Annotated in this window: 52 protein-coding genes (2 of these 52 only partly in view); 21 read left to right on the top strand and 31 right to left on the bottom strand. The window is 43.6% G+C overall.

Going from position 1 to position 57,671, the window contains the following annotated elements:
• From glnK to radA, 4 genes are all read left to right on the top strand, one after another.
• A protein-coding gene (glnK, locus tag JSY38_RS06415) for a P-II family nitrogen regulator (RefSeq protein WP_110576897.1) crosses the window boundary here: on the top strand, positions 1-255 show its 3' portion. The gene continues 84 nt to the left of window position 1, outside the view; only the last 255 of its 339 coding nucleotides appear in the window; the start codon falls outside the window, past its left edge; it ends in the stop codon at positions 253-255.
• A 39-nt stretch (positions 256-294) separates the two neighbouring features.
• Entirely contained in the window at positions 295-1,560 is a 1,266-nt protein-coding gene (locus JSY38_RS06420; protein WP_114412602.1) for an ammonium transporter, read from the top strand.
• 178 nt (positions 1,561-1,738) lie between these two features.
• Complete coding sequence (locus JSY38_RS06425; RefSeq protein ID WP_114412601.1) at positions 1,739-3,271, top strand: carbon-nitrogen hydrolase family protein; 1,533 nt, start codon at positions 1,739-1,741, stop codon at positions 3,269-3,271.
• 79 nt (positions 3,272-3,350) lie between these two features.
• A complete protein-coding gene (gene radA / locus JSY38_RS06430) occupies positions 3,351-4,739 on the top strand; it encodes a DNA repair protein RadA (RefSeq protein ID WP_114412600.1) in 1,389 nt (462 codons plus the stop codon).
• Between the two features lie 27 nt (positions 4,740-4,766).
• Here radA and JSY38_RS06435 read toward each other — a convergent pair whose 3' ends face one another.
• A complete protein-coding gene (locus JSY38_RS06435; protein WP_114412599.1) occupies positions 4,767-5,051 on the bottom strand; it encodes a DUF1289 domain-containing protein in 285 nt (94 codons plus the stop codon).
• A gap of 34 nt (positions 5,052-5,085) precedes the next feature.
• Entirely contained in the window at positions 5,086-5,589 is a 504-nt protein-coding gene (locus tag JSY38_RS06440) for a COG3904 family protein (RefSeq protein WP_239544389.1), read from the bottom strand.
• 243 nt (positions 5,590-5,832) lie between these two features.
• On the opposite strand from JSY38_RS06440, the gene JSY38_RS06445 reads away from it, so the two are divergent.
• Entirely contained in the window at positions 5,833-6,897 is a 1,065-nt protein-coding gene (locus JSY38_RS06445; RefSeq protein ID WP_205115886.1) for a GGDEF domain-containing protein, read from the top strand.
• A 73-nt stretch (positions 6,898-6,970) separates the two neighbouring features.
• On the opposite strand, the gene JSY38_RS06450 is transcribed toward JSY38_RS06445, so the two are convergent.
• Positions 6,971-8,461, bottom strand: a complete 1,491-nt coding sequence (locus JSY38_RS06450; protein ID WP_114412596.1) for a CoA-acylating methylmalonate-semialdehyde dehydrogenase — start codon at positions 8,459-8,461, stop codon at positions 6,971-6,973.
• Positions 8,462-8,623: 162 nt separating this feature from the next.
• Here JSY38_RS06450 and JSY38_RS06455 point away from each other — a divergent pair, with 162 nt between their 5' ends.
• The 4 genes from JSY38_RS06455 (at position 8,624) to JSY38_RS06470 (ending at position 14,947) form a co-directional block, all read left to right on the top strand.
• Positions 8,624-9,532: a LysR family transcriptional regulator gene (locus JSY38_RS06455; protein WP_205115888.1), complete on the top strand. Its 909-nt coding sequence runs from the start codon at positions 8,624-8,626 to the stop codon at positions 9,530-9,532.
• Positions 9,533-9,667: 135 nt separating this feature from the next.
• Positions 9,668-10,780 (top strand): efflux RND transporter periplasmic adaptor subunit, encoded by a 1,113-nt coding sequence (locus JSY38_RS06460; RefSeq protein WP_114412594.1) that lies wholly within the window; start codon positions 9,668-9,670, stop codon positions 10,778-10,780.
• A complete protein-coding gene (locus JSY38_RS06465; protein WP_114412593.1) occupies positions 10,780-13,869 on the top strand; it encodes an efflux RND transporter permease subunit in 3,090 nt (1,029 codons plus the stop codon). Before JSY38_RS06460 ends, JSY38_RS06465 begins: the two co-directional genes overlap by 1 nt.
• 97 nt (positions 13,870-13,966) lie before the next feature.
• On the top strand, positions 13,967-14,947 hold the full coding sequence (locus JSY38_RS06470; RefSeq protein ID WP_205115892.1) for a LysR family transcriptional regulator: 981 nt from the start codon (positions 13,967-13,969) through the stop codon (positions 14,945-14,947).
• A gap of 45 nt (positions 14,948-14,992) precedes the next feature.
• Here JSY38_RS06470 and JSY38_RS06475 read toward each other — a convergent pair whose 3' ends face one another.
• Entirely contained in the window at positions 14,993-15,214 is a 222-nt protein-coding gene (locus JSY38_RS06475; protein WP_114412591.1) for a DUF1653 domain-containing protein, read from the bottom strand.
• 157 nt (positions 15,215-15,371) lie between these two features.
• Between JSY38_RS06475 and JSY38_RS06480 the strand changes: the two genes are divergently transcribed.
• The 4 genes from JSY38_RS06480 to astB are packed head-to-tail and all read left to right on the top strand — an operon-like array spanning position 15,372 to position 20,364.
• Positions 15,372-16,385 (top strand): arginine N-succinyltransferase, encoded by a 1,014-nt coding sequence (locus JSY38_RS06480; RefSeq protein WP_205115894.1) that lies wholly within the window; start codon positions 15,372-15,374, stop codon positions 16,383-16,385.
• A 25-nt stretch (positions 16,386-16,410) separates the two neighbouring features.
• Entirely contained in the window at positions 16,411-17,463 is a 1,053-nt protein-coding gene (gene astA, locus JSY38_RS06485) for an arginine N-succinyltransferase (protein WP_205115895.1), read from the top strand.
• A gap of 26 nt (positions 17,464-17,489) precedes the next feature.
• Positions 17,490-18,962 (top strand): succinylglutamate-semialdehyde dehydrogenase, encoded by a 1,473-nt coding sequence (astD, locus tag JSY38_RS06490; protein WP_205115896.1) that lies wholly within the window; start codon positions 17,490-17,492, stop codon positions 18,960-18,962.
• Positions 18,963-19,017: 55 nt separating this feature from the next.
• A complete protein-coding gene (gene astB, locus JSY38_RS06495) occupies positions 19,018-20,364 on the top strand; it encodes an N-succinylarginine dihydrolase (protein WP_205115897.1) in 1,347 nt (448 codons plus the stop codon).
• A 306-nt stretch (positions 20,365-20,670) separates the two neighbouring features.
• Here the strand turns inward: astB and JSY38_RS06500 are convergent, their stop codons facing one another.
• The 7 genes from JSY38_RS06500 to cbiB form a co-directional block, all read right to left on the bottom strand.
• Positions 20,671-21,027: an endonuclease domain-containing protein gene (locus tag JSY38_RS06500; RefSeq protein ID WP_205115898.1), complete on the bottom strand. Its 357-nt coding sequence runs from the start codon at positions 21,025-21,027 to the stop codon at positions 20,671-20,673.
• 337 nt (positions 21,028-21,364) lie between these two features.
• The gene (locus JSY38_RS06505) at positions 21,365-21,697 is read right to left on the bottom strand and encodes a DUF1904 family protein (RefSeq protein WP_205115899.1); all 333 of its coding nucleotides are present in this window, start codon (positions 21,695-21,697) and stop codon (positions 21,365-21,367) included.
• Between the two features lie 50 nt (positions 21,698-21,747).
• Positions 21,748-22,155 (bottom strand): DUF2914 domain-containing protein, encoded by a 408-nt coding sequence (locus JSY38_RS06510; RefSeq protein ID WP_205115900.1) that lies wholly within the window; start codon positions 22,153-22,155, stop codon positions 21,748-21,750.
• 238 nt (positions 22,156-22,393) lie between these two features.
• Positions 22,394-22,891, bottom strand: coding sequence for a xanthine phosphoribosyltransferase (gene gpt, locus JSY38_RS06515; protein ID WP_205115902.1), 498 nt, complete (start codon positions 22,889-22,891; stop codon positions 22,394-22,396).
• Positions 22,892-22,990: 99 nt separating this feature from the next.
• Entirely contained in the window at positions 22,991-23,503 is a 513-nt protein-coding gene (cobU, locus tag JSY38_RS06520; RefSeq protein WP_205115903.1) for a bifunctional adenosylcobinamide kinase/adenosylcobinamide-phosphate guanylyltransferase, read from the bottom strand.
• A complete protein-coding gene (locus JSY38_RS06525) occupies positions 23,500-24,597 on the bottom strand; it encodes an aminotransferase class I/II-fold pyridoxal phosphate-dependent enzyme (RefSeq protein WP_205115905.1) in 1,098 nt (365 codons plus the stop codon). Before JSY38_RS06525 ends, cobU begins: the two co-directional genes overlap by 4 nt.
• A complete protein-coding gene (cbiB, locus tag JSY38_RS06530) occupies positions 24,582-25,562 on the bottom strand; it encodes an adenosylcobinamide-phosphate synthase CbiB (RefSeq protein WP_205115906.1) in 981 nt (326 codons plus the stop codon). The genes JSY38_RS06525 and cbiB overlap by 16 nt, the downstream gene beginning before the upstream one ends.
• Positions 25,563-25,648: 86 nt before the next feature.
• Between cbiB and JSY38_RS06535 the strand changes: the two genes are divergently transcribed.
• Positions 25,649-27,127 (top strand): cobyric acid synthase, encoded by a 1,479-nt coding sequence (locus JSY38_RS06535; RefSeq protein WP_205115908.1) that lies wholly within the window; start codon positions 25,649-25,651, stop codon positions 27,125-27,127.
• A 237-nt stretch (positions 27,128-27,364) separates the two neighbouring features.
• Here the strand turns inward: JSY38_RS06535 and galE are convergent, their stop codons facing one another.
• Both galE and JSY38_RS06545 read right to left on the bottom strand, forming a co-directional pair.
• A complete protein-coding gene (gene galE, locus JSY38_RS06540) occupies positions 27,365-28,387 on the bottom strand; it encodes a UDP-glucose 4-epimerase GalE (RefSeq protein ID WP_205115909.1) in 1,023 nt (340 codons plus the stop codon).
• A gap of 50 nt (positions 28,388-28,437) precedes the next feature.
• Positions 28,438-29,808, bottom strand: a complete 1,371-nt coding sequence (locus tag JSY38_RS06545) for an MATE family efflux transporter (RefSeq protein ID WP_239544391.1) — start codon at positions 29,806-29,808, stop codon at positions 28,438-28,440.
• A 366-nt stretch (positions 29,809-30,174) separates the two neighbouring features.
• Here JSY38_RS06545 and JSY38_RS06550 point away from each other — a divergent pair, with 366 nt between their 5' ends.
• Both JSY38_RS06550 and JSY38_RS06555 read left to right on the top strand, forming a co-directional pair.
• A complete protein-coding gene (locus JSY38_RS06550) occupies positions 30,175-31,086 on the top strand; it encodes a LysO family transporter (protein WP_205115911.1) in 912 nt (303 codons plus the stop codon).
• Positions 31,087-31,801: 715 nt separating this feature from the next.
• Complete coding sequence (locus JSY38_RS06555; protein ID WP_239544394.1) at positions 31,802-32,530, top strand: BamJ family beta-barrel-assembly machinery protein; 729 nt, start codon at positions 31,802-31,804, stop codon at positions 32,528-32,530.
• A 123-nt stretch (positions 32,531-32,653) separates the two neighbouring features.
• Here the strand turns inward: JSY38_RS06555 and JSY38_RS06560 are convergent, their stop codons facing one another.
• Positions 32,654-33,889, bottom strand: coding sequence for an O-antigen ligase family protein (locus tag JSY38_RS06560; RefSeq protein ID WP_205115913.1), 1,236 nt, complete (start codon positions 33,887-33,889; stop codon positions 32,654-32,656).
• Positions 33,890-34,061: 172 nt separating this feature from the next.
• Here JSY38_RS06560 and JSY38_RS06565 point away from each other — a divergent pair, with 172 nt between their 5' ends.
• The 3 genes from JSY38_RS06565 (at position 34,062) to JSY38_RS06575 (ending at position 36,049) form a co-directional block, all read left to right on the top strand.
• Positions 34,062-34,265, top strand: coding sequence for a hypothetical protein (locus JSY38_RS06565; protein WP_205115915.1), 204 nt, complete (start codon positions 34,062-34,064; stop codon positions 34,263-34,265).
• A 5-nt stretch (positions 34,266-34,270) separates the two neighbouring features.
• Positions 34,271-34,780 carry a LysO family transporter gene (locus JSY38_RS06570; protein WP_239544396.1) on the top strand — a complete coding sequence of 170 codons (510 nt, stop codon included), beginning with the start codon at positions 34,271-34,273 and terminating at the stop codon, positions 34,778-34,780.
• Positions 34,781-35,320: 540 nt separating this feature from the next.
• Positions 35,321-36,049 carry a BamJ family beta-barrel-assembly machinery protein gene (locus tag JSY38_RS06575; protein ID WP_239544394.1) on the top strand — a complete coding sequence of 243 codons (729 nt, stop codon included), beginning with the start codon at positions 35,321-35,323 and terminating at the stop codon, positions 36,047-36,049.
• Between the two features lie 123 nt (positions 36,050-36,172).
• Here the strand turns inward: JSY38_RS06575 and JSY38_RS06580 are convergent, their stop codons facing one another.
• Positions 36,173-37,408, bottom strand: coding sequence for an O-antigen ligase family protein (locus tag JSY38_RS06580; protein ID WP_205115917.1), 1,236 nt, complete (start codon positions 37,406-37,408; stop codon positions 36,173-36,175).
• A 172-nt stretch (positions 37,409-37,580) separates the two neighbouring features.
• Here JSY38_RS06580 and JSY38_RS06585 point away from each other — a divergent pair, with 172 nt between their 5' ends.
• Positions 37,581-38,981, top strand: a complete 1,401-nt coding sequence (locus JSY38_RS06585; RefSeq protein ID WP_205115922.1) for an undecaprenyl-phosphate glucose phosphotransferase — start codon at positions 37,581-37,583, stop codon at positions 38,979-38,981.
• Positions 38,982-38,997: 16 nt separating this feature from the next.
• Here the strand turns inward: JSY38_RS06585 and JSY38_RS06590 are convergent, their stop codons facing one another.
• The 9 genes from JSY38_RS06590 to JSY38_RS06630 form a co-directional block, all read right to left on the bottom strand.
• Positions 38,998-39,915 carry a glycosyltransferase family 2 protein gene (locus JSY38_RS06590; RefSeq protein WP_205115923.1) on the bottom strand — a complete coding sequence of 306 codons (918 nt, stop codon included), beginning with the start codon at positions 39,913-39,915 and terminating at the stop codon, positions 38,998-39,000.
• The gene (gene rfbD, locus JSY38_RS06595; RefSeq protein ID WP_205115925.1) at positions 39,912-40,790 is read right to left on the bottom strand and encodes a dTDP-4-dehydrorhamnose reductase; all 879 of its coding nucleotides are present in this window, start codon (positions 40,788-40,790) and stop codon (positions 39,912-39,914) included. Before rfbD ends, JSY38_RS06590 begins: the two co-directional genes overlap by 4 nt.
• Positions 40,791-41,327, bottom strand: coding sequence for a dTDP-4-dehydrorhamnose 3,5-epimerase (rfbC, locus tag JSY38_RS06600; RefSeq protein WP_205115927.1), 537 nt, complete (start codon positions 41,325-41,327; stop codon positions 40,791-40,793). It abuts the gene before it with no gap.
• A 27-nt stretch (positions 41,328-41,354) separates the two neighbouring features.
• Positions 41,355-42,236: a glucose-1-phosphate thymidylyltransferase RfbA gene (gene rfbA, locus JSY38_RS06605; RefSeq protein WP_114412554.1), complete on the bottom strand. Its 882-nt coding sequence runs from the start codon at positions 42,234-42,236 to the stop codon at positions 41,355-41,357.
• A 10-nt stretch (positions 42,237-42,246) separates the two neighbouring features.
• A complete protein-coding gene (rfbB, locus tag JSY38_RS06610) occupies positions 42,247-43,329 on the bottom strand; it encodes a dTDP-glucose 4,6-dehydratase (protein WP_205115928.1) in 1,083 nt (360 codons plus the stop codon).
• Between the two features lie 24 nt (positions 43,330-43,353).
• Positions 43,354-44,241 carry a glycosyltransferase family 2 protein gene (locus JSY38_RS06615; protein ID WP_205115929.1) on the bottom strand — a complete coding sequence of 296 codons (888 nt, stop codon included), beginning with the start codon at positions 44,239-44,241 and terminating at the stop codon, positions 43,354-43,356.
• Complete coding sequence (locus tag JSY38_RS06620) at positions 44,238-45,284, bottom strand: EpsG family protein (RefSeq protein ID WP_205115930.1); 1,047 nt, start codon at positions 45,282-45,284, stop codon at positions 44,238-44,240. The genes JSY38_RS06615 and JSY38_RS06620 overlap by 4 nt, the downstream gene beginning before the upstream one ends.
• Positions 45,285-45,316: 32 nt before the next feature.
• Positions 45,317-46,582, bottom strand: a complete 1,266-nt coding sequence (locus JSY38_RS06625) for a flippase (RefSeq protein WP_205115931.1) — start codon at positions 46,580-46,582, stop codon at positions 45,317-45,319.
• Positions 46,583-46,715: 133 nt separating this feature from the next.
• Positions 46,716-48,113, bottom strand: a complete 1,398-nt coding sequence (locus JSY38_RS06630; protein ID WP_239544399.1) for a mannose-1-phosphate guanylyltransferase/mannose-6-phosphate isomerase — start codon at positions 48,111-48,113, stop codon at positions 46,716-46,718.
• Between the two features lie 335 nt (positions 48,114-48,448).
• Here JSY38_RS06630 and JSY38_RS06635 point away from each other — a divergent pair, with 335 nt between their 5' ends.
• Positions 48,449-49,459 (top strand): T6SS phospholipase effector Tle1-like catalytic domain-containing protein, encoded by a 1,011-nt coding sequence (locus JSY38_RS06635; RefSeq protein WP_205115933.1) that lies wholly within the window; start codon positions 48,449-48,451, stop codon positions 49,457-49,459.
• Between the two features lie 96 nt (positions 49,460-49,555).
• Here JSY38_RS06635 and JSY38_RS06640 read toward each other — a convergent pair whose 3' ends face one another.
• The 7 genes from JSY38_RS06640 to wecB all read right to left on the bottom strand — a co-directional run.
• Positions 49,556-51,532: a polysaccharide biosynthesis protein gene (locus JSY38_RS06640; protein WP_205115934.1), complete on the bottom strand. Its 1,977-nt coding sequence runs from the start codon at positions 51,530-51,532 to the stop codon at positions 49,556-49,558.
• Between the two features lie 308 nt (positions 51,533-51,840).
• Entirely contained in the window at positions 51,841-53,016 is a 1,176-nt protein-coding gene (locus tag JSY38_RS06645; protein ID WP_205115936.1) for a DegT/DnrJ/EryC1/StrS family aminotransferase, read from the bottom strand.
• A gap of 32 nt (positions 53,017-53,048) precedes the next feature.
• Positions 53,049-53,690 (bottom strand): acetyltransferase, encoded by a 642-nt coding sequence (locus JSY38_RS06650; protein WP_205115938.1) that lies wholly within the window; start codon positions 53,688-53,690, stop codon positions 53,049-53,051.
• Positions 53,677-54,279: a sugar transferase gene (locus JSY38_RS06655; RefSeq protein ID WP_205115940.1), complete on the bottom strand. Its 603-nt coding sequence runs from the start codon at positions 54,277-54,279 to the stop codon at positions 53,677-53,679. Before JSY38_RS06655 ends, JSY38_RS06650 begins: the two co-directional genes overlap by 14 nt.
• Positions 54,276-55,505 (bottom strand): glycosyltransferase family 4 protein, encoded by a 1,230-nt coding sequence (locus tag JSY38_RS06660; RefSeq protein ID WP_205115942.1) that lies wholly within the window; start codon positions 55,503-55,505, stop codon positions 54,276-54,278. Before JSY38_RS06660 ends, JSY38_RS06655 begins: the two co-directional genes overlap by 4 nt.
• Positions 55,498-57,282, bottom strand: a complete 1,785-nt coding sequence (locus JSY38_RS06665; RefSeq protein ID WP_205115944.1) for a hypothetical protein — start codon at positions 57,280-57,282, stop codon at positions 55,498-55,500. Before JSY38_RS06665 ends, JSY38_RS06660 begins: the two co-directional genes overlap by 8 nt.
• Before the next feature lie 57 nt (positions 57,283-57,339).
• Positions 57,340-57,671, bottom strand: partial view of a non-hydrolyzing UDP-N-acetylglucosamine 2-epimerase gene (gene wecB / locus JSY38_RS06670; protein ID WP_205115946.1) — the end only. The gene runs 733 nt beyond the window's last position; only the last 332 of its 1,065 coding nucleotides appear in the window; the start codon falls outside the window, past its right edge; it ends in the stop codon at positions 57,340-57,342.

A 57,671-nucleotide genomic window follows, 5' to 3' on the forward strand; every position in this document is an offset into this window, starting at 1 on the left:
ACCGTTACAGAAGTGAAAGGTTTCGGACGTCAAAAGGGCCACACAGAACTATACCGCGGCGCTGAGTACGTAGTCGATTTTCTACCGAAAGTAAAAATCGAACTTGCCATTGCAGACGACATGACTGACCAAGTAGTGGAAGCCATTACGAGTGCAGCAAACACTGGCAAAATCGGCGACGGTAAGATCTTTATCGTTAACCTTGAACAAGCGGTTCGTATTCGTACCGGCGAGACTGGTGTAGAAGCGGTTTAATTACTGCTCGAATTATCCTAGCCTTTAGGGGGGCGAAACATGCAAGATCAAATTTTTCACTTACAATATGCGATGGACACCTTTTATTTCTTGGTGTGCGGCGCACTGGTTATGTGGATGGCAGCCGGATTTGCCATGTTGGAAGCAGGTCTAGTACGTGCTAAAAACACCACTGAAATTCTTACTAAGAACGTGGCTTTGTTTGCCATTTCTTGTGTCATGTACCTAGTTTGCGGTTACTCCATCATGTACGGTGGCGAGTGGTTCCTTACAGGTATTCAAGACGTAGATGTTGCTTCTACTCTAACTGACTTTGCTGGCCGTGATGGCGGTTTTGAAGGCGGTTCTATTTACTCAGGTGCATCTGACTTCTTCTTCCAAGTTGTATTCGTTGCAACAGCCATGTCTATCGTATCTGGCGCAGTTGCTGAACGTATGAAGCTTTGGGCTTTCCTAGTATTTGCTGTTGTTATGACAGGTTTCATCTACCCAATGGAAGGTAACTGGACTTGGGGCGGCGGCTCTGTATTCGGTATGTTTAGCCTTGGTGACCTTGGTTTCACTGACTTTGCAGGTTCTGGTATCGTTCACATGGCAGGTGCTTCTGCTGCACTAGCAGGTGTATTAGTACTTGGTGCTCGTAAAGGCAAATACGGCCCTAACGGCGAAGTACGTGCCATTCCTGGTGCTAACTTACCTCTTGCTACACTAGGTACTTTCATCCTTTGGTTAGGTTGGTTCGGCTTCAACGGCGGTTCTGTACTTAAACTAGGTGACATCGCAAGTGCTAACTCTGTTGCTATGGTGTTCTTGAACACTAACGCTGCTGCAGCGGGTGGTGCAATTGGTGCGCTTATCCTAGCTCGAATCCTATTCGGTAAAGCCGATCTAACTATGCTTCTAAACGGCGCATTGGCTGGCTTGGTTGCAATCACTGCTGGTCCTGATACGCCATCTGCTCTAGGTGCGACTCTAATCGGTCTAGTTGGTGGTATGATTGTTGTTGTGTCTATCCTGACTCTAGACAAGCTTAAAATTGATGATCCAGTGGGTGCTATCTCTGTTCACGGTGTTGTTGGTCTTTGGGGCTTGCTAGCGGTTCCACTAACGAACGATGGCACAACATTCGGCGGACAAATCGCTGGTGCGCTTACTATCTTCGTTTGGGTATTCTTCTCTAGCTTGGTTGTTTGGTTAATCATCAAAGCAATCATGGGTGTTCGTGTAAGCGAAGAAGAAGAGTACGAAGGTGTTGACCTTTCTGAATGTGGTATGGAAGCATACCCAGAATTCAGCAAGAATTAATCACTCTTTTTAAAACCTAGTTTTTAAAACATCAAAACCCTCGCCTCGGCGGGGGTTTTCTTTTTATATCCCTTATTGAACAACTGCTATACCCCCTTATGACGCACTGATCTCTTACTTACTTATACAAATACGCGTTATCATGAGGGATACATAAGATCGATTGATAGAGGCAAACATGCAGCACGACGACTTACATTTAACTATTCGTAACCTAACCAACGACGATTATAATGAAATCAAAGTATTGATGGATAAGGTCTATCACGATATTGGTGGCTCATGGCCTGAGCACACTATCCACAAACTCATCAAAGACTTTCCAGAAGGCCAAATCTGTTTAGAAGACCACGGTAAAATTGTCGGTTTGGCATTATCAGTTCAAGTAAGCTATCAACGCTTTAGTAACCCACATACTTATGACGATCTTATCGATCAAAAAGAGAATGTTCTAAACGATGCTCGTGGTGATGCTATGTATGGTTTGGATGCGTTAATTGCACCTGAATATCGAGGCTATCGTCTTGGTCGCCGACTATACGAAGCCAGAAAAGACCTTTGTCGCCAACATAATTTACGCGCTATTTTAGCTGGCGGCCGTATTCCAAGTTATCATGAGCACGCCCATGAAATGAGTGCTGCGGAATATTTAGAAGCAGTGCGCGAACGTAAAATTTACGACCCGATTCTAACCTTCCAACTATCAAACGATTTCCAAGTCACTCGTTTGTTAAAGCGCTATATGCCAGAAGACGAAAAATCCCAAGGCTATGCGACTCTATTAGAATGGAAAAACATCTTCTTTGAGCCAGACACCAACGTGATTCGTTCGCGAAAAACCCAAGTTCGTATCGGAGCCATTCAATGGCAAATGCGCGAAGTTGAAAGCGTTGACGAATTGTTAAAGCAAGTTGAATACTTCATCGATGCCGTATCCGACTACAAGAGTGACTTTGTTCTCTTTCCGGAATTTTTTAACGCGCCACTAATTGGGCTTAGCCCAGACCAAAGCAACCAGACCGAAGCCATCCGCTTCTTAGCCAGCTTCACAGAGCGATTTATCAATGAAATGTCGCAGTTTGCGGTCAGTTACAATATCAACGTTATTACAGGCTCCATGCCTGTGATTGAAGACGAAGTAGTTTATAACGTTAGTTATTTATGCCGCCGTGACGGTACCGTAGAAGAACAAAAGAAAATCCACATCACGCCTCATGAGCGTCGAGATTGGGTCATCGAAGGTGGTAACGATCTGCGTGTCTTTAATACCGATGCTGGTCGCGTGGGCATCTTGATTTGTTACGACGTAGAATTCCCAGAACTGGGTCGTCTACTGGCAGAACAAGACATGGATATTTTGTTTGTCCCTTTCTGGACTGATACCAAAAACGGTTACTTGCGTGTACGTCGTTGTGCCCAAGCTCGCGCTATTGAAAACGAATGTTATGTGGTTATTTGCGGTAGCTGTGGCAACCTTCCACAAGTGGAAAACTTAGACATCCAATACGCACAAAGCTCGGTATTTTCGCCTTCAGACTTCTCTTATCCGCACGATGCGGTAATGGCGGAAACCACACCAAACACAGAAATGATTATGTTCTCTGACTTGGATTTAGATAAATTGAAACTGACACGCAGCGAAGGCTCAGTGAACAACTTGAAAGACCGTCGCACGGATCTTTATTCAGTCAATTGGAAAAAACAGCACTAATAAAAAATACTATCCAGCGATAACATGGATGTTATCGCAATCCTTTAATTCATCACTATAAAGAACACAAGAGACTATCATGGCCAAAGCAAAAACCGCTTTTGTATGCAATGAATGCGGAGCCGACTACGCAAAATGGCAAGGACAATGCCAAGCCTGCAGCGCGTGGAATTCCCTATCCGAAATTCGCCTTACCTCTGGTAAGACCTCTGCTCGCGTTTCTGCTAGCCAAGATCCACGTTATCAAGGTTACGCTGGTGCCGTGACAGGTATTCAGAATTTATCTGACGTTGATTTAGGAGATGTACCTCGCTTTAGCTCCGGAGCAAATGAATTCGACCGAGTATTAGGCGGGGGGTTAGTCCCCGGGGGTGTCGTACTGATTGGCGGACATCCAGGTGCAGGTAAAAGTACTTTACTACTGCAAACCATGTGTTGGCTGGCTCAGCAACAAAGCGCTTTGTACGTGACAGGGGAGGAATCCCTTCAGCAAGTCGCTATGCGAGCACAACGCCTTGGTTTACCTACACAAAACCTAAAAATGCTGTCTGAAACCAATGTGGAAGCGATTTTAACCATCGCTCAGCAAGTCAAACCCAAAGTCATGGTGATCGATTCGATCCAAGTCATGCATTTGGATGGCGTAGAATCCGCTCCCGGCAGTGTGTCACAAGTTCGAGAAAGCGCTGCAGTTTTAACGCGCTTCGCCAAACAAACCCAAACAGCGGTTTTATTGGTCGGTCACGTCACCAAAGACGGCTCTTTGGCAGGTCCTAAAGTACTTGAACACATGGTGGATTGCTCTGTTCTGTTGGAAGGCTCAGAAGACTCGCGCTTTCGTACTCTTCGTGGCATGAAAAACCGCTTTGGTGCCATCAATGAGCTAGGCGTTTTTGCCATGCTAGAAAATGGTTTAAAAGAAGTAAAAAACCCTAGTTCTATATTCTTGAACCGCAGCAATCATCCAGCGGCAGGCAGTCTTGTCATGGTGGTGTGGGAAGGCACACGCCCCTTGCTGGTCGAACTTCAAGCCTTGGTCGATGATTCCGCCCTAGGCAACCCAAGACGCGTTACCGTCGGCTTTGATCATAATCGCCTAGCCATGTTATTAGCGGTACTCCACAAACACGGTGGCTTGCTTACATCCGACCAAGACGTCTACTTAAACGTAGTAGGCGGTGTCAAAGTATTGGAAACCAGTGCCGATCTGGCGGCTATCGCAGCAGTTGTCTCCAGCTTCCGCGATAAAATCTTGCCCCATGATTTGGTCGTACTGGGTGAAGTGGGTTTGTCAGGAGAAATTCGACCTGTGCCATCTGGCCAAGAACGCATTAGTGAAGCCGCCAAACATGGTTTTACTAGAGCAGTGGTACCAAAAGCTAATTGCCCGAAAAAACCGATTGAGGGCATGAAAGTGATTGGCGTGGATCGTTTATCGGAAGCGCTAGACGCGATATTTGAAAACTAGCTTACACTTGCTGTAAGACGTTACGAGTTAGTCATTCGTTAATTCGAACAGATCTGCTATGGGCTCGTCTTCCATACCGTATGGAAGCGCCTTAGCAGAATCGGCCTCTAAGCGCTCTTGGCGAGCTTTTAATAAACGCGCTCGGCGCTGTTTGCACAAATCCAGTACTTGGTGACGATCTTCATTAGACAGAGAAAACCAATGGAAGCGCTCTTCTCGACTGCGTAAGCAACCTTTGCAAAAGCCTTTTTTGCTGTTTTCACAAACGCCTCGACAAGGGCTTTCTATGACGAACAGTTCTATTTGCTCCATAATGCCCTCCCTAAGAAGTTAATATGAGACGACGCTATTCTGTCGCCAACTCAAAATCGTACACTTCTTCAGGTGATAAAAAATACACCCTGTCTGCAGGGGCAGCATCCAATGAAAACCAATAAAAGCGCTCTGGCACACCCATCTCTAGATAAAAGTTCACATAGGTCGCATGAATCGGATCCGCTTCATTCAAGTTAACCGCTTTTACTCTTGTACCATCTGACCAAGCATGGACGCCAACTCCAGCACCTGCTCCAATGCTACGTTTCACGCCACCTAGAAACAGATCAACACCGCCGGAAAGCACATAACCTGTAGAAGCAATATGCGTATTCAAACCAAGCCGACGAATAAGTCGTGCGCCTTCCATGGTAGCTTGTTGATCAACCGAACCTGGAACGTCCACCAGCACTATATCGGTGATATTCGGTTTTTTACGCACCATATCACTCAATTGCTCTACAAGATCACTACCTAAGATACCCGATATATACACCGTATTTTCTTTTACATCCATGACCAAATCATCTGTCATGCTTACAGCTGCTTGTTTATTTATCGCCATTTCTGAACAAGCGGTTAAAAATAAAGCTATAAATAGACATGAAAATCTTGATAATAACGCAAGATTAAGTTTTTTCTTTTCCATATGCAGTCCAGTAATGTAAAAAGGTTGGTATCACCAATCCAAAGCGCACTTATATTTCTAAAAGCGCCAGAAGACAATATATAAACTCGTTTCAATAGCCAAATAAACAAGTTAAGGATTACAACTCTCGTGGTAACAACTAGTCAATTAAAACACCAGCACCCTTTTACTTCAAACCACGTATCTAACAGTCTGGAGCAAACGACTCAGATTTTGAACATAACGTCGGCAGCGGGTTCTATTGCTCACTTTATTTTCATTTTCTTGTTTATCTACCTCGATCAAACAACACTTGCCTGGCTAAATGTTTTGTCTCTAGGGGCATGGCTGCTAACAGTGCGGCTTAACCGATTAAAGCAACATAATATTTCTATTTTGATCATGAGCGCTGAAATAACCGTTCATGCTTTTTTCGCCACCAGTATACTCGGCGCAGATGCAGGCTTTCAGTATTATTTATGGCCTATGACACTGCTAATGATGACAACACCTTCTCTAAATATCATCTGGTCTACTGCCATTGCATTGTTACACATGGCAACCTTTGCACTACTCGTATTACTTTACCCATCTCAGGAAGAAGCTGTCGCTAGCTACTCTTCAACACTCTTTATAATGAATTTGATTTGCGCAAGCATTCCGTTTATTGCGGCAGCAGCTCTAACACGCTTAACTTACATGAGCCAATATGAGTTGATGGTCAAACTCGCTGAAAAAGATGAGCTAACCAAGCTATTTAACCGGCGTTTTGCTCTTGAAGCACTAACCTTTTATATGAAACAACAAAGTAAAAATGGCACACCATTTTGTATCAGCTTAGTAGATGTTGACCACTTTAAGCAGGTCAACGATCAACTAGGTCATAACAAAGGAGATGAAGCTCTCATTAAAATATCAGACTATTTATCTCAATCAATGCGGGCAACAGACATATCAAGCCGTTGGGGGGGTGAAGAGTTTCTTTTCATCTTCCCAAATGTTGAACTTGCTCAAATTCAGCAACGCATTGAAAATATCTGCCAAGACATGCCCAATAATGTTTCATTGGAGGGTTGGGACAAAGCCATTAGCTGCAGTTTCGGCTTGATTCAAATAGACGCAAATGAAACAGTTGAAGATGCCTTAAAGCGTGTCGATGATTCGCTTTATCAAGCGAAAAAAAATGGCCGCTACCAAGTAGTAAGCGACCATTAAAAAACATTTCTAAAGTACGATAACCACCAGATAGAAATGCCTGGGATTCATTAAAAGCCCTTCTCAGTTCATTCTAAGAAGGAAAGGAAAAGCTCTTGCCCTCACGAACACCTGCCGAAGGCCAGCGTTGTGTGATCGTTTTGCGTTTAGTGTAAAAGCGTACAGCATCTGGACCATAAGCATGTAAATCACCAAACAAAGAACGCTTCCAGCCACCAAAACTATGGTAGGCCACAGGAACTGGCAAAGGCACGTTAATCCCAACCATGCCCACCTCTATATGGTCAGAGAAGTAACGTGCTGCCTCCCCATCACGGGTAAAAATACAAGTACCGTTGCCATATTCATGGTCGTTAATCAGCGTCATAGCCTCTTCCATCGTGTCCACGCGAACAACCTGTAAAACTGGCCCGAAGATCTCTTGTTGATAGCTGTCCATGTCTTTGGTCACACCGTCGATAAGTGTCGCGCCAACAAAAAAGCCATTTTCATAACCTGCGACTTGTGGATGACGGCCATCTACCACAACAGTAGCACCTTGTGATTCTGCACTATCAATAAAGCCGACGACTTTGTCTTTATGCTCCTTAGTAATCACAGGACCAAAATCATTGTTCTTATCAGAACACTCGCCCACTTTTAGTGGCTTCATAGCGTCGGCCATTTTACTTACCAGAGCATCGCCTGCGGCTTTACCAACCGCCACTGCTACGGACAGCGCCATACAACGTTCACCAGAAGAACCAAAGGCTGCACCAAGTAGCTGGCTAACTACGTTATCCATGTCGGCATCTGGCATCACAATGGCGTGGTTTTTCGCACCACCTAGAGCCTGGCAACGTTTGCCGTTGGCACTGGCTTTGCTGTAAATGTATTCTGCAATCGGTGTAGAACCCACAAAGCTCACGGCTTTGACTCGCTTATCTTCCAACAAAGTATCCACTGCGACTTTGTCGCCATTCACTACGTTAAATACGCCTGCTGGCAAACCAGCTTCATGAAGCAAGTCGGCAATGAATAACGCCGTACTTGGGTCGCGTTCAGACGGTTTCAAAACAAATGTATTGCCACACACAATCGCCATCGGAAACATCCACAACGGCACCATGGCTGGGAAGTTAAATGGCGTAATACCTGCAACCACGCCTAGCGGCTGAAACTCACTCCAAGAATCGATATTTGGGCCGACGTTTTTACTGTACTCACCTTTTAATAATTCTGGTGCACCACAAGCGTATTCGACGTTCTCAATACCACGCTGTAACTCGCCAGCAGCGTCATGACAAATCTTGCCGTGTTCAGCGCCAATTAATTCGCAAATCTTATCCGCATGCTTTTCCAACAACATTTTGTAATTAAACATAATGCGAGCGCGCTTTAATGGTGGTGTATTTCGCCATTCTGGATAGGCAGCTTGAGCCGCAAAAATAGCTTCTTCAACGGTTTCACGAGACGCTATGGCCACTTTTTTGGCTACAACTCCAGTTGCTGGATTAAACACGTCTTGAGTACGTTCAGCTTGTTGTGAATGTTTACCGTCGATCAAGTGTCCAATGATGTCCATGTAGGCTCCGAAAATTCAAAATGTTGTCTGTTGACACTACTATGCCAAGGGGCATAAATTATAAAAACTCTAATCTATTAACGCTTACTTAAGTTTTTAGTTAACAAAGTCGCTGACTAATTTATGGGCTAAGCTTCATGACTATTATCGGGAGACAAAGGTATGAATAAATTTCAAAGTCAGGTTAGCGATGCCGATCTTCGCATATTACGAATATATCGCACCGTAGTAGAGTGTGGCGGTTTTTCTGCGGCAGAAGTAGAACTAAATATCAGCCGCGCTGCCATCAGCATTGCAATATCAGATTTGGAAACACGCTTGGGATTTCGCCTATGCCAACGTGGCCGGTCTGGCTTTTCCTTAACCAATGAAGGCAGCCAAGTATACGATTACACCTTGCAATTGTTATCCTCTATTGAAGACTTTAGAACTAATATTAATGCGCTTCATCAGCATCTAAAAGGCGAATTGAACATTGGTATTACAGACAATCTAGTCACCCTGCCCCATACACGTATTACACAAACGTTAGCTGGACTAAAGGATAAAGGGCCACAGGTCGCCATTAATATTCGCATGATTCCACCAACGGACGTAGAACGTGGCGTATTAGATGGCCGTTTACATATAGGTATAGTACCAGATTTAAAAATCCTCAGCGGTTTGGATTATCATCACTTGTACGAAGAAGAATCTAAGCTTTACTGCAGCAATACACACCCTTTGTACACTTTGGACGACAGCTCAATTTCGAAAAACAAATTAAAAGAATTCGATGCGGTCTTACCTGCCTATGCACAAACTCCAGACATCAAAGCCCAACACCAGCCTCTCACAGCCAGCGCGACAGCGACCGACCGTGAAGGTATTGCCTTTCTTATTCTAACTGGGCGTTACATTGGCTTTTTACCTGACCATGTTGCAGATCATTGGATTAGAGACGGTCGAATGCGCGCTATTTTGCCTAATGAGTGTCACTACATAACGCAATTTTCGGCCATAACTCGAAAAGGAGCACGTGCAAACCTAATATTAGAAACTTTTTTAGCCGAACTCGAAAAAACGCAATAAGGCGCACATAGGCGATTACAGCAAGATATTCATTAATAGTAATATCTCTAATATATATTTAAATGTTCATATCCCTACTTGAGAGATATAAAATACATTCATCTAACTATTTCCAATATATTTACGGAGCAATGAATGAATTCCCAAAAACGTTTAAATACGATTATTGGTATGACGCTAGCAGCTTCACTGCTGCTTGTAGGCTGCTCATCCAGCGAAGAGGAAGCTGTCGTAGAAAAAGAAATTGTACGACCTGTCAAACTAATTACCATTGAGCCAACAGATTCCATCAATATTCGTCGCTTCCCCGCTGAATTAAAAGCCAGTGAAGAGGCAGACATCGCCTTTCGTGTTGGTGGACAGTTAATGGAGCTAAACGTTGTTGCAGGACAACGCGTTAAAAAAGGTGAGCTTCTTGCCGTACTTGACCCAACAGATTTCAAGCTAGAAGTCGAACTTGCGCAAGCAAATCAAAGTCTTGCCGAAGCCCAATTCAAACGTATTCAAAATTTATTACGCCAAGGCGCAACCACTCAGTCTCAATTCGATTCGACAAAAGCGACCTTGGATCAAGCAAATAACGCGCTTCAAACAGCAAAAAACAAACTTCAATACACTAAAGTTTACGCTCCGTTTCGTGGTGTTATTGCCTCTGTAGCAACAGAGAACTTCCAGTACATCAGTGCAGCAGCACCCATTATGCATATCCAAAACATTAACGACTTGGACGTTGAGTTTCAGGTTCCAGAAAGCTTAGTAGTTAGCATCAAATCCACGCAATCGGATTACCAACCTAATGTCGTTGTTGATGTGGCTCCAGATGAAAAACTGTCAGGAACCTATAAAGAACACAACACCACACCTGATCAAACAACCATGGCTTATGATGTATCTCTTCGTCTGATCCGTAATGAAGAATCAAAACACACGTTACTACCTGGAATGACAGCGAACGTAGACATTGATTTAAGCCGCCTTTTAGGCGTGACAAGGCATGTTGTTATTCCTGTAGAAGCTGTAATGCGTCATGAAGATACGGATACAGGCAAATCCAACAGTACCGTTTGGGTTTTCAATAAAGACACAGGGAAAGTAAGCGCTCGTGTTGTTACGCTAGGCTCATTAAAAGGCAATCAGATTGAAATTACTTCTGGCCTTGAAGCAGGTGATCAAGTGGTTGCCGCAGGAGTAAGCAGTCTAACTGATGCTATGCATGTTCGTCCTTGGACACGTGAGCGAGGCCTATAATGGATATTGCTGCTTATTTCATTCAACGTAAAGTAACAAGCTGGATGGTAACACTGATCTTATTGGTCGGTGGCGCCATTGCGTTTACTAATCTAGGGCAATTAGAAGACCCTGAATTTACTATCAAGGATGCGTTAATCATCACTCAATACCCTGGTGCATCACCAGAACAGGTAGAAGAGGAAGTGACCTATCCGATTGAAACAGAACTACAGAATCTGCCTTATGTTGATAAAATCACCTCAACCTCAAAAGCAGGCTACTCCAAAGTTCAGTTAACGATCAAAGACACCTATCGTGCCAAAGAGCTTAAGCAAATTTGGGACGAAGTACGGAAGAAGATCCGTGATATTCAAGGCCAATTTCCAAGCGGCGTAGCAACACCTATGGTGTTAGACGACTTTGGCGATGTGTACGGCGTGATGCTGGCGATTAATGGCGAAGGCTATCCATACAAAGACCTTAAAAATTACGTTGATTACATCAAACGTGAATTAGTATTGGTTGATGGCGTGGCAAAAGTAACCGTTGCAGCTGAGCAAGACGAGCAAGTCACCATAGAGATTTCTCGTTCAAAAATGGCCAATATGGGAATCGCTCCAAGTCAATTAGAAAGCCTACTAGCAAATCAAAACAGTGTGTCGAATGCTGGCCGCGTAAAAGTCGGCAGTGAGTACATTCGCATTAGCCCAACAGGTGAATTCAAAGACATCTCTGAACTAGAAAACCTAATTGTTGGTACACCAACCGATGGCAATTTAATTCGTCTACGTGACATCGCCACAGTGAAACGTGAATACGTTGAGCCACAAACTCATATTGTTGATTTTAATGGCGCGAAATCACTGTTGCTTGGTATCTCATTTTCATCAGGTGTCAACGTGGTGAAAATTGGTGAAGTATTAGAAAACCGTATCGAAGAGCTACAGTACCAACAACCTGTTGGTCTAAACATGGAACCTATCTACTTCCAGTCAAAAGAAGTAGAACGTTCCGTATCCAATTTCTTGCTTAACCTTGTTGCTGCTGTTGCTATCGTTATTCTAGTGCTGTTGGTATTCATGGGGATTCGCTCTGGTATTTTGATTGGTATCATCCTACTGCTTACCATTCTTGGTACCTTCATTGTGATGGATTACTTCCATATCAATCTACAGCGGATTTCTCTTGGTGGCTTAATCATCGCCCTCGGGATGCTGGTGGATAACGCCATCGTGGTAACCGAAGGTGTGCTCATCGGTATGCAAAGAGGCATGACCAAAATACAAGCCGCCAGTGCGGTTGTGAAACAAACTAAATGGCCTCTTTTAGGCGCAACCGTTATTGCGGTTACCGCTTTTGCTCCTATTGGTTTATCTCCAGACTCAGTGGGTGAATTCGTTGGATCATTGTTCTATGTATTATTGATCTCTCTGCTACTTAGCTGGATCACCGCCATTACCCTAACGCCTTTCTTTTGTGATTTATTCTTTAAAGAAACTATTACAAAAGCCAACAATGAAGATGGCTCTGCAGAAGAGCTAGCCGATCCTTACAAAGGCTTCATCTTTACTGGTTATAAATGGTTGTTAGATAAGGCTATGCATTACCGTTGGGTCACTGTCATTCTTTTGGTAGGAAGCTTATTAACTGCAGGTTGGGCATTCCAATTTGTGAAGCAATCTTTCTTCCCACCTTCCACAACACCAATGTTCTATATGGACATTCAAATGCCGGAAGGAACCCACATAGACAGCACTTACAAAACGGTAAGACAGATTGAGACAGATCTTTTAAAAGATGATCGAATTAACTATGTGACATCGACAACAGGACAAGGCGCGTTGCGCTTCATGCTGACTTACAATGCAGAACAGGCTAACTCTAGTTACGCTCAGTTCATCGTTCGTACTGAGAGCACTGAAGTGATTCCTGGTTTACTCAAAGACTTGTATTACAAAATGCAGGAAGAGTATCCAGAGCTGGAAGTAAAACTACAACGTCTACAGTTAGGGCCAGCCAGTGGCGCGAAACTTGAAGCACGTGTAAGTGGTCCGGATCCTAAACATTTACGTCAAATAAGCGCGCAAATCCAAGATATTTACCGTGCTGATGGCGGCCTTGAAAACATTAAAGATAACTGGCGTCAGCCTGTTAAGGTACTTCGCCCAATCTTTAATGATGCTCAAGCTCGACGTCTTGGTATCAGTAAGAAAGAATTGGACGATGTGTTGTTAACCAACTTCACAGGGTCACAAATTGGCTTGTACCGTGAAGGCACAGATTTACTACCAATCGTAAGAACGGCGCCAGAAAATGAGCGCGTTTCTATCGATCAGATTCGTGATTTGCAAATTTACAGCCCGGCGTCAGGATCTTACGTGACTCTTTCTACATTGGTATCTGGGTTTGAAACCGTGTGGGAAGACCCGATCATTGAACGTCGCGACCGTAAACGTACTATCACCGTGATGGCAGACCCTAAGATTTTGGGTGATGAAACCGCCATGGCGATCTTTGGTCGTACCCGTGGTGCAGTCGAAGCGATTCACTTACCACCAGGTTATGTATTGGATTGGGGTGGCGAATATGAAAGCAGTACCGATGCTCAAGCAAACATATTCAAGGCATTGCCTATGGGCTACCTGTTTATGTTTATCATCACCATACTGCTGTTTAACTCAATTCGTGTACCACTGACCATTTGGTTCTGTGTGCCTCTCGCGTTAATTGGGGTGTCAACAGGGTTACTGGTGATGAACTCGGCATTCAGCTTTATGGCACTGCTTGGCTTCTTGAGCTTGTCCGGTATGACAGTGAAAAACGGTATCGTGTTAGCAGATCAAATAAACTACGAACTAGAACAAGGTACAGAGAAGTATGAAGCTATTTTCAATTCTGCTGTAAGCCGTGTTCGCCCCGTTTGTATGGCGGCAATCACAACCATTCTTGGTATGATACCCTTGCTTTACGATGCTTTCTTTGAAGGCATGGCCGTGGTAATTTCTTTTGGTCTGGGCTTTGCGACCTTGCTAACATTGGTTGCTGTACCTGTCTTTTACGCCATGTTATTCCGCGTCAAATATCGTCATCACGCAGACTTTGAATAATACTACTGGATACTAACGAACCCTTGTATTCATAGAATGGAGCCTTATCAATTTGATAAGGCTCCTGTTTTTAAATCTAAACAATACTGAGAAAACCATGCATCTAGACGACATCTTAAAATTAGACATTAAGCTACTCGTCGCCTTTGTCACCATCATGGAAGAAGGCAGTGTTTCTCGCGCTGCAGAGCGACTCGGCGTGACGCAGCCCGCACTAAGCAAAAGCTTACAGCGTCTTAGAGAGCTATTTAAAGATTCTCTTTTCACTCGCCAAGCTTATGGGTTAAGCCCAACCGCTCGCGCATCAGAACTTCACGATCTAGTACAGCCTATTTTAAGCTCTCTTTCTGAACTAATGAGCCCAAATTCATTGGATTTAAAAAGCTTAGATAGACGTTTCAAGCTACGTGCAGATGAAGGCGATTTAGAAAATTTCATTGAACCTTTGTTGGCTTCTCTACAGCACCAAGCACCAAAGCTCAGGCTTTCAATTACCTCATGGGGCGACTCTCAAATAGACGAGCTTGTGACGGGAAATGTTGACCTTGGCATTATGCGAATTAGCGATACACCTAGCAATATCCGTAGCAAGCTAATTGGCTACATGGAGGCCTGTATCATTTTGAGCGAAGCACACCCGCTATTTCATCAAGATGAAGTATCGGTAACAGACTTACTGTCTCATAAGGTTGTAACGCACCATTTACGCAGCAATCGAAATAGTTCTTTTTCGAAAACAGAACAAAAACTCAAACAAAGAGGCCACGTCATCCAGCCAGACTTAGAAACGGACAGTTTGATGGTCGCCATGCAAGCAGTGAAACGCGGTATGGCACTGGTAACCTCGCGCTCCATTGGTGATTTGTTCTTGCATGTAATGTGTGAAAAAGCCCATTTCTATCCAGTCAAACTATTACCAATTCCCAATGAGGTATTAGAACTTGATGAATTTAATGGCCGACACCCTATTCACATTTTCTGGCATGAACGCTTCAACAATGACTTAGCCCACCGCTGGCTAAGGGAACAGATCATCGACTTTATGCGTGAATCACCTTGGATGCACCCGCCCGCTTAATCTCTATTTATTTAACCAGCACACCATTCTATCTCATAGACAGTATTATCCTGCGTCGCGTTCGGCTCTAAGCCAATCAAAGCGCGGGATACTTTCACCGTCAATTTCAACATATTCTTGAAACATACTAAGTGGTCTTGCCCACCAGCCAAATTCACCATATAACGCTTGGTAAATAACTAACTCTTCTTCTGTTTCACTGTGTTTCGCCACTCGCTCAACCCAGTAAAGTGCGCCTTTATAATGTTGATATACACCCTCTTTCATATTAACCCTCTTCATACTTTTTAAAAATCGACCATAAATAGCCAATATCCACAAAAACGTGTCGCCAATAAGAAAGTTCCCATCTTACGCGCCGAACATAACTTGGTGATAATACTTCCCATACTATCGTTTATCACTCATCTTTCAGGAATGCGCTATGTATCTAGTACGCCCAGCAGATTTTGCGGATCTCCCTGCACTGGAACGTCTTGCCCAACAGGCTGGTATAGGTATCACCAATTTTCCTGCCAATAGAGATCGCTTGAACGACAAAATCGCTTCTTCCCGCCGCTCATTACAAACAGATGTGGTACAACCGGGCGATGAATCCTACTTGTTTGTTTTAGTAGATACCAGCAATGATAAAATTGTTGGCTGTTGCGGAATAGACGCTATGGTTGGCATAGATACGCCATTTTACAGCTACCGAATTGACGAAGTCGTACACGCATCCCCACAGTTACAAATTCACAATCGCATACCCGCTCTCTTTCTCTGCCATGACTACAGCGGCACCAGCCGACTGATTGCATTGATTGTAGATAAAGCCCATCAAAACAGCCTAGCAATGTCACTGCTATCCAGAGCTCGTCTGCTTTTTATTGCACGTTATCCAGAACGTTTCACCAAGCGCCTATTTGCCGAACTGCGTGGCGAAAGCGACAAACAGGGTTACTCCGCTTTTTGGGATGCTTTAGGAAAACATTTTTTTACCATGGACTTCAAAAAAGCCGACTATCTTTCAGGTGTCAGTAATAAAAATTTCATTGCGGAATTAATGCCACGCTACCCGATTTATGTTCCAACCTTGCCTGAAGCCGCGCAAGAAGCCATTGGTGTTATCCATGAAAACTCAGATCAGAGCGCCGAGGTATTGCTCAATGAAGGGTTCGAATTCCGTGGTTATATCGATATTTTTGATGCTGGCCCAAGCATCGAAGCAAGAACAGAAAGCCTACACACTATTGCACAGCAGAAAACGGACAAAGCACTGAGTTTAACAGATGCCGCCAAAGGCCCTATGCACCTGATTTCTGCCGGACATTTAGAACACTTTAGAGTCACTGCCGCACCAGCGGAACCACAGGTCGCAGGGCTCGCCTTAGAAAAAGCGACACAAGAACGATTGGGTATCTCATCAGGACACCGCATTCAATGGGTCGCACTGTGAATAACTTTAAAAGAGGAAAACCACCATGATGGTCATACGCCCTATTTGTCAGAATGACCTAAAGTCACTTTATCGACTTGCGGAAAAAACCGGAATTGGTTTTACCTCTTTAGTCTCTGACGAAGCCACCTTACAAAGAAAAATCGATGGTGCCGTTCGCTCTTTTAATAAAGAAGACGTGACCGCACCTCATAATGAAGATTACTTAATGGTGCTAGAAGACTCCAGCACAGGCGACATCGTCGGTACCTGCGGTATCTTAGCAACTGTGGGGTTAGACGAACCCTTTTACAGCTATCACCTAGGAACCATCACTCATGCGTCCCGTGAGTTGAAAGTACATAATGTCATTCCAACGCTGGTTCTTAATAACGACTTCACCGGTTGCAGCGAGATTTGCACACTATTTTTAGAAGAAGATTACCGCCATTCAAAAAACGGGCAACTGCTTTCTAAAGCACGCTTTATGTTCATGGCACAATTCCCTGAGCGCTTTACAGAGAAAGTATTTGCTGAAATGCGCGGTATCAGCAACGAAGATGGCGTTTCACCACTTTGGGAAAGTCTTGGTCGTCATTTTTTCTCGATTGATTTCAAAGAAGCCGATGAACTGACAGCACAAGGTAATAAACAGTTTATTGCTGAACTGATGCCAAACAACCCAGTGTACGTAAACTTGCTTCCACCTGAAGCCCGTGAGGTTTTGGGACAAGTCCACAAAAACACCGTACCTGCTCGTCGTCTACTAGAGCAAGAAGGCTTCCGCTATGAAAACTATGTCGACATTTTTGATGGTGGACCAAGCTTAGAAGCTCGCGTTCAAGACATTCGTGCCGTACGCGACAGCCGTCTTTGCCTTGCCAACATAGGACAGCCAAAAGGCACAAAAGAAGGCGTTAACGAAGGTAATTACTACCTAGTATCCAATGCCAAGGTCGCAGATTTCAGGTGTATCTTAATCCAGCGTACCATTCCACCAGGTAGCGCCATGACCCTAACGCAAGAAGAAGCTGACGCACTTTGCATCACAAATAAAGAACCCGTTCGAATCGTCGAATTATCCCCATATTCAAGATAAATGCGCACGAACTAACAGGAGTCACCATGAAACAAGCACAGTATATTAATGGTCAATGGATAGCAGGCGAAGGCCAATTGCTCCGCTCTATTGATCCAGCGGACGCCAGTTTAGTATGGCAAGCCAACACAGCCACATCAGGCCAAGTCGATTTAGCCATCAATGCGGCTCGCACAGCCTTTCCTGCTTGGGCCAATCGTCCTTTAGAAGAACGCTTAACAATTATTGAAGCCTTTGCTGCACTGGTTAAAGAGCACAGCGAAGGCATAGCAACTGTGATAAGCCGTGAAACAGGCAAACCAATCTGGGAAACCCGTACCGAAGCCGCTGCCATGGTGGGCAAAGTCGCCATTTCACAGCAGGCTTACCATGAAAGAACCGGCGAAAAAACTACGCCCATGCCAGGCGCGACAGCTCGATTACGCCATCGTCCACATGGCGTGGTTGCCGTATTTGGTCCTTATAACTTCCCTGGGCATTTACCTAACGGCCATATTGTTCCTGCACTGATTGCTGGTAACACTGTGGTTTTCAAACCAAGCGAACAAGCACCCGCGACGTCTGACCTAATCATCCAATTATGGGAAAAAGCAGGCTTACCAGCTGGCGTGATCAACCTAATTCAAGGTGAGCGTGAAACAGGTGTAGCCCTAGCAAATCATCAAGGTATCGACGGATTATTCTTCACCGGTAGCCCACAAGTCGGCCATATTTTGCATAACGACTTTGCGGGTCACCCAGGTAAAATCTTGGCATTAGAAATGGGCGGCAATAATCCATTGTTGGTGTCAGAAAAAGTCGCAGACCAACGCGCGGCAGTACATGAAATCATCCAATCGGCATTTATTTCAGCAGGACAGCGCTGCACTTGCGCCCGTCGTTTATTATTACCATCGGGCGAGATTGGCGATGCCATTTTGCAATCCCTAGTAACGGCGACCAAAGCGTTAAAAATCGACCGTTTTGATGCGGTCGATCAGCCATTTATGGGGCCAGTCGTATCTGCACAAGCCGCCGACGGTTTGCTGCAAGCTTATCAAAAGCTTATTAAGTTAGGGGCTGCTCCTATCTTAGAAATGACCCGTGGCGACAGCCAAACAGGCTTTGTGACCCCGGGCATTATCGATGCCACCGACATGCTAGACGAACTGCCAGACCAAGAATACTTCGGCCCACTGCTGACCGTGATTCGCTATGACTCGCTAGATCAAGCCATGAGCATCGCCAACAACACCAAATTTGGCTTATCAGCAGGCGTTTTGTCTGACGATGCAGCCGAATATGAATGGTTCTTACAACATAGCCGTGCCGGCATTATCAACTGGAACCGCCAAACCACAGGCGCATCCAGTAATGCACCGTTCGGTGGAACTGGCGCCAGCGGCAACCACAGAGCCAGCGCCTACTATGCAGCAGATTATTGCGCGTACCCAGTTGCTAGTATTGAAGCTGACAGCTTAACCATGCCCGAAAAACTCGGCCATGGCATAACGCTTTAGTGCGTCATAGAGAACGACAAAGAAAACTTAGATTCAGATACAACAAGAGGCAATTATGAACACAGCGACAGAAGCCAATTTTGACGGCTTAGTGGGCCCAACCCACAACTACAGCGGCCTATCTTTTGGTAACGTCGCTTCATTGAATAACTCGGCACGCCCGTCCAACCCGAAAGCGGCAGCAAAGCAAGGCTTGGTTAAGATGAAAGCCTTGGCGGATCTAGGATTCGTACAAGGTGTACTCGCGCCACATGAACGCCCGCACATACCGACCCTGCGCCGTTTAGGCTTTTCGGGGACCGATGCTGACATATTAGAACAAGCCGCCAAACAAGCCCCTAAACTGCTCGCGGCGGTCAGCTCCGCGTCTTGCATGTGGACAGCCAACGCCGCAACCGTATCACCAAGTGGCGACACCAGCGACAATCGTGTGCACTTCACGCCTGCCAACTTGGTAAACAAATTCCATCGCTCCATCGAACATGAAACCACAGGCGCGATTTTACAAGCGACCTTCAAAGACGATAAACACTTCGCTCATCATCCCGCTTTGCCAAGTGTCGATCACTTCGGTGACGAAGGCGCAGCCAACCACACACGCTTTTGTCATGGTTATAGCGAACAAGGCATCGAATTCTTTGTCTACGGAATGGAAGCCTTCAACAACAGTGCGCCTAAACCTGCTAAATTTCCTGCACGCCACACCTTAGAAGCTTCCCAAGCCGTGGCGCGTCGTCATGGATTATCCGCAGACCAAGTAGTTTACGCACAACAAAACCCAGACGTCATCGACGCAGGCGTCTTCCATAATGACGTAATTGCCGTAGGTAATCGCAACGCGCACTTTTATCACCAAGAAGCTTTCTTAGATACTGCCAAAATGAAGCAAGATTTGCTTACCGCTTGGGGAGACAGAGCATCGAAATTTCACCTCATTGAAGTGCCAAGCGATGCGGTGTCAGTACAAGACTGCATCCAGTCCTACCTGTTTAACAGCCAGCTACTAAGCCGTGGTGACGATGACATGGTGTTGGTAGTACCAGGCGAGTGTGAAAGTAACCCAGCCGTTTGGGCGTATTTAAACAGCCTGGTTGCAGGCCAATCTCCAATCAACGAGATTAAAGTCTTCGACCTAAAACAAAGCATGAGCAACGGCGGCGGCCCAGCTTGCCTTCGACTTCGCATCGCCCTAACCCAAGCCGAACAACAAGCCATCAACCCATCGACACTGATGAACGATGTCTTGTTTGAACGCTTAAATAACTGGGTCGAAAAACACTACCGCGACCAACTGCATGAAAAAGACCTTGCTGATCCGCAGCTATTAATAGAAAGCCGCAGCGCATTAGATGAACTAACTCAGATAATGAACTTAGGAAGCGTCTACGAATTTCAGCGGTAGTCTTGAATAACCCCACCCTAACCCTCCCCTTGAAGATAAGGGGAAGGAACAAAAATGCTTCGCTCCTCCCCCTGCTAAGGGGGAGGCTGGGAGGGGATCAAAAGACCTTACCAACCCCATCCTAACCTTCCCCTTGAAGATAAGGGGAAGGAACAAAAATGCTTCGCTCCTCCCCCTGCTAAGGGGGAGGCTGGGAGGGGGTCAAAAGACCTTACCAACCCCATCCTAACCTTCCCCTTGAAGATAAGGGGAAGGAACAAAAATGTCTTAGCTCCTCCCCCTGCTAAGGGGGAGGCTGGGAGGGGGTTAACTAATTTCACCCAAAATAACATTAAGAACAGCATCTAATTCGTTCATAACCTGTTCATTGGTAAAGAGTAAAACTTGTAACCCCTTTCTATTAAGATAAATTGTTCGTTCAATATCATATTTTCTAGCTTCATCTGTGTAATGGCTATCACCATCAACCTCGATAACAAGATGCTTTTCAGGGCAATAGAAATCCACTATATAAGAACCCACTCCATGCTGCCTTCGAAATTTCACACCAAGTTGGCGACCTCTAATATGACGCCATAAATGCCTTTCAGGTTCTGGCATTACATTTCTTAGCTCCGTTCTTAAAGCCTGGTATTTCTTAGGGTTAAATATTCGTTCGCTCATTCCATAAGCCTTTTCTGAAGCCCTAAAACAACCCCATCCTAACCTTCCCCTTGAAGATAAGGGGAAGGAACAAAAATGCCTTAGCTCCTCCCCCTGCTAAGGGGGAGGCTGGGAGGGGATCAAAAGACCTTACCAACCCCATCCTAACCTTCCCCTTGAAGATAAGGGGAAGGAACAAAAATGTCTTAGCTCCTCTCCCTGCTAAGGGGGAGGCTGGGAGGGGGTCAAAAGACCTTATCAACCCCATCCTAACCTTCCCCTTGAAGATAAGGGGAAGGAACAAATATGTCTTCGCTCCTCCCCCTGCTAAGGGGGAGGCTGGGAGGGGGTTACTATCTTAGAAGTGCTCGCCATTCTCATAGTAGTCCTTGCCCTGCAGATCATGGAACAACACTGTGATGTCTTGTCCACTATCCACAAGAGGTCTAATCAATTCTTCTATGATTAACGCCACTTTGCGCTTCACGTCTTCGCCTCGATCGAACCATAAAACATCAAAAAACGGGTACGCAGGAGAAGCGCCACCAACTGCCAGATAAGTCGTTGCTTGGTACTCAAGGGTGAAATGAGAATTTGGCGTGTCTGTGACTTCCGCTAAGTTTTCGACCAAGATATCAGCAATAGACTCTAGCTCGTCAAAAGCCAACCCTCGTACACGTAAATGAGGCATAAAAATCCTTAATCATAGATTAAAAGTAACGACAAAGAATGCCTGATTTTTTAAATTTCATCCACATAGTCAAATGAATAAGTGCTTACCACTACGTCATCTTGTACTACTTCAACGCTCCATTTACCGTCAAAGCCTGGCATTAGGCGTTTGCTAGACCAAACTCTCCAACGGTCACCACCTATGTCAAAATCAACGTCCGCTTGTTCTTCTCCATCTAATTTCCAACGATGAATAACATGACTTCCCGCCATATCACGTAAGTCAGTAAAGAAATAGACTCGCTGAATTGCGCCATATTCTACTGTTACCGTTGCGCCGATATTGTCTATCGGTTCTCGATCGATTACATCTGTAGTGAATTGAGCACGAGCCACCGTACCTTGTGCAAACGCGGGCAAAGTCATCGATAGCGATAAAACACTCGCCAAAGCAACTCGAATTAGCATTTTCCACATAGTAAAATCCTATTATATTTGTTTAAAAAGTAAGCACATTTAAAATGCATGAAACAGCTAATTCCTTAGTCTGCCTTTGGCTCTGAATTGAGAGGTGAATATAACCATAAAATTAGCTGAAAACTGTGTAAAAGAAACGAGAGTTTTGTGTAAATTTGCAAATACTCTCGCTGCTTTTGTGTCAAATAATGACCCGTTTTCTATGAGGAACTTAATACGCAGAAGTAGAAGTGAATGCTTACTTTGGCTGACGATCAGCAAGCGGGGTAGAAAAGGTATATTCCATATCCCAAGGGAAACGAATCCAAGTGTCTTGGCTCACCTCAGTAATAAAAGTGTCAACTAACGGCTTTCCGGCAGGTTTGGCATAAATGGTTGCAAAATGTGCTTTTGGCAGCATCTCACGAACTTTCGCTGCGGTTCGTCCTGTATCCACTAGATCATCAATCAGGATGAAACCTTCGCCATCACCTTCAACGCCTTTAAGAACATTAAGGTCGCCCTGCTTCATTGAAGCACCTGTAGCTTCATCAACGCCATAACTCACGATACAAATCGTATCGATCAAGCGGATATCCATTTCACGACACAAAATAGCCGCTGGCACCAAACCTCCACGGGTAATTGCAATAATCCCTTTCCAAGGGCCCTGCTCCAGCAAACGCCAAGACAAGGCACGAGCATTTCTATGTAGCTCTTCCCAAGATACTGGAAAATCTTTTGAATAAGGGGTCATCAAAGCTCCTACGCCTTTCGCTATAAATTGCAATTTTTGATTATAAAAGTGTTTCCAAGAACAATATAGTTCAAGAAAACACAGAGTATAAATGGAAGATTAGGATTTTAGCTGCATAGGTAGCCCTGCCGCAACAAAAGTTACCCGATCGGTCAATTTAGCCAGTTTTTGATTAATACTTCCCAGTTCATCACCAAATCGCCTAGCAAGGGCATTCATCGGCATCACTCCCAATCCCACTTCACTAGACACCAACACCAAATCACCCTTGAACTCGGAAATTGCTTCAAAAAGTGCCAGTTTCTCATTTTCTAAACGTGCTTCGTCTTCTAGGCACAACAAGTTCGTCACCCATAAACTAAAGCATTCGACAATCACCGCCTGTTCAGGAGTATTGAGGGAAGCCAAAAGCTCCGCTAATGCCAATGGTTCTTCGATAACCCGCCATTCTTTGGGACGACTGACTTGATGCAATCGCACTCGTTCCGCCATTTCCTCATCCCAAATTTGTGATGTCGCCACATAACAGACCGCTTTATTAAACGAAGCAACTTGCTCCTCTGCGTAGGCACTTTTGCCACTACGAACGCCACCTAATACAAGATGCTTCATGCTAACTCCCTGCCTCCTGCGGTTTTTAATAAACGAATCAAGGCGCTGTTTAAAGCATCCATTTCATTAAGCGCTGGCAATGCCACACGAATCCAGCCTTCGCCTAAACGAGTATGTACGCCAACTTGGTGCAACATATCGAATACTTGCTTGGCGTATTCTTCACTTTCAAGAAACCAGGTAACAAACAAAGGATTGGTCACGCTGTCTTGGGAATCAAAAATCGTGTTGAACTTTGGCATCACCCTTTCAACAAAAGCCGCTTGTCGTACTTTTAAACCTTGCAAAGCCTGAGACTGCCAAGCTTTATCAGCAAAGGCCAATGTCACCAAATGCAGGCTCGGCGTCGCCACGGGCCAAGGCCCCAATAAATTTTTGATCGCGGCTTGCCATTTTGTCGCACAAAAAACAAAGCCAACACGCGCGCCTGCCAAGCCAAAGAACTTACCAACAGAGCGTAAAACAAAAAGCGACTCACTCAGCGATTTACCTTGTTTGCTATTCAACAGACTCAACTCTGGGCAAGCATCAACAAAAGCCTCGTCCACGACGATATTCGCCCCTTGCTGCTCAGCATGGGCAATCAGTCGAGACAAAATATGGTGTGAGGCAATTTCTCCCGTTGGGTTATTCGGCTGGATGACGACGGCAACCGCCCATTTTTGCCCTAATAACTCTTCCAATGAATCGTAATAAGCAATATCAAAGCCCCATTTTTGCCAAGCAAAAGCATGTTCCTGATAACCAATGCGCGGCACAAAAACCATTTTCGTTGCAGTAAGCAAAGCCGAAGACTGACTCGCCAGCAACATGGGCGGCAAAGATTCGATAATATGTTGAGAGCCCGCACTAATCGCAGTGGGACGACACCCAAAATACCGCTCAGCCTCCTCTAACAAATGCACTTGATCAGGCAAGTCCATCCATAATGCAGGCGCTATTTCCGGAATCGGCCAAGGTTCACGGTTACAGGCGGAAGATAAATCCAACCAAGTTAATGCATCATCACCGACTTTACGCTGCCAATACGCCAAGTCACCGCCATGCTTTGGCGGCGTACTGCTTAACTTAGAAGATTTTAGACCAACAGACATATAACCAATCCCCACAAAATCACGCTTTTATCCACCAGCCAAATGGCTTCTTTTAAATGTTGTGGCGTTGGTAAATCACCCTCGCCTAAAATTGGTCGAGTTTCTACTTTGCCAAAATACGGCGCTTCGCCACCTAACTGAATCCCTAAAGCGCCCGCCCCCGCGGCCATCACAGGGCCAGCATTAGGACTTTTCCAACGGGCAGAAGGACGTCGCGCACTGCGAATGGCTGAGTGCCATTTACCACAAGCCCCATAGGTATAAACCACAAGACGAGCGGGAACATAATTCAATACATCATCAAAACGCGCGGCGAACCAACCAAAATGCAGTAAAGATTCTGTTTTATAGCCCCACATAGCATCCAGCGTATTCGCAAGACGATACAAGAGCACACCCGGCGCACCGAAGAGAATAAACCAAAATATCGGTGCAAATATCGCATCACTGCCGTTTTCTAAAACCGACTCAATACCCGCTTTTGCCACCGCCGATTCATCCAAATTCTGTGTGTCACGGCTGACGATATAACTCACAGCAAGACGTGCTTCATCGAGCTTTTCTGCCGACAGTGGAGAGACAGACAAAGGCTGATAAATCGCCAGCGCATGCTCGCGCAAACTCTGCCAACCAATCGCAAAATACAAAACCACCACAGACAGCAAAGTATCTAGCCAACTCGGCAACAACCAAAACAAAGCCAATTGAATCAGCACCCAAGGCAAAACCGCCACCAGCCATGCCAACACACTAACCAGGCGTTGACGAGATAGAGAAGCGTCTAAAGGCAACTGTATATGCTTGCGACAAAGATCCACCCAGCGACCAAACCAAATCAAGGGATGCCACGTCTTTGGCTCACCTAATAAGCGATCCAATACCAAGGCCGCGACCAAAATGAAACTGGCCGTAGAAAACACACCAAGAAAACCATCAAAACTACTGTCTAAATTAGCAAGGATCATAAATATAAGTCGTTTTTTCACTTAACAAGGTGAATAGGTAAGGTAGAATTCTACCACCTTATTGATTTGAAGCGTGATGATACTGAATGCCAGCCTTTAGTTTAATGATCCAAGGAACCACCTCGGACGCCGGAAAAAGTACATTAGTCACGGCGCTATGCCGCTTATTACATCGCCGAGGCATTTCAGTTGCGCCATTCAAACCACAAAACATGGCATTAAACAGCGCCGTCACCCAAGATGGCAACGAAATTGGCCGAGCCCAAGCCGTACAAGCCTATGCCGCAGGGCTTGAACCCCACGTGGACATGAACCCCATTCTACTTAAGCCCAACACAGATACAGGCGCGCAAGTCATCATTCAAGGCAAAGCCGTGGGCAACATGAACGCCGTGGGGTATCACGAATACAAAAGCATCGCCAAAGTCGCCGCGTTAGATTCTTATCATCGTCTGGCCGATCAATACCAAGCCGTGTTAATTGAAGGTGCAGGCAGCCCTGCGGAAATCAACTTACGCGCTCGCGACATCGCCAACATGGGCTTTGCTGAAAGCATCGATTGCCCTGTTATCATCATCGCCGATATCGACAAAGGTGGTGTGTTTGCTCATCTCGTTGGTACTTTGGATTTGCTCAGTCAAAGTGAACAAGACAGAGTGATTGGCTTTGTCATTAACCGTTTTCGTGGCGACATCAGCTTGCTGCAATCTGGCTTAGATTGGCTCGAAGAACGCACCGGCAAACCGGTTTTAGGCGTACTGCCTTTCTTAAAAGGTTTTCATCTAGAATCCGAAGACGCCGTTGCCAAAAGCCCAATAAAAACCGACACCAACGCCAAGTTAAACATCGTCATTCCCATCATGCCGCGTACCAGCAACCACACGGACTGGGACGCATTACGTCTGCACCCTGATGTTCAAGTTACCCTTGTTGGCGCCAATGAAAGCATTCCACCAGCGGATCTAGTCATTTTACCAGGCAGCAAAAGCGTACAAAGCGACCTCGCCTTTCTACGCCAAGAAGGCTGGGAAGATTATTTGAAAAAACACCTAAGATACGGCGGAAAAGTCATCGGGATATGCGGCGGCTATCAAATGCTCGGTGAACAACTGCTCGATCCACTAGGGCTAGAAAACCAACACGCCAACACCCAATCTAAAGGTTTTGGTTTAATCCCTATGGAAACAACGCTTAAAGAAGAAAAACAGCTTAAGCAACGCCATGGAAAGCTCGCTTTCGCAGCCAATGCCCAAGTCACAGGTTATGAAATTCACTCTGGCATTTCAGAGTTTTCCAATGCAACCGCCTACAAACGCTTTGCAGAATTAGAGAATGGCGAGAAAGAAGGCTACATTTCAGACGATGGCAACATCATAGGTACTTACCTTCATGGCGTATTCGACCACCCAGAAGCCCTACAAGCTTTACTCCACTGGGCCGGCATCGACCAAGCCGCCACCTTCGACTACGACCAATACCGCAACAGCGAAATCAACCGCCTCGCCGACAGCACAGAACAACACATGGACATAGATGCGTTAATTGAACTGTGTAGAGACTTTTAGAAGAGTAGCTAGCTCCTCCCCCTGCTAAGGGGGAGGCTGGGAGGGGGTCAAAAGACCTTATCAACCCCATCCTAACCTTCCCCTTGAAGATAAGGGGAAGGGACAAAAACGTGACATTAAGCCACTTCCCTAGGCGAGGCAATCCGCTTACCTTCGTATCGACGCAAAACAATTGCAGGGGTAAACCCGCACCTAGGCCAATGTAAAAACCTTCCCTTGAAAACAGAAAAAAATGATTTACTCACCATACCCTTGCGGATTATTACTTTGCCAATTCCAAGCATCACGACACATAGCTTCAAGAGATAGTTCAACTTGCCAACCAAGCATCAGCTTGGCTTTTTGTGGGTCTGCATAAAACTCGGCGATGTCACCGGCACGTCTTGGCATTACTTCATAAGGGATTTGTTGATTTGACGCTTTCTCAAATGCATAAACCACATCTAACACGCTAGAGCCTTTGCCTGCGCCCAAGTTATAAGCTTCTATGCTTTTCTCCTCTTGGCTTGCCAACTTCTCTAATGCTTTGATGTGACCTAAAGCCAAATCCACCACATGGATATAATCTCTCACGCCTGTACCATCGTGAGTTGGATAATCGCCACCAAATACGCTTAGCTTTTCACGTTTTCCCACAGCAACTTGTGTAATAAAAGGCATTAAATTATTAGGAATACCATTTGGGTCTTCACCAATCAAGCCGCTTGGATGAGCACCAACTGGATTAAAATAGCGCAACAAAGACACATTCCATCGAGGGTCAGCAACAAAAGCGTCCTGTAAGAACTGCTCTATCATCACTTTGGTTCGACCATATGGGCTAGTAGAACTCAGCGGAAAATGTTCTACGTAAGGAATGGGGTTATTCTCGCCATAAACAGTTGCAGAAGAACTAAACACGAAATCAAAAACGCCATGTTGAGCCATGACATCTAGCAGAACCAAGGTACCTGTTAAATTGTTATGGTAATAAGATAAAGGAATCTGTGTCGATTCTCCGACCGCTTTTAAACCAGCAAAGTGAATCACAGCATCAAAGGAATGTTTTTTAAAAACGTCATTCAACGCAGCAGCATCAAGCAAATCGACCTCATGAAAAGTCACTGTCTTACCAGTGATTTGCTTCACTCTATTCAAAACTTCAGGATTAGAATTACACAAATTATCAACAACGACGACATCATAGCCTTGGTTTAATAATTCCACGCAAGTATGACTACCAATAAAACCTGTTCCACCTGTTACTAAAATTGTGTTCATACTTCTCTCTCAATAAAAGACTGACCTTTGCTTGATATACTCGTCTAAATTTACGCAACTTCCCTAGGTGAGGCAATCCGCTTGCCCTCGTAGTGGCGCAAAACAATTTGAAAACGTACGATAAGAATCGCCGCTAGCAGGGTTAAACCCGCGCCTAGGCCAATGTAAAAACCTCGCAATGACAAGGTTTCGGCCCAAGGGCTGTAGTGAGACAGCCAAAAGCCAAACGGGATGCTCAAGCCAAACAAAGACACGGCAAAAGCGATCATAGTTGAGCGTGTTTCACGAAAACCTCGTAAAGCACCAGTGAAAACGGTTTGCAGCATATCAGGGAATTGATAACAAGAAGAAATCAGCAAGATGCTCGCTGCCAAGGCCACCACTTCGGCATTATTGCTATAAATGTAAGGTATTTGGTTATGAAATACCTGGGTGATAACAAAACAGGTACTTACATAAGAAAGTCCTAGCCAGACAATCACACGTATACGCTTTCTAACACCGCTTACGCCTTCTTTCGACATGGCTTTTGCTACCACAATCGCCGTCACGGCACTCATTGCCATCATTGGCGTAAATAAGAAAGACGTATAAGACATGACAATCTGCCCGCCACCCAGAGCCAAATCACCAAAGGACGAAATCAACCACGTCATCGAAGAAAACAAGCCAACCTCAAAGGCAAAGGCAAAGCCGGCTGGCGCGCCGACGTTTAATAGAATTCCAAATTTACGCGTGTAGCGCCACACCAAACGGGTAAACAGAGGCGTTTTGTTGATAAAGCGGTCATAAACAAAAAACATAGAAACAGCTAAATACAAAGACAAAGCAGATGCCAATGCAGCCCCTTTTGCGCCCATTTCAGGAAGGCCAAACTTGCCGAAAATCAGCACATAATTGAACAAGATGTTTAACACTAAGCCAAAGCTCGCCACGAACAATGGAAAACCAGGGCGACCCGCCGCTTCAAATAGATTTTTGTAGGCGGTCATAAGTGCAAGCATAGGAAGAGCTGGGGCAAAAATATACAAGTAAGAAACCGAAACTTGTCTTGTTTCTTCTTCCGTCGCCATCAACCCAGCAAAATAAGGCAATAAGAAAATAGCCACTAAGCTCGCTAACAGACCAAGCCCAACGGATAAGCCAACCGCTTGCGACATATACAAGTTAACCAGCTTCGGCTGCCTGCCATGCAAATGACGTGTTACCAAAGGTGTTAGACCAAAGGTCACACCAATCAAGAAACAACCAACAGGTAGCCATAAGCTCGATGCTAAACCAACTGCCGCCAAATGCAGCGCGCTGTAATGGCCTAACATAATGGTATCGACGACGCTGATCGACAGCTCCAATGTCATCGTTAGTATCATAGGAAACAACAAATGCAGAACTTCTTTTAACACAGGAAAACGCTTAACCACACATCACCGCCGACTATCCATAGAAAACACGCATAAAACAGCCGAGCAATTTACCACCGATCACCAAATATTGCACCGCTGGTCAGCTTTATTTTGCCTACCTATACGGCAGATCACACTCGTACCTCGTTTATCTGCCCCTCCCCCTGCTAAGGGGGAGGCTGGGAGGGGGTCAAAAAACCTTACCAACCCCATCCTAACCTTCCCCTTGAAGATAAGGGGAAGGAACAAAAAACACTACGTTAAGCCACTTCCCTTGGAACAACATTTACCCGAAACACAAAAACCAAACTTGTATTTACAACTCAATACCGAGAAAATGCCGCTCCAGTATTTAACACATCTGTCTAGGAAGACTATTCTCGCATGACTATTCTCACCACACTTGGCCCATTATTAATCGCCCTACTCTTTGGTTACTGGGTCAATATCAAGGTATTCACGCCAACTCGTGTGGCAAAAGGCTTAGAACAGCTTGTGTACCTCATCTTAGGCTTAATCGGTTTTAGCCTTGGGGCGTTAGATAATTTGGCTGAAAAGCTTTTTATTGCTGGTTACCAAGCGATTATTTTCTTTGTACTGATCAGCGTATTAAGCCTAGGTGGTTTATATCTTAGTGGCCTACGTTTTGGTGGTACTCATGCTGATAACCTTGCCCAAGGCCCATCTGATAGCAAATCCCATGCATTGATGGATGCAGCAAAAACCATCGCCTGGGTAATAGGTGGCGTTGTCGTCGGTATATTTGCCAAAGACTGGCTAACGGGTGTGGACGAGCTGGTAACAGGCTTGCTGTATGTTTTGCTGTTTCTAATCGGTTGTCAGCTACGCCAAGGCAATCACCGTCTACGTAAGCTATTTTTAAACTCTCAAGGCGTCATCATAGCGCTTGTCACTATCTTCACCACGTTACTGGCAGGTTGGATTGGCAGCTTTGTATTAGGTCTAAGTTGGAACCAAGGGCTTGCGGTCGTCTCAGGCTTCGGCTGGTACAGTTTGTCTGGCATTCTTATTACCGGCCTAGGTGACCCTGTACTTGGCACCACTGCTTTCTTGCTCGACCTTGGACGTGAAATTTTGGCGCTCATGCTGATTCCATTTTTAGCAAGGCTCAACAGCCACATGTCGGTAGGTTATTCTGGTGCCACCGCGATGGACTTTACCTTACCCATGCTAGGTAAGTTTCATGGCGCGCAAATCATCCCTGTGTGCATCGCCAGCGGCTTTATTATGAGCATTCTCGTGCCCGTTCTGATTCCGTTGTTTATGGGAATCTAGGTTAATACCAACGACTCCCCCCGTAGGTCGGATGAGTCGAGGAACGACCGTGATCCTACATTTCAATCACCCCCTCCCAGCCTCCCCCTTAGCAGGGGGAGGAGTCAAGTTCGCTTTTGTCCCTTCCCCTTGTCAAGGGGAAGGTTAGGATGGGGTTGTTACCCTGACCGGTAAAATTACGCCACCCCACCAACCCGTAGGTCGGCATGAGGGAGGAACGACCGTGATCCGACATTTGAATCCCCCAACGGCAGATCACACTCGTGCCTCGTTCATCTGCTCTACGAAGAATGTCAATAAAGTGTAAGTTCATTCTAAAAAACAAACCTGCTTTAGCAAACACCGTCATGCTTTTGTAAAAGCGATTGTCTGATCCAAGAATAGCGGATTAATCTCATAACACGTCTTGTGCTTTGTGGAACCGTTCTCTAAATAAGAGAGATCTATTGGAACTCAAACAAAGTGTGCAGGTGAAGGGGTCGCTTTGGTAACGTACTAACAGATAAACTGGCATAAACAGCCTACCTTATGTTAGAACACATATGTTACATAATAGAAACGACGGATCTGATTTTGCAAAGCACAAGGCGTATACCATTGTTCCTGCTTTGTTTACGCCCCATATGCTTTATTAAAACTGTATGCGAATCGAACTCCGTCTTAACGCTTCACGTCACTCAGTGATAAATCAATAAATAATGGAACACCTTTCCTTATGAAAAAAATAGCTATGAAAAAAACACTTATTGCGGCGCTGGTTATGTCTTCTGTTTCTTTTGCGTACGCAGACGACAGTGCAATCAAACTGGATTCTAAAGAACAGCGCCTTGGTTACAGCATTGGCACCATGTTTGGTTCTCGCATGTCACAAGATTTCTCTGAACTAGATATGAAAACCTTCATGGCTGGCTTCCAAGATTCATTTGCTGGCAAAGAAGGCAAAATGAGCATGGAAGAAGTCACCCAAACTATCCAAGCTTACCAGCAAGAACAAATGGAAAAAGCACAGCTTGAGGAAGAAAAAGCCTCTGAAGAAGCCAAAGCCGCTTCCGCTGCATGGTTGAAAGAGAAAGAAGCCGAAGATGGCGTCAAAAAAACCGAATCTGGTTTGCTGTATAAAGTCATCACAGAAGGCAAAGGCGACAAGCCAAGCGCGACAGACACAGTTGAAGTCGATTACGAAGGCAGCCTAACAGACGGCACAGTGTTCGATAGCTCATACAAACGTGGCGAATCTATTACCTTCCCACTAAACGGTGTTATTCCAGGCTGGACAGAAGGCCTACAGCTTATGCCTGTTGGCTCTAAATACGAGCTATACATCCCTGCTGATCTAGCTTACGGCCCAGGCGGCACAGGCCCTATTCCAGCTTATGCAGCGCTTAAGTTTGTTGTTGAACTTCATAGCATTGAAGAGGCTGAGGAAACAGAAGAAGCTAAATAAGCTTTATTAGAAACACTAAAGCTAAATTAGATACACTAGTTAGAAAAATGGCCATCAAGTGATGGCCATTTTTTATATGAAGTGTTTTTCCAAAACCTATTTATACCCTTGGAATATAGGTTTTCATTTCGCGAACTCTTTGCGTTCAGCCCAGCGTACCGCTGCCCAAAAATACACAATCGGAAAAACGTACATCATCACACCAATGTTGTGACTGAACATCACCTGCGATAGGCCAAAATCCATATAACACATAGGGACCAAAGCCCCAGCCATTGCATAAGAGCGAATATTCCAATTATTAGGATACTGACGCATTTTTTTAAGAAAGAGACGCAGTGGAATCAAATACACAGACATAAGAAATATAAAACCAACAATACCGGTTAAACCAAGCGCATTTATATATTCATTATGAGAATGACTAAAATGAATTACATCTTGCGATATGGCACTATCTGCAACTAAACGCTCTTTTACCGCTTTACTTCCATATTCGCCAACGCCAACAAGAGGGGACTCTTCAAACATACTTAAAGAAGCTTTCCACATTTCGAACCTAAGACCAACAGAGGTCGTCTTATTAGATCCATCGCTGTAGTGCTCAACATCACTAATCGCTTCTTCAATACGGTCCTTTATGCCTGATTGCGGAAGCGCAACAGCTGCCCCAACCAACAATACAGAAGCAATACACACACTCCATACCAGTTTCTTACCCAACAAAAATCGGCTTTGCCATAATAAGAAAAAGCCAATTAAAGGAAGAGCAACCCAACCACCACGGGAGGCGGACAACACAGAAGCAGCAATACCACACAAGCCTCCAACGACAGCCAAAGCCAGCCAGATATAACGTTTGTTAGCTAAAAAATACGTTGCAGAGACAAAACTTAATAAACCAAGCAGCATTCCTGTATTACCAAACATTATAGGGTGCTCACTTCCATGGGCTCGACCATAGCCAAGCACCTTTCGCTCATAAATTGCCAAAGAAAATGCAGCAATCGCACCAAGCACGGTACCAAACCAAAGCCACCGCTCTCGTCCTGCCGATTTCAGTAATAACAGCAATACAGGAAGAACCAAAATAAATCGAGAAGGCCTATCGAGCTCGCGAGTATGCCAACCGTCAAGGTAAACAAAACCAAACATAGCGACAGCGTATAATGCAAATCCCCAAAAAAGTAACTTATCCTCTTTGTTCAACTCACGCCATTTAGGCTTTAGTAAAAAAATAAGTGAAAAAAGAAAAATAAGACTCGTACCAATGTTGTAGCCGTTAGGCACAGTAATCGATAACGCAAAAGTCAGGGCAGCGAAAAACCACACTAGAGCACTAGAAACAGTGTTCAACATACAAAAAAAATCTCTTATTAGGTCTCATGACTAGCAGATAAGCCAAGCATACCGTTAAAATGCACAACATTCAGAATAGCTAGCGGCAATCCAATTAATTTTAAATCATTTACTGCTATCATACAGCGGATATAAGTCATTGATTATACCTAATATACGAGATGAGAAAGAAGTGAAAAAAGGACTAACATTAAAAGAACACAGTGCATCTGTCGGTATCAGCCACAGAGTTCTCGACATTTTATGTTTATTCGCTACAGGTCTGCTTAGTTACTGGTTACGCTTTTCGCACCTAGATCTAAACATCGCTTACAAGAATGTTTTGTTATTAGGCGTCATTATTGGCGCGACGCTATTATCCATGTTTGGTGGCTAACGGGTGTGGACGAGCTGGTAACAGGCTTGCTGTATGTTTTGCTGTTTCTAATCGGTTGTCAGCTACGCCAAGGCAATCACCGTCTACGTAAGCTATTTTTAAACTCTCAAGGCGTCATCATAGCGCTTGTCACTATCTTCACCACGTTACTGGCAGGTTGGATTGGCAGCTTTGTATTAGGTCTAAGTTGGAACCAAGGGCTTGCGGTCGTCTCAGGCTTCGGCTGGTACAGTTTGTCTGGCATTCTTATTACCGGCCTAGGTGACCCTGTACTTGGCACCACTGCTTTCTTGCTCGACCTTGGACGTGAAATTTTGTCGCTCATGCTGATTCCATTTTTAGCAAGGCTCAACAGCCACATGTCGGTGGGGTATTCTGGTGCCACCGCGATGGACTTTACCTTACCCATGCTAGGTAAGTTTCATGGCGCGCAAATCATCCCTGTGTGCATCGCCAGCGGCTTTATTATGAGCATCCTAGTACCGATTCTTATTCCATTATTTATGGGAATCTAGGTTAATACCAACGACTCCCCCGTAGTTCGGCATGAGGGAGGAACGACCGTGATCCGACATTTGAATCCCTCAACGGCAGATCACACTCGTGCCTCATTCATCTGCCCTACGAGGAATGTCAATAAAGTGTAAGTTCATTCTAAAAAACAAACCTGCTTTAGCAAACACCGTCATGCTTTTGTAAAAGCGATTGTCTGATCCAAGAATAGCGGATTAATCTCACAACACGTCTTGTGCTTTGTGGAACCGTTCTCTAAATAAGAGAGATCTATTGGAACTCAAACAAAGTGTGCAGGTGAAGGGGTCGCTTTGGTAACGTACTAACAGATAAACTGGCATAAACAGCCTACCTTATGTTAGAACACATATGTTACATAATAGAAACGACGGATCTGATTTTGCAAAGCACAAGGCGTATACCATTGTTCCTGCTTTGTTTACGCCCCATATGCTTTATTAAAACTGTATGCGAATCGAACTCCGTCTTAACGCTTCACGTCACTCAGTGATAAATCAATAAATAATGGAACACCTTTCCTTATGAAAAAAATAGCTATGAAAAAAACACTTATTGCGGCGCTGGTTATGTCTTCTGTTTCTTTTGCGTACGCAGACGACAGTGCAATCAAACTGGATTCTAAAGAACAGCGCCTTGGTTACAGCATTGGCACCATGTTTGGTTCTCGCATGTCACAAGATTTCTCTGAACTAGATATGAAAACCTTCATGGCTGGCTTCCAAGATTCATTTGCTGGCAAAGAAGGCAAAATGAGCATGGAAGAAGTCACCCAAACTATCCAAGCTTACCAGCAAGAACAAATGGAAAAAGCACAGCTTGAGGAAGAAAAAGCCTCTGAAGAAGCCAAAGCCGCTTCCGCTGCATGGTTGAAAGAGAAAGAAGCCGAAGATGGCGTCAAAAAAACCGAATCTGGTTTGCTGTATAAAGTCATCACAGAAGGCAAAGGCGACAAGCCAAGCGCGACAGACACAGTTGAAGTCGATTACGAAGGCAGCCTAACAGACGGCACAGTGTTCGATAGCTCATACAAACGTGGCGAATCTATTACCTTCCCACTAAACGGTGTTATTCCAGGCTGGACAGAAGGCCTACAGCTTATGCCTGTTGGCTCTAAATACGAGCTATACATCCCTGCTGATCTAGCTTACGGCCCAGGCGGCACAGGCCCTATTCCAGCTTATGCAGCGCTTAAGTTTGTTGTTGAACTTCATAGCATTGAAGAGGCTGAGGAAACAGAAGAAGCTAAATAAGCTTTATTAGAAACACTAAAGCTAAATTAGATACACTAGTTAGAAAAATGGCCATCAAGTGATGGCCATTTTTTATATGAAGTGTTTTTCCAAAACCTATTTATACCCTTGGAATATAGGTTTTCATTTCGCGAACTCTTTGCGTTCAGCCCAGCGTACCGCTGCCCAAAAATACACAATCGGAAAAACGTACATCATCACACCAATGTTGTGACTGAACATCACCTGCGATAGGCCAAAATCCATATAACACATAGGGACCAAAGCCCCAGCCATTGCATAAGAGCGAATATTCCAATTATTAGGATACTGACGCATTTTTTTAAGAAAGAGACGCAGTGGAATCAAATACACAGACATAAGAAATATAAAACCAACAATACCGGTTAAACCAAGTGCATTTATATATTCGTTATGAGAATGGCTATAATGAAGTACATCTTGCAATATGGCGCCATCTGCAACTAAACGTTCTTTTACCGCTATACTTCCATATTCGCCAACGCCAACAAGAGGGGACTCTTCAAACATACTTAAAGAAGCTTTCCACATTTCGAACCTAAGACCAACAGAGGTCGTCTTATTAGATCCATCGCTGTAGTGCTCAACATCACTAATCGCTTCTTCAATACGGTCCTTTATGCCTGATTGCGGAAGCGCAACAGCTGCCCCAACCAACAATACAGAAGCAATACACACACTCCATACCAGTTTCTTACCCAACAAAAATCGGCTTTGCCATAATAAGAAAAAGCCAATTAAAGGAAGAGCAACCCAACCACCACGGGAAGCGGACAACACAGAAGCAGCAATACCACACAATCCCCCAACGACAGCCAAAGCTAGCCAGATATAACGTTTGTTGGCTAAAAAATACATTGCAGAAACAAAACTTAGTAAACCAAGCAACATCCCAGTATTACCAAACATTATAGGATGTTCACTACCATGGGCACGGCCAAAGCCAAGCACCTTTCGCTCATAAATTGCCAAAGAAAATGCAGCAATCGCACCAAGCACGGTACCAAACCAAAGCCATCGCTCTCGACCGGACGATTTCAGTAACAACAGCAATACGGGAAGAACCAAAATAAAGCGAGAAGGCCTATCGAGCTCGCGAGTATGCCAACCGTCAAGGTAAACAAAACCAAACATAGCGACAGCGTATAATGCAAATCCCCAAAAAAGTAACTTATCCTCTTTTTTCAGCTCATGCCATTTTGGCTTTAGCAAAAAAACAAGTGACAAAATAAAAATAAGAGTCGTACCAATGTTGTAGCCGTTAGGCACAGTAATCGATAACGCAAAAGTCAGAGCAGCGAAAAACCACACTAGAGCACTAGAAACAGTGTTCAACATACAAAAAAAATCCCTTATTAGGTATCATGACTGGCAGATCAGCCAAGCATACCGTTAAAATGCACAACATTCAGAGTAACGAGCGACAATTCAATTAATTTTTATCCGTTTACTGCTATCATACAGCGGATATAAGTCATTGATTATACCTAATATACGAGATGAGAAAGAAGTGAAAAAAGGACTAACATTAAAAGAGCACAGTGCGTCTGTCGGTATCAGCCACAGAGTTCTCGACATTCTATGTTTATTCGCTACAGGTCTGCTTAGTTACTGGTTACGCTTTTCGCACCTAGATCTAAACATCGCTTACAAGAATGTTTTGTTATTAGGCGTCATTATTGGCGCGACGCTATTATCCATGTTTGGTGGCTACCGTGCATGGCGAGGCTCTTCTTTCACCAGCGAAATACAATGCGTTGTTAGCGCTACTTTCGGCACCTTTCTACTACTGGTTTTAAGTGCCTTCGCGACACAAACATCCGAACTTTATTCTCGAATCTGGGTGGCTACCTGGCTTGCCTCTTCGACATTTTTCATAATTGGTTATCGGCTTGTTTTACGAAAAACTCTTGGCGGACTAAGAGCAAAAGGTTACAACATACGCCGAGTACTCATCATAGGAAATGGCGAATTAGGCCAAAATGTAGCCCATAAGTTGATTCAAAATCCATCTATGGGACTAGTGGTCACAGGTTTTATTGCAGATCAAACATCAGCAAACCATGAAGCTTCTGTAGAAGGCATTCCAATTCTTGGGGGATTAAAAGATATAGATCAATTAGTACGAGACTTGCACATAGATCAAGTATGGATAGCCCTTCCCATGAGCGAAGCGGTGCAAATGGAGCAAGTACAAACCACGCTGGCAACCAGTGCCGTCACCATACGCATGGTGCCAGACATTTTTGGTTTTCAGCTACTAAACCACTCTATGACAGAAGTAGCGGGATTACCCGTAATCAATTTGTCTACGTCGCACATGCTAGAAGGAAAAAATCGCTTTTTAAAATCACTGGAGGACAAAGTTTTATCCAGCATAATCTTACTTTGCATTAGTCCAATAATGATTGCACTAGCGATAGGCGTGAAACTGTCTTCTTCAGGTCCCGTCTTCTATCGACAAGAGCGAGTAAGCTGGAACGGTCGTTCATTCAACATGTTAAAATTTCGTTCTATGGCTGTAGACAGCGAAAAAGACGGCGTAAAATGGGGGGGAGCAACCAGCATGTCTGTCACCAAGTTTGGCGCCTTCATTCGCAAAACCAGTTTAGACGAACTACCACAATTTATAAATGTGCTAAAAGGCGACATGTCTATCGTTGGACCACGTCCAGAAAGAACCGTTTTTGTCGATCAGTTTAAACATGAAATTCCAGGCTATATGCAAAAACATATGGTGAAAGCAGGAATAACAGGATGGGCGCAAATCAACGGCTGGCGTGGTGATACAGACCTTAAAAAACGCATTGAATGCGACTTATATTACATAGAACACTGGTCAATCTGGTTTGACCTTAGAATTATTTTTTTGACGTTCTGGAAAGGCTTTATACATAAAAATGCCGCATAAATGCGGCATTTTCTTATTAAACCCTGTTCCAATAGCTTTTATACATTGACAGCTTTCTGGATAACCCCACACCAAGCTGTGAATGTTTTTTCCCAAGTTTATAACCAATAAACTTAGCCATTGAGGTGAAAATAGACGGAATAAGCCAAGTATATTTTTTGCTTTTACATACATATTTCAGCTGATCTAAAGCAAACTTCACTCCCTCCCCCTCGACCGAGCCTAACTCTTCAATCATCCAAGACTGTGAGGAGTGAAAAACACCAATATCAAAGTAGCGTTGGAACTCTTGAAAAACAGAATAGTTATGGGAATGTCGCACCTTTGCGTCAGAAACATAAGCTACTTTCTTATTAGCGACCAAAGCTTTTGCTGCTACATAGGCATCTTCGCCTAAAATTAAATGCTCTGGAAAACCACCAATAGATCGTAAGAAATCTACACGATACGCTGCAAACGAATTAGACAAAAAAGCTTTCCGAAAACCCGCAGGGAAAGCATCTGTTAGACTTGTCACATAGCTATTTGGCTTATAGCTATTATATCTAGCGTGTTGTGCAAGGGGATTAGCATTCAAGTGCGGCAATTGACGACCGTAAGCACAAACTATTTCCGGATCCTTATCAAAAATTGAGACTAAATTCGCAAGCGCTTTCTCCCCTTCCAAAAGGGCATCCTGAGTCAAAAAAACAACAAGCTCAGTTTCAATGTCAGCCAATGCATAAGATCTTGTGCCACCATGATCAAAATCTTTTTGCTCAATTCGCTCAATTTCAAAATTAAACTCTTGAGCTGTCTTGCGCGTATCATCCCTAGAAGAGGAATCAATTACCTTAATTCTGAATGGCATCAGAGATTGACCGGCTAAGCGTCGAGCAGACTCTTTCCACAACTCACCGCCATTATAGGTAGGAATAACAACAGTGAAGTTCATCCTGTTAACTTACTCAAAACGAGAGCAAGGCTAATACTCCATGAAGGTGCCTGTATACCAAAAGAAGCAAGCGCTTGCGTCGACATCACTGAATATTCAGGTCGCTTAGCCGGGGTAGGATATTGGTCGGAGCTAATCGCTTTAAGCTGCGGGCAGCTAGATATCACACCTAATTCATAGGATTTTGCAAAAATAGCTCGAGCAAAGCCATGCCAACTGGTCGGCGTGTCACCACAGTAATGATAAAGCCCCCAAGCCAGCGCTTTACCCTGCTCATGTTGTTCGCAAATTTTTAAGATTGCCTGAGCCAAGTCACCAGCATAAGTAGGACAACCGTATTGATCGGCTACGACACTCAATGCATCGCGCTCTTTCGCTAAACGTACCATGGTCTTTACAAAGTTATTGCCGTATTCGCTAAACACCCAAGCCGTGCGTAAAATAATATGTTTCTCGCACGCTGCCGCAAGGTTAATCTCACCAGCTAATTTGGATGCGCCATAAACCCCTTGAGGATTGATCGGATCAGTCGGTGAATACGGCTGAACCGCCGCACCATCAAAAACATAATCGGTAGAGACATGGATAAAGGGAATATCTAAATTAGCCGCTTGCCTAGCAAGTAGCTCAGGCCCCTTTGCATTTACTAGATAAGCATTCTCTGAGTCAGTTTCTGCCTTATCTACAGCGGTATAAGCGGCAGCGTTTACAATGATATCTGGCTTTACTTGCTGAACAACCGCAGTCACAAGCGAAGCATCAGCGATATTTAACTCTGCGGAACCATAAGCAAATAGCTCATGATTCGTGTCTTTTAAGACATCTTGAAAACAACGACCAAGCTGACCATTTTTACCTGTAAGTAAAATACGCATTTATGCCAACTCATCCAAAGTCAGACCTTCTTGGTCCTTTGCCGACAAAATCGGTTCAATCCCTTCTGGCCATTCTATACCCACCGTCGGATCATTCCACATCAAACAACCCTCGTCAGTTGGATCATAGTAATCCGTACATTTGTATTCAAAATCCGCTACATCAGATAACACCACAAAGCCATGAGCTAAACCTGGCGGCACCCAAAACTGACGTTTGTTTTCTTCCGATAAAATAACCCCAGCCCACAAACCATATGTGGGCGAATCTTTACGAATATCAACCGCTACATCAAAGACTTCACCACGCACAACACGGACTAACTTGCCTTGCGGATTCGTTTTTTGGAAATGCAAACCGCGTAAAACGTTTTTCCCTGAACGAGAGTGATTATCCTGCACAAACGGCAAATCAATACCGGCCAACTCTTTATAGCGCTCAGCCTGAAAGGTCTCCAGAAAAAAACCTCGTTCATCGCCAAATACTTTAGGCTCAATAATAACTACATCATCAATATTGGTTTTAATAACATTCATCACACTTACCTTTTACAGATAGCTTTTTTATTGATAACCATCAGCGACTTTAAGCAAATATTGGCCATAACCTGTTTTTTTCAATGCTTCACCAGAAGCTCGCAATTGATCAGAGTCAATCCATTGCTGGCGATAAGCAATCTCTTCTAAACAAGCGACCTTCAAACCTTGGCGATGCTCAACGGTTTGCACAAATTGCCCCGCTTCTAACAAGGAGTCATGTGTCCCCGTATCTAGCCAAGCAAAGCCACGTCCAAGTAAGGAAACATGTAAATCTCCACGGTTAAGATACGCTAAGTTCACATCGGTAATCTCTAATTCACCACGTACTGAAGGCTTAATTTGCTTAGCAATTTCAATCACATCATTATCGTAAAAATACAAGCCAGTCACAGCATAAGAAGATTTTGGATTAGCTGGCTTCTCTTCAATACTAATGGCTTTACCTGCCTCATCAAACGCTACAACACCAAAACGTTCAGGGTCAGAAACATGATAACCAAACACGGTAGCCCCTTTTTCAAGAGACGATGCTTGCTTTAATTTTTCAGAAAAATGCTGACCGAAGAAAATGTTATCCCCCAAAACAAGCGCGACATTGTCATCACCAATAAAGTCTTCACCGATTAAAAACGCTTGCGCCAATCCGTCAGGAGTTGGCTGCACTGCGTAAGTCAACTCAACACCAAACTGACTACCATCGCCAAGCAAATGCTGAAAACTTGCTTGGTCTTCCGGAGTCGTAATAATCAACACCTCATTGATCCCTGCTAACATCAAAACAGACAAAGGATAATAAATCATCGGCTTATCATAGATAGGCATCAGCTGCTTCGATGTTGCCAAAGTTAATGGATGCAAACGAGTACCACTACCGCCAGCAAGAATAATGCCTTTACGTTTTGTCATAACCAAACCTTTACCCGTTCTCACCGATACGATGTAATTGATAGTCACCGCTTAATACACGCTGCCACCAATCTGGATTGTCTAAATACCATTGTACCGTCTTGCGCATGCCGGTCTCAAAGGTTTCCTCTGGCTGCCACCCAAGATCATTGGCAATTTTGCTAGCATCAATCGCATAACGAACATCATGACCAGGACGGTCTTTCACGTAAGTGATCAAATCTTGGTAAGCATTAACGCCATTCGGTTTAGCTGGAACAAGTTCTTCCAACAAAGCACAGATCGTTTTCACCACATCGATATTACGTTTTTCGTTATGACCACCAATATTATAGGTCTCCCCAACCTTGCCCTCGGTAGCCACTTTTACCAAGGCACGAGCATGGTCTTCTACATACAACCAATCACGAATTTGCGAACCGTCACCATAGACCGGCAAGGCCTTACCAGACAAGGCATTCAAAATCACATGAGGGATAAGCTTTTCAGGAAAGTGATAAGGCCCGTAATTATTAGAGCAATTCGTTACAATGGTAGGTAAACCATAAGTACGCAACCAAGCACGGACTAAATGGTCTGAACTGGCTTTGCTTGCAGAATAAGGTGAACTAGGCGCATAAGGCGTGGTTTCAGTGAACATAGGCAGCTCGCCATCTACTTCATCTGGATGAGGTAAATCACCGTACACCTCATCGGTAGAAATATGATGAAAACGGAACGCGGCTTTTTTATCGTCCGTTAAACCCATCCAATATTTACGGCTCGCCTCCAGCAAGGTATAAGTACCCACCACATTAGTCTGAATAAAATCACCAGGACCATCAATAGAACGGTCTACGTGACTTTCAGCTGCCAAATGCATCACTACATCTGGCTGATGCTCAACAAACACACGATCTAATTCAACGGCATCACAAATATCCACCCGTTCAAAAGCATAACGCTGATCTTGCATAGATTCAGGAATGGATTCTAAATTGCCTGCATACGTCAGCTTATCCAGATTAACAACGGAGTTCTTAGTATCACTTAACAGATAGCGAACAACAGCACTACCAATAAAACCAGCACCGCCAGTTACTAAAATTTTCATATTTATACCATTTATAAAATTTAACTATGGCTTGGGCCCTAACCTACCAATAATACCATGCCACAAACCTAAAACATTAACCTTAAGATGTTGCCATTTTTTACTAGGTGAAAGCATTGGATATGAAATGGCAAACAAAAGAGTACGAAAAAAATAATGCCCTCTAACAGGAAAGGGCAATAAATTATCATGCAAACAAAGATACAAGCCATTACGTATAATAAAATAGTGTCTAAAAGGGCTACGAATAGAAATTTGCTTATTTGCCACTTTAACCATTAAATCACCAAGGTTATGCTCTATTATCACATCCCCAGTGCCATACACTTGATAGCCTTTAGCGTTAGCTCGCCAGCACCACTCTAAATCAACCCAATCTATAAATAGATCTTCCCGCTTTGGACCTATAGCCTGAAACGCTTTTTTAGAAATAATCATTCCTGAAGCAATTAAATGAGCCACCTTGTTTAACCCTTTTTCAGGCTGAAATCGTCTACTCCATGGAGAAAACCTAACAAAAGCCTCTACACGCTGTCGATTTAGCTCAAAAAAACTTGGGCCAATTGCACCAACGACAAGACCATCATCCTCAGCTGAAGAAATAACACTCATCATCTCAAACGCAAAATTAGATGGATATATAGTATCTTGGTCACTTAGCCAAATGTATTCAGCGCCAGCATCAAAGGCATTTTTAATGCCTAAGTTTTGAGCTTTAGCAATACCAACATTCGCTCCTAAACTAAGCAAATCCACAGAGGTAGGCAAAAATTCAATAATTTCAGAAATATTCTCAGAACCATTGTCAACAACAACGACTGACACTTCGTTCTCTAATATCCCAAACAATACTTTTTTAAAATACTCTATATTGGGATTGAAACTAACAACAACACAAAAAAGCCGACTCATAAAAAAACATTCCAACTGTCAGGCCACACTATAAGACCAGCACGTAATACATAATAATAAAAATAACCAGCGAGGCCAATACCGATTAAAACATTAGCTATAACAGGTTTTTTAGTAACTTCTAAGCAAAACCGGTAATAGAGAGGAAATACAAAAACTAAGCCAAATCTAAAAATTTCACTAACTCTATTTTGCAGACCTTCAGCACCTGCAAATACAGCCAAAAAAATCAGGGATACAAATACACAATTAAAACAAATCACCTCAAAAGAGGTTAAATCATCTTTAAATCGAAAAAAGACTATAACGGATGCAATGTATAAAAAAATAAATTGGACTGAATAAGGAGTGGATGTTTCATTAAACCTTAATGCATATGATCTTAACTGATTAAAGCCAATCCACTCTGGGTCTATATGCACTACCAACATTTTAATTACAGAAATACCACTTAAACCTAGCCACCAAAGCACAATCAAGCAAGGCCAGGTCAGTATTAGGATATAAGTTATTTTTTTACCGCGAAAAGCAAATATCAAAAAAAACAGAGCAAGAGAATAATGAAATAAAAAAGCTGCGCAAGTAATCATAAAGGGAGCGAGAAATTTTCGCCCTGTACTAAAAAAAAATGCCCCAAAGAAAGCGATAGCAATTGCCAAGGATACACGAATACCAGTTCCATCCTGTAACACAAAAAAATACGCCACATACAACAATACCGACAAATAAAAATCTCGACTGCCCTTATGTATCAAAATCAACTTTAAAGAAACAGAGCATAAAGCAATTATGGCAAACCATATAATACTTGGCCAACCATTAAAAACCTTTGCCAGAGCCAAGAAAAAAAATTCATAGTCTCTAATTTCTAGCCAAATTTTCGACCAACCTGTTGCACTATATTTTTTGAATATCTCCTGGTAAGCCAATGAATCCAACGATAAATATGCGGATAAAACAGTGGCAAGAAAAACCAAAAAAACAAAAATCAAAATTGGCATTAAAGATATGTATTCTTTTATTCTAAGCATGTTAGCTTCCATATAAGACCTTTTCATCACAAACAAAACAAAAACTACCCTCTAACATAAAAAAGCTCCCGACAAGCTAAACAGAAAAAAGCTAGCACAATGAAGATCTCAGTAATCAATAAGGCTATCGTCGTACCTTGATAAGAAAAGAAGTAAGTCAAACTAACACATAACACTAAACTTAAAACTGCAGAAATAAGCAGAACATAAAAAAAAGCTTTTCCCCGTCCTGTGTTTAGTAAAATCTGAGTGCCAAAAATATTATTCAAAAAGATCAATAAAGGAATAATTAACATCACTTTTAAAACCCATGCACTAGTTTGCATCTCATCGCCATACAAAAGATCAATAATTTCATCAGAAAATAAGTACACAGTACCTAAAACAACGAGGTATCCTCCCCCACCTAAATAGGCGATTTTTTTTAATTTCGCGATAGCGCCAGCTTTATCTATTACTATTTTCTTTGCTATTAATGGAAATAAAGTATTGGTTATAGGAGTTTGTGCCAAAGCTAGAGCTCGCATAATTTTTTCTGCCGCAACATAATACCCAACCGCTACAGGACCAGACATTGTCCCTAATATAACAATATTACTGGAGCTAAATAGAGTAATCTTCATTTGAGACAAAAAAACGAACCACCCGTCAACTAAACACTGTCGAACTTCCACAAAAGACGGCCGCTTGAATGAAACCTTGTACTTAACATGGATCAAATAAAGTGCAAATAGCACAGATAAGAGAAATCCCAAAGCAGTAAAAAAAGGTACCCAAAGATAATCTTCTGGGCCAGAGATAAAAATAAAAATACCAGCTGTTAAAACTACTTTAGCGAAAACACTAAGATAAGAAACATACTTCATTGCTTCCATTCCCTGGAAGAACCAAATAGGAAAAAAAGATTGGCAAACCACGACAAAGAATGAAGTAAGATACAAAGGCCAATACTCGAAAAAAGAGGGTATCAGAAGCACAAACGCTAAAGAGCAAAAAAAACCAACAATGAGCAACACTGATTTAATAACTATCACATTACTATAAATACAATTTATTCTATCTAAATCATCTCGATAAATTGAGATGTCACGAGTAGCAGTAAGATTAAAGCCATAATCAGCCAGTACGACAAAGTAGTACATAAACGCGGTGACAAAAGCCAACTGACCAAATAATTCTACGCCCAACACTCTGATCAAAAAAGGAAGTGTCAAGAGAGGTAGAAGAGTGTTAGCAGCCTGCATTAACGCTAAAAAAGAGGCATTAACCAAAAAGCTCCGGTTTTCAGAGTTCAAAGCAAAAATTTTCATTTATCATTCATAAAAACAAGTATCCAAAAAAAACTACCCGACAATATGATAGTCATATTAAAAATCTGCCCGTGAACTTTAACCAAAGAGAGCACAACCATAAGATATATTTATGGCATGATAAAAATATAAGTTAACGTCCATAATAATCACTAAATCGCACTATATCGTCTTCACCCAAATAGCTACCCGATTGAACTTCAATCAATTCAAGCGGAACCGTACCTGGGTTTTCTAAAGCATGCACCACGCCAACAGGAATATAAGTTGATTCATTTTCAGTGAGAGATATCTCACGATCACCAATTTGCACTTTCGCCGTACCAGACACCACCACCCAATGCTCGGCACGGTGATGATGCATTTGCACGCTTAACTTCTCACCTGGTTTCACTATAATACGCTTCACTTTATGTCTCTCACCAGCGTCTACTATCTGATAAGTTCCCCAAGGGCGATGCACTGTGGTGTGATACATGTGCTCTTCACGGCCTTCGGCTTTAATACGTTTAACCACCTGCTTCACGTTTTGGGCATTATTTTTGTCGATTACCAACACAGCATCGGCCGTTTCAACAATCACCAAATCCTGCACACCCACAGCCGCAATCAAACGCGACTCAGAACGAATCAAGCAATTGACCGAACCTTCTGCCATCACATCGCCTAGCAAGACATTATTATCCGCGTCTTTATCTGCGTAATCGTACAACGCATCCCAAGCACCAATATCGCTCCAGTCGCCAACATAAGGCACAACCTTGGCTTTCTTGGTTGGCTCCATCACCGCAAAATCTATCGACTCAGCAGGGCATTGGGCGAATAAATCCGCATCAATACGCACAAAATCCAAATCTTCGGAACGCTGCTGATAAGCAAGACTTACCGCTTGGAAAATATCATCACGATGAGCCACTAACTCATCTAAAAACGCCTTGGCACGAAACAAGAACATGCCACTGTTCCATAGGTATTCACCACTATCTAAATAAAATTGGGCTTTTTCAAGATTCGGCTTTTCAACAAACTCCATCACAGAAAAACGCTCACCCGCACGAATATAACCATAACCCGTTTCTGGGCGTGTTGGCTCCACACCAAAGGTCACCAAGGCCCCTTCTTTGGCAAGATCAACGGCTTGCTTAATACAGGCTTCAAAGGCAGCAAGATCACGAATCACATGATCCGCAGGCAACACCAGCATCAGTGTATCGTCAGATTGGTCTCGCAACACTTCAAACGCCGCCAGCGTAATTGCTGGGGCAGTATTTCGGCCTTTCGATTCTAAAAGGATAGTAGATTTTTTAACACCGATAGACTGCAATTGTTGCGCGACCAGAAAACGATGGTCCTCATTACACACCACAACAGGATCAGCCACTTCCAAAGACAAAGTACGCAACACAGTTTGTTGCAGAAGACTGTATTCTTTATCAACCAAAGGCAAACATTGCTTAGCAAAATACTCTCGGGATAACGGCCATAAACGACTGCCAACACCACCCGATAAAATGACAGGAACAATCTTCACAAAAAAACATCGCCAATAGCAAAATAATGCCGCCATTCTAGCAAAAGTAGGAGATAAGAAATATAAGAATGAATTAAAGAAGGACAAATAAAGGAGGAAAAACCACCCGTAGCTCAGATGAGCCGAGGTAAGAGGCGCTTACCTAAAAAAACAACGACAATTGAAACCCAACCATACCAAATCACCTGTAGGTCACGCCTTTAGGCCGACAAAAACCCAATCATACCTAACCAAAACCTTTGTCGCGCTAAAGCACGACCTACAAAACAATAAAACCATGTTATTCTAACGACAACCATCAGGAAGATGGTGTTCAACACAACAAGGAGACAAGTATGTCGACGTTATTTTTTCATTTCGATGGAACCGACAATAGCCCAAATGACGCCTTCGCACCAGAACACAGCGTATCTAGCATCACCAATGTACTAAAATCCCATTTATTACTTGGTGGCCAATTACAATATCAGACAAACAGTGCGCCAACTCATTCGCCTCATCGCAGTTTTTACTATGCGGGCATTGGCACCTATGGCAGTTGGCTAGAGCAGAAACTCAATGCCGCCTTTGCCATCGAAGCGGGCCACGTTGCCAACATTTTAAATCGCGCCATAAATGACTTCAAAACACATTACACGCCATCCATTCGCCACATTGTCTTAATTGGCTTTAGCCGAGGGGCCGCCCTAGCAAGACGCTTCGCCGCACTCATCACGCCACTAATCGAACGCCCTATTATCATAGAAGCCGTTATCGATACCGTGGCTTCCGTCGGTATGCCAAACCTAAATAAAGCACAACGCCCCAGCACAGAAGTCGTATTCGAACATGGAAACACCTTGCCAGAAGGAGTACTCCGAGCCTTACATTTTGTCGCACTAGATGAACAACGCCTCGCCTTTCGCCCCACATTAATTAACCATGACGACAGAGCCGTTGAAATTTGGTTAGCTGGCGTGCATTCGGATATTGGTGGTGGCTACCGCAAAGATGGAATAGGAGACATAGTGCTGCGTCTCTTAATAGAATGGATAGAGAAACAGACCAAACAACGCAGCTACCAGACAGCACGTCTAGCAAAGAATCAGCCACTGCACTGGCAAACATTACTCACCATAGAACCAAAGCACCTAGGCAAAATACACTACCAACATCGTCGCTTAAAAACATGGCGAGAACTCACCCTTGCACCACGACAATGTTGCGCATTGGAAAACGACCAACCAAACCGAGCCCTATCACCCAACTGGCACCAAAGCGTCACCCAGCGAATTCGCAGCAACATCGGTTACTTCCCTATTGCACACTGCCCAACACCCGCTACCATCTGGAACCACAAGAAATAAACAGGTAAGTTGGCTGTACGCGTGCGGTCTTTAGTCCCTTCCCCTTATCACTTCTAAGGGGAAGGTTAGGATGGGGTTATGCTCTTGACCTTCAGGCTACAAAACTTGCTTTTTCATCGGTACAACATTTGAATCTTCGCTTTGTTGATCTAACGCTTGTTTCGCATTCCACACCAAATCGCCAATACCATCAATTGGCTGGAAGTCGGTTGGCGCGGCAATCAAAATCTCACGTACTTTTTCGTGATCAAAATCGTGGCAAGCTTTGTCCAGTTGCTCCATAGTTGTTTCAAAATCACACAAAGACAAAAACCGTTCATTGGCTGTCATTATGCGTTTATGCTGGGTTTCTTGCACATTATCGCCAATTAACAACTCTTCAAACAATTTTTCCCCAGGACGCAACCCCGTATACTGGATTTCAATATCCCCATTCGGGTTGGCTGCTGACTTAACTTCCAAACCAGATAAACGAATCAGATTCTTAGCAAGGTCAACAATCTTAACGGGTTCCCCCATATCCAATACAAAGACATCCCCACCTTTGCCCATGGCACCGGCTTGAATCACCAACTGAGCAGCTTCTGGTATGGTCATGAAATAGCGAATTATATCTGGATGAGTCACAGTAATCGGCTGATTATCGGCAATTTGCTTTTTAAACACGGGTATCACAGAACCGGAAGAGCCAAGCACATTACCAAAACGCACCATACAAAAACGGGTGAATTTTTCTTGTTTAGCTTCTTTTTTGGTTTCTTCTTCCGCCAAGGCTTGTAAGCCCAGCTCTGCCATACGCTTGGTGGCACCCATGACATTGGTTGGACGCACCGCTTTATCAGTGGAAATCAGTACAAACGATTCAACGCCGCTTTCAACCGCTGCTTTCGCACAATAATAAGTACCAAAGGCATTATTACGTACCCCTTCGACCACATTGTATTCCACCAATGGCACGTGTTTATAAGCCGCTGCATGATAAACAGTATGAACCCCAAATGCTTTCATGATCGATGCCAACCGATTGATACGCTGTACTGAACCAATCAGAGGAACAAGGATGACATTTAAAGACAGCTCAGCAAGTAGCTCATTTAATTCTTTATCTATTTGATACAATGCGTATTCGGACACATCAAACAAAATCAAATGACTAGGCTGCTGCGCCAAAATCTGGCGACAGAGCTCAGCCCCTATTGACCCGCCAGCCCCCGTCACCATCACTACTTTACCCAAGATATTAGCCTGCATTAACAGTGCTACTGGCACCACCACATCACGGCCTAATAAATCATCTACCGCTACATCTTGGAGCTCGTTTACCTTGGCCTTGCCTGTGACAATATCGTCAAAGTCCGGCACGGTTAACACTTCCACCGCATAAGGCAACAACTGATCTATCACTTTTTTACGCTCTGAACGGCTGGCTTTAGGAATCGCCAGCAACACTTTTCCGATCTGGTACTTTTCGATCAACTCGTCCAGCTGAGCAACATCATAAACCGAGATACCCTGAATGATGGTATTCGCCAAAGATACATCATGGTCAATAAAGCCTTTTACACGATAACTAGACGCTTGGCGAAGTGCCAAAGTAAGCTGCCTACCCGTAGACCCTGCACCGAAAACCAAAACAGACTCATAACCTTTACGCGGCGACTGCATAATCAAACCGCGAATCAACAAACGCGACCCGCCACACAACATAACTAAAAAAGGAAAATAAATAATCGGCACAGTACGCGGAATAGATGCCTGAAAGAAATAAGCTAAAGTTGTAATACTTAAAGCAGAAATTGCAGCTCCGACCAAAATCGCACTAAATGCATGAAAAGTTAAATAACGCAAAATAGCTCGATACAAGCCCAACTTGATATTGGCCAACAAGGTCACCGCCACCGTACCAGCTAATACATACCAAATCGCATAATTTGAAAAGCCCGTAAACTCACCCAAACGGGCCCAATACGCACACATAAATGCAATAAGAACAAACGAAGCATCGACAGCCAAACTGATCAGCCGCTTATAAAATCGCGGCATAGACCAAATAAAATCTAATTTTCTCACCATCTAACAACCCCTGTTGAACACTAAAAACCAAAGCCCACCGTCATTCCCGCTAAGGCGGGAACCCATATATCTTGTAGGTCAGCTTTTAGGACGACAAAAACCAGCAACACCAAGCCATCCGTATATCAGATGAGTCGAGGAAAAAGATATAGTCTGACAATCCCCTCCACTTATGTCTTACAAGGCTAGGGAAGGGCCATAACATAACTAAAAACACATAAAAACATTTTACACCAATTTTGCAAAAAATATGCATATAAGGCTTGCGAACATCATGACTCCAACTAAATGAGCCTAGTGTTGTACACTCACTTAGAAGCTTTCGAAAAAACCGTACGGATTACCTGAACTATCTTACCTATTTCGTCTTCCGTTAAGGTCGGGTGGACTAAGAACATTATACTGGTATCACCAAGTTGAACGGCGTTAGGAAGGCGTTTTTCAGGTCGCCAAGGGGTATTATCAAAGGCTTTTTCAAGATACACCTCTGAACAACTACCTTGGAAGCACGGTACATCAAGCTTGACGATTTCTTCAACGATCCGATCACGGCTCCAGCCTTCGGCTAAATGTTCTGGCACAACAAACATGTAATGTTTATATTCCGCGTGTTCAATATACTCCGGCACCTTCACCAAGCGTACACAAGAAAACGCGCTAGCAACTTGATCAATTTTAGCGCCATAGGCTTGGCGCTTAGCGGTCCATTCAGCCATTCGCGTAAGCTGAATACGACCAATCGCGGCTTGCATTTCTAACATACGCCAATTGGTACCAAAGCTTTCGTGCAACCATCGAAACCCTGGTGGGTGTTCTTTATGGTAGATAGCATCGTAGCTTTTACCATGATCTTTGTAAGACCACATAAACGACCAGAGGTTTTTGTCATTGGTGGTGACCATGCCGCCTTCGCCACCTGTCGTCATGATTTTATCTTGGCAGAAACTCCATGCGCCGATGTGACCAATAGAACCAACAGAACGACCTTTGTATTTCGCACCATGAGCCTGCGCACAGTCTTCTATGACAAAAAAACCACGCTCTTTGCTCAATTCCATAATAGCGTCCATTTCCGCAGGCATACCCGCTAAATGCACAACAATGACGGCTTTGGTATTGGGAGTAAGGGCCGCCTTGATACTGTCGGCCGTAATAACCTGACTGTTCAAATCCACATCGGCAAACACAGGGATTGCGCCCGCGGCAACAATACTCGAAGCCGACGCCAAAAATGTACGAGGCGTAGTGATCACTTCATCACCCTGCGTAATACCAAGCGCTTTAAGCGCCAAGTCCAGAGCTACAGTGCCATTGGCTAAGGCGATAGCGTATTCAGTACCAACCCAAGCAGCAAATTCTTTTTCAAATTCACGGCTCTCAGTACCTGTCCAATAATTCACTTTGTTGGACAAAACAACACGACTAACGGCATCAGCCTCTTCTTGAGTGAAAGAAGGCCAAGGAGAAAAAGGGGTGTTTAACATGACGTTCCTATCAATAAAATAAAGCGTAAAAACTAATCTTGCCCACGAACAACAACCGCCGGTGAACCATAAGCCACAACATTGGAAGGTAGACTTTTTACTACCGTGCTGCCCGCTCCAACCAAGGTATCATTGCCAATATTAATCAACTGCCTAACCTGACTACCAATACCTAGCCAACAACGATCACCTATCTTCACACCGCCAGCCAAGGCAGACGTTGGGCATATATGAGCAAAGTTACCAATAAAACAGTCATGCTCAACAATAGAAGACGAGTTAATAATACAACCCCGACCAATAAGAGCAAATGCGTTAACCACCGCATTCGCTAACACCACCGTGCCTGTAGATAACTCGGCGTAAGTACTCACCACCGCACTAGGATGAACCAGAGTTGGCAGCGTAAAGCCATGCGCTTGTAATTGTTTAGTTTTTAGTTCGCGAATAGCATTGTTACCAATGGCTACCACAGCCTTAGTATTATGCGTATTCAGTTTAAGTAAGTCGTCAAAGGTGCCAAGAACAGGCCAGTGCTCAAGTTGCGTTTTTTGTGGATAAGCATCATCATAAAAATTAACGACATAGCCCAGTTGCTCAGCTAAATCCGCCACCACTTTTCCGTGACCACTGGCTCCAAAAATAATCAGAGATTGGTCATTAGTTTCCATCATGGTTGGAACCTTTAAATGGCTCGATAGTAACATGCCCGTCCGCGCTGATCCCTTCGCGTACAAAAACTTTCTTTACCGTAAGCAGCAGTATTTTAATGTCTAGCCAAAAGCTTTGGTTATCCACATACCACACATCTAACTTAAACTTATCTTCCCAGCTGATCGCATTACGGCCATTGACTTGGGCCCAGCCCGTAATGCCAGGACGCACATTGTGACGGCGGGCTTGCTCAGCACTGTAAAGCGGCAAATACTGAACCAGCAATGGGCGTGGACCAACTAAGCTCATATCACCTTTTAGAACATTAAATAAGCCTGGTAGTTCATCTAGACTTGTTGAGCGCATGAAAGCACCAAACTTAGTCATCCGTTGTTCATCAGGAAGCAAGTTATCTTGTTTGTCTTTCGCATCAAGCATGCTACGAAATTTCATCATTTTAAAGACACAGTCATTTAAACCAGGGCGGTCTTGCGTAAATAAGATAGGAGAACCGAGCTTAAAGCGAATGAGCACAGAAACGACAACCATAATGGGTAGAAAAAACAACAACCCACAAAAAGACACACAAATATCAAAAACTCTTTTCATCGTTCATTCAATTCATTAATAATTTCTAAGTACTGAGTAGCTAAGTGTTCAAAACGTCTATTTGATAAAAGCCATTCTCGACCACGCCCCCCCATTGCTTCTCGCTCTACCTTAGGTAATTTAGCCAGTTTATCAACTTCATGCTTTAAAGCCCCTATATCCTCAGCGGGAACGAAAACGCCACAATCAGCTTCATTAACCATACTTGGGTAACCAGTATACGAAGCTAAAATAGGCTTACCAGAAAGCATATAGTCGATTACTTTATTCAATGATTGACCGTAAGCCCACAGGGGCGAGCTATTTACAGAAAAATACACAACATCCACCAATTTCAGAACAGATTGAACCTGCTTTTTTTCAACACGGGGAGCAAACGTTAAGTTTTTTAAATCAGAATTATTTTTCTGAAAAGACGCTTTTAAGTAACCATCACCAACAATTAAAAAATGTATGCCTTCTCTATCTTGCATGGCACGCGCGCAATCAAAGAAAGTTTCTAAGCCATTATCCGCTCCAATTGAACCAGCATGACATACAATAAACTTATTTTTTGGAAAGAAATCTTTCACATATTCAGGAGGTAAGGGTTGCGGCTCCACCAACAAACCCTCATCAATTCCTTGGGGAATACAGCCTGCATGGATGCGCTCACCAGTAACCTGAAAAATATGCTCCGATAAGTTCGGCATGGTTCCTACAACCTTGTCCGCTTTCGTGTAACCTAAACGCTCCACAAAGGAAAGTAGCAGTACAAAGGGATTGCGACGACTAACCCCTCCCGATTCAACCAATACCATTGGCCAGATATCACGGACTTCAAAAATAAGCTTACATCCGTATTTTTTGCGTAACCACAACCCATTTAGAATAGTGAGAAGTGACAAACTAGACACAATAATCGCATCCGGCTTGGGCAAGTTTTTTTTAGACATCTTGAATAGTTGCCATTCAAAGTCAAACCAGCTTAACATGCGTCCAAAAGATCTAGCCGTTTTATATTTCCACGTTTTCAACCAATGTACACTAACGCCGTCCACACTCTCGTGCTTTGTTACACCCTTAAAAATGGGCGCATCAATGAGATGATTCGAATCAGACGTTATCAAAGTACAATTATGACCCATTTTAACTAGAGCTCGGAGAATCAAAAAACCCCGTGCACTCACTTTAGCCGCGTATGGTGGTGCAACATATTTAGAAATATACCATATATTTTTATTCATAATGCTTTTCATAAATTTTAGGGATGTCGTTTATTACCCTGATGACTTCATTAAAGTCCATTCCGAGCGCATCAAGATACCATCTAATATTTTGGTATCTTGGTTTATTTTCACGTGCTACTAGAACCAAAGCTTCTTCACGAGTAATATCGCCCTCGCGTATCTGGTTACTACGAAAGGTATCGTGCTCTGTAAAGCCAGCAACAGTATAATAGATGTAGTTGTACAAGGCTGCTGTACCGTCGCCAATACGCCAAGTAGTACTTGTATCGGGAGCTTTCTCCCAGTCATACACGCCTAAAAGGGTGTTATCCACTTCCGTTTCATCCCAACGCCAATAATCAAATATATGATAGTAATCTTTCTTTTCCGTAAAACTTCTATGATACTCACCTGACAACGTATCCCACAAAGAACGATTAAAATATCCTGGACTTTGCATCATCGCTTTTGTTCTTTTGTAATGATATCTAAGTTGCTTACTCATGCCATGTGAATATACTTTCTTCTCTTCAAAATCTGGTGGAATATCCAAAAAACCAGTTTTAAAGTGCGTGACCTCTAACGGATTAACACCCCACAGGTTTAAGTTAATGCCTGTTTGCTTTTTCACTGTTTCAACGTGCCTAAAAAAGTGTTTATCACCTGCTGTTAGCATTGCCATCATCCCTAAGTGAGGCGATTTCAACCAAGCTTCTAGATTCATTCGAATATTTCGACGCTTTTTAGAAATATCCGCTGCTATTATGATATTTTCAACACCAAGTTGAGAGCACATTCTACTGATATTGCGGCGCCCTAAATCTGTCACCATCCCCCAATCATAAGTATAAGTTACTGGCTTCATTTTTAGTTCTTCAACTATAAGATGAAGACCATAACAACTATCACGGCCACCAGAAAAAGGAACAATACAATCTAATCCTTCTTTTCTTCTATAAGACTCTACAATGTCAAAAAGGTCTTCTTTTGGTTTAGGAGTATTTCTAAGCTTATAACTATTACAATAATTACAAACGCCATGATCGTCAAAATAAATGTATGGCATTGTTTCAGGAAGAATACAGCGAGTACAACGCATGATATTGAACGATGCATTAAACTCAAGAAGCTCTTCTTCTTTTTTTACATGCTGAAATTCAGGTATCAAATTTTCTTTTCTAGATTTTAATTCGTTAACTTTAGGTAAACTTTCCGATAATGGGATATCAAAAATGTATCCGCCCTCCTTCACTTGAAAAAAACTACTACATTCAATTTTAGTCAACGGATAACTTTCTGAAGAAAAAAACTTTTCTTCACCTCTTGTGCCAACATATAAACTACCATTATTAGAAAAAACAACAGCTTTTCCAAGTTTTGGTAATATAACTGCACAAGCAACAACACCAAGACATTTCTCGAGAACTAACGAGGGAATGTCTTTTAAGGCACCACCATTTAGAATATGGCATTCGGTTAAAGCAGCTATAATCTCAGAATCAATTTCAAGTTTTTTCTCAAGTCCTGTTGACTCCCAAATTTCTTTATCATTAACAATGATTCCATTATGAATCACAATCACATCATTTCTTACAACAGGTTGATTATCACCTAAGCCATTAGTTATTAATCGACTATGGCCCATTAAAAAGCTAGATGAACCAAATTTAGTATTTGATATTAATTTTTTAATATCGCTGTCTGCTTTTTCAACGCAGTAAGACTTATTATTAAAAAAAACCAAACCACTAGAATCTCTACCTCGCTGGCGTGCATGGTGTGCAAGAACGCTCACATCCCCCCTCTTTACAGGTGACTGAGAAAACAAACCAAATATACCACACATATAAAATTAACCTTTTAAAATAATATTAGAGACAACCCGCTGCGCTGCTTTGCCACCACCATATAGCTGCTGCGTATCTTTGACTTGTCTGCCTAGGCCAATTTTTGCTGCTGCTATGATTTTTTGAGTATCCGCCCCCACTAGCTCATTGGCACCGACTTCAATCAACTCTACCCATTCAGTTTGATCACGCATGGTCACGCAAGCTTTGCCAAAGAAAAATGCTTCCTTTTGCACACCGCCACTATCGGTTAGCACCAGCTGGCAATGATCCAGCAGCCACACCATTTCGAAATAGCCGACTGGCTCTATCAGGTGAACGTTAAGCTCTAGCCCTT

Source organism: Marinomonas foliarum, assembly GCF_016906065.1.
GTDB lineage: Bacteria > Pseudomonadota > Gammaproteobacteria > Pseudomonadales > Marinomonadaceae > Marinomonas > Marinomonas foliarum.

What these genes read in the sequence shown, in the direction of transcription:
- JSY38_RS06420 (WP_114412602.1), top strand. Translation starts at nt 295, where the DNA reads ATGCAAGATCAAATTTTTCACTTACAATATGCGATGGACACCTTTTAT.
- JSY38_RS06425 (WP_114412601.1), top strand. Translation starts at nt 1,739, where the DNA reads ATGCAGCACGACGACTTACATTTAACTATTCGTAACCTAACCAACGAC.
- radA (WP_114412600.1), top strand. Translation starts at nt 3,351, where the DNA reads ATGGCCAAAGCAAAAACCGCTTTTGTATGCAATGAATGCGGAGCCGAC.
- JSY38_RS06435 (WP_114412599.1), bottom strand. Translation starts at nt 5,051, where the DNA reads ATGGAGCAAATAGAACTGTTCGTCATAGAAAGCCCTTGTCGAGGCGTT.
- JSY38_RS06440 (WP_239544389.1), bottom strand. Translation starts at nt 5,589, where the DNA reads ATGACAGATGATTTGGTCATGGATGTAAAAGAAAATACGGTGTATATA.
- JSY38_RS06450 (WP_114412596.1), bottom strand. Translation starts at nt 8,461, where the DNA reads ATGGACATCATTGGACACTTGATCGACGGTAAACATTCACAACAAGCT.
- JSY38_RS06455 (WP_205115888.1), top strand. Translation starts at nt 8,624, where the DNA reads ATGAATAAATTTCAAAGTCAGGTTAGCGATGCCGATCTTCGCATATTA.
- JSY38_RS06460 (WP_114412594.1), top strand. Translation starts at nt 9,668, where the DNA reads ATGAATTCCCAAAAACGTTTAAATACGATTATTGGTATGACGCTAGCA.
- JSY38_RS06465 (WP_114412593.1), top strand. Translation starts at nt 10,780, where the DNA reads ATGGATATTGCTGCTTATTTCATTCAACGTAAAGTAACAAGCTGGATG.
- JSY38_RS06470 (WP_205115892.1), top strand. Translation starts at nt 13,967, where the DNA reads ATGCATCTAGACGACATCTTAAAATTAGACATTAAGCTACTCGTCGCC.
- JSY38_RS06475 (WP_114412591.1), bottom strand. Translation starts at nt 15,214, where the DNA reads ATGAAAGAGGGTGTATATCAACATTATAAAGGCGCACTTTACTGGGTT.
- JSY38_RS06480 (WP_205115894.1), top strand. Translation starts at nt 15,372, where the DNA reads ATGTATCTAGTACGCCCAGCAGATTTTGCGGATCTCCCTGCACTGGAA.
- astA (WP_205115895.1), top strand. Translation starts at nt 16,411, where the DNA reads ATGATGGTCATACGCCCTATTTGTCAGAATGACCTAAAGTCACTTTAT.
- astD (WP_205115896.1), top strand. Translation starts at nt 17,490, where the DNA reads ATGAAACAAGCACAGTATATTAATGGTCAATGGATAGCAGGCGAAGGC.
- astB (WP_205115897.1), top strand. Translation starts at nt 19,018, where the DNA reads ATGAACACAGCGACAGAAGCCAATTTTGACGGCTTAGTGGGCCCAACC.
- JSY38_RS06500 (WP_205115898.1), bottom strand. Translation starts at nt 21,027, where the DNA reads ATGAGCGAACGAATATTTAACCCTAAGAAATACCAGGCTTTAAGAACG.
- JSY38_RS06505 (WP_205115899.1), bottom strand. Translation starts at nt 21,697, where the DNA reads ATGCCTCATTTACGTGTACGAGGGTTGGCTTTTGACGAGCTAGAGTCT.
- JSY38_RS06510 (WP_205115900.1), bottom strand. Translation starts at nt 22,155, where the DNA reads ATGTGGAAAATGCTAATTCGAGTTGCTTTGGCGAGTGTTTTATCGCTA.
- gpt (WP_205115902.1), bottom strand. Translation starts at nt 22,891, where the DNA reads ATGACCCCTTATTCAAAAGATTTTCCAGTATCTTGGGAAGAGCTACAT.
- cobU (WP_205115903.1), bottom strand. Translation starts at nt 23,503, where the DNA reads ATGAAGCATCTTGTATTAGGTGGCGTTCGTAGTGGCAAAAGTGCCTAC.
- JSY38_RS06525 (WP_205115905.1), bottom strand. Translation starts at nt 24,597, where the DNA reads ATGTCTGTTGGTCTAAAATCTTCTAAGTTAAGCAGTACGCCGCCAAAG.
- cbiB (WP_205115906.1), bottom strand. Translation starts at nt 25,562, where the DNA reads ATGATCCTTGCTAATTTAGACAGTAGTTTTGATGGTTTTCTTGGTGTG.
- JSY38_RS06535 (WP_205115908.1), top strand. Translation starts at nt 25,649, where the DNA reads ATGCCAGCCTTTAGTTTAATGATCCAAGGAACCACCTCGGACGCCGGA.
- galE (WP_205115909.1), bottom strand. Translation starts at nt 28,387, where the DNA reads ATGAACACAATTTTAGTAACAGGTGGAACAGGTTTTATTGGTAGTCAT.
- JSY38_RS06550 (WP_205115911.1), top strand. Translation starts at nt 30,175, where the DNA reads ATGACTATTCTCACCACACTTGGCCCATTATTAATCGCCCTACTCTTT.
- JSY38_RS06555 (WP_239544394.1), top strand. Translation starts at nt 31,802, where the DNA reads ATGAAAAAAATAGCTATGAAAAAAACACTTATTGCGGCGCTGGTTATG.
- JSY38_RS06560 (WP_205115913.1), bottom strand. Translation starts at nt 33,889, where the DNA reads ATGTTGAACACTGTTTCTAGTGCTCTAGTGTGGTTTTTCGCTGCCCTG.
- JSY38_RS06575 (WP_239544394.1), top strand. Translation starts at nt 35,321, where the DNA reads ATGAAAAAAATAGCTATGAAAAAAACACTTATTGCGGCGCTGGTTATG.
- JSY38_RS06580 (WP_205115917.1), bottom strand. Translation starts at nt 37,408, where the DNA reads ATGTTGAACACTGTTTCTAGTGCTCTAGTGTGGTTTTTCGCTGCTCTG.
- JSY38_RS06590 (WP_205115923.1), bottom strand. Translation starts at nt 39,915, where the DNA reads ATGAACTTCACTGTTGTTATTCCTACCTATAATGGCGGTGAGTTGTGG.
- rfbD (WP_205115925.1), bottom strand. Translation starts at nt 40,790, where the DNA reads ATGCGTATTTTACTTACAGGTAAAAATGGTCAGCTTGGTCGTTGTTTT.
- rfbC (WP_205115927.1), bottom strand. Translation starts at nt 41,327, where the DNA reads ATGAATGTTATTAAAACCAATATTGATGATGTAGTTATTATTGAGCCT.
- rfbA (WP_114412554.1), bottom strand. Translation starts at nt 42,236, where the DNA reads ATGACAAAACGTAAAGGCATTATTCTTGCTGGCGGTAGTGGTACTCGT.
- rfbB (WP_205115928.1), bottom strand. Translation starts at nt 43,329, where the DNA reads ATGAAAATTTTAGTAACTGGCGGTGCTGGTTTTATTGGTAGTGCTGTT.
- JSY38_RS06615 (WP_205115929.1), bottom strand. Translation starts at nt 44,241, where the DNA reads ATGAGTCGGCTTTTTTGTGTTGTTGTTAGTTTCAATCCCAATATAGAG.
- JSY38_RS06620 (WP_205115930.1), bottom strand. Translation starts at nt 45,284, where the DNA reads ATGGAAGCTAACATGCTTAGAATAAAAGAATACATATCTTTAATGCCA.
- JSY38_RS06625 (WP_205115931.1), bottom strand. Translation starts at nt 46,582, where the DNA reads ATGAAAATTTTTGCTTTGAACTCTGAAAACCGGAGCTTTTTGGTTAAT.
- JSY38_RS06635 (WP_205115933.1), top strand. Translation starts at nt 48,449, where the DNA reads ATGTCGACGTTATTTTTTCATTTCGATGGAACCGACAATAGCCCAAAT.
- JSY38_RS06640 (WP_205115934.1), bottom strand. Translation starts at nt 51,532, where the DNA reads ATGGTGAGAAAATTAGATTTTATTTGGTCTATGCCGCGATTTTATAAG.
- JSY38_RS06645 (WP_205115936.1), bottom strand. Translation starts at nt 53,016, where the DNA reads ATGTTAAACACCCCTTTTTCTCCTTGGCCTTCTTTCACTCAAGAAGAG.
- JSY38_RS06650 (WP_205115938.1), bottom strand. Translation starts at nt 53,690, where the DNA reads ATGATGGAAACTAATGACCAATCTCTGATTATTTTTGGAGCCAGTGGT.
- JSY38_RS06655 (WP_205115940.1), bottom strand. Translation starts at nt 54,279, where the DNA reads ATGAAAAGAGTTTTTGATATTTGTGTGTCTTTTTGTGGGTTGTTGTTT.
- JSY38_RS06660 (WP_205115942.1), bottom strand. Translation starts at nt 55,505, where the DNA reads ATGAATAAAAATATATGGTATATTTCTAAATATGTTGCACCACCATAC.